This is a genomic window from Companilactobacillus formosensis, assembly GCF_005405305.1.
Classification (GTDB): Bacteria; Bacillota; Bacilli; order Lactobacillales; family Lactobacillaceae; genus Companilactobacillus; species Companilactobacillus formosensis.
In genome coordinates this window covers 1-57,671 of record NZ_BJDU01000001.1, presented here as the reverse complement: position 1 = coordinate 57,671, position 57,671 = coordinate 1, and the positions used below count along the sequence as shown (strand labels likewise).

Sequence of the window (57,671 nt, the reverse complement as noted above, 5' to 3'; positions counted from 1 at the left end):
ATAAAAATATACTTTTGAGTCTTGAAGAATTGGCCAAATCTGAAAATAATAACGAATTGAAAAAATCACTTGACGAATTAAATGGCTATTCAAACATTTATTTTGAAAACACATCTATGAACTTCTATAAAGATTTGGAGTACGTCTCTAATTCTTATATAAAGAGTCTATTGATCAGTAAATTCAAAACAATGAAAACACTTGATATCAAATATAGTTTTGAATGCAAATCGACTATCAAAAATATCGGCATGAACATATTTGATTTCATAAGATTATTAGGTATTTCAATCGATAATGCCATAGAAGAAGTCGAGGATAATCCAAATGGAAATATCAAAATAGCAATAATTAATGATGATAAAACCACTTTATTTTCCATCGAGAATACTCTTGTACACTCTAAGTCACCCACTATTCAAAATATGCGCAAGACAGGATTTTCCACTAAAAAAAATCATGCCGGACTTGTCATGATAAATATTCAAGATATAAGCAAAAAATATCCAAATTTATTTATTAATTATCATAAGGATGAAAAAATATTTAATATTCAAATTGTCCTTACTAAAAATTAGGAGATTATTATGAGTTATCCAATAGTTATATGTGAGGACAATCCCACTCAACTCAAAAATATCAAAATAATACTTGAAAGTTATATTATGTTTCATGACGATCCTTTAGAACTGAAATTAGCTGCTTTAAATCCTAATGAAGTAATTAATTACTTATCTGAAAAGCCATTATCCCATGGGATTTATTTTCTCGACATTGATTTAGGAACAAATACAAATGGAATTGATTTAGCTAAGAAGATAAGAAAAATGGATGTTCAAGCCAATATTATTTTTACTACAACCCATGACGAAATGGCACCAGTTACTCTAAAAAATAAGGTTGGAGCTATAGATTTTATTGAAAAAGATCAAAGCATTGAAGATTATCGGGATAATTTATACGATGCTCTAAAATATGCAGAAAACATAACAAACAAAACCATGGAAAAAGAAAATTCTAATTTTACTTTTGAAATCGGTAATCAGATATATAACTTTGATCAATCTGAAATTGTCCTCATCGAAACTTCAAGTGTTCCTCATCGATTAACGTTAGAAACAATCAATGGTAATTATGAGTTTTACAATAAAATAAGTGATTTAGAAAAAGAATACCCTTTTCTTTTGAAGCTCAACAGGTCATGCTTAATAAATCCTAACAATATCAGAAATGCCAATTTCACGAATAGACTCATTACATTCAAAAATGATTCAGCCAAAAAGTTCCCAATAGGTAAATCAAGAAAACTTAAATCTGAAATCAAGAAAATCCTTCAACACTAAGCGACTTTAAATTAATTTTGCAATTAATTTAAAGAGCCAAAAGTAAAATATTTTTCAATCTCCAAGACTATAAGAACTGCATTCAGGATATTTTCACTTAACATCTATTTAATTATGTTTAAATTAACCTACATACTATAACCATTCAACATAATCTCTTGGAGGTATCAATTATGAAAGACGATGACAAAGCAAAAATTATTAATGCCGTTACTAACTTAAGTACTGCCCTAAAGAAATATCATCCTAATACTGAAACCTGTAACTATGTCGAAATTACTTTAACAGAACTGAAGAAAAAAGATGGAAAAGCATTCACTGGTGCATTTCTTTACTTTCTTACTAAGGCTTCAATGTTAAGAACCTCTGAAAATGTCAGTCTTAACGATACCGAATCAAAACTGTGGCATAAAATGTCTGCTTTGAAAAACCTAGGAAATGACTTTTTCTTTGGAATGGGTCTTTAATTATGAATAAAATTGAATCAAAATTCTCCTGTTCACTGCTCTTTGCATAAACAAACCTTAAGACGACACAAAATGATTTAAATATATATCATCTTCTTGACTATTATTTCAGGACTTCCTTTGACATCATTCATGACATTCTTTTCAAATTATTTTAAATCCTCTTAAAATTAAGTAGTGGAGATTCATTACATTTAGCGAGGGAGAATACTGATGAAAAAAATTGACAGAGAAAACGAAATCAAAGAAGCAAAATCACTTATTAGTTCATTAAATGATTTGATTATTAACAGAGATGATTTTCAACAAAAATCGGAATTAAGAGATATATCTGATGTTCTAGTTCAAGTAAATAAAACAATCGACAATAATAAATATCCTGAAAGATTACTCAGCAAACTAACGACTTTTATTTATAGTATGGGACCTGCGGGAAAAATCTATTTCCCAAAAGATCAAGAACAATTGATTGATAAGATTGCAGTAATCGCCCAAAAATCTGGTAATACTGGGCTCTATTATTCAAGCTTCAACACCAAATCTGATTTCTTTAATCGACTATAGTAGGAAAATACAAACAAAAAAATGAGATGACAAACTCCAGTAATCGGAATCGTCATCTCATTTTTATTTTGCTTATATTTGTCCAACTTCCACAGAAACTTCATTAGACAACTTCTTATCAAGATACTTTTGCATTTCTTTATAGGAAATATTAAAGTTCATTTCCACTTGTTGGGGTCTTTTTGTATTGAAAATCACTGCTACTTTAGGTTTGCGACCTTGAATCTCAATTGGAATCAAAGTTACGTGAACGACGGAAGCATAATCGAGCACACCTGAATAAAAGCCGTTGAGAACGATTTTCTTTTCTCCGACTCCACCGACACCATTCATAATATTCAACAACATGAACAAGGCAACCATGATGATGTAAGATAATTGACCAGTTGGTGAAACTAGTAACCATGCACCGATAAAGGCTGCGAAGATCAATGATGAAACTTTATAAATTGATCTAATTTCAATCTGTGACTGCCAATAAACATTGAAAACAGCACCGACAAAAAAGATCACATCAACTATTAGTAGTATTACACTCATTTAAATTTATCCCTTTTCTAGTAATTATAATCAAGTATATTTTATTTTCAAAATCTATCACTTATATTGTATCGTACTCAGTCATTAAATACATGAAGATGAATTGATAGTTTCAGAAAAATGTAATCATTTGCATTGATTTATTTGTTAAAAAGAACCATCTGGCATAAAAATATTCATGCTATATTATCAAAAAAATGCAATTATGACGGCTTTTTGACGATTATTTTTAGGGATACTTAATTATTTTATTTAGACCCTTTAATGTTGCTCTCTAACATGATATTATATCTTGAGATTGAAAAAGGGGGATATACGCTTGAGTGAAAAAAATAAAAAACACGAAAGCCTAATTCATTATGCTAACGGCCCTTCCTTGGAAGAAATTAATGACACCGTTGAGGTTCCAACTGATGCGGGTTTCTTTAAAACCCTATTAGCATACAGTGGTCCTGGTGCCTTAGTTGCCGTGGGTTACATGGATCCAGGTAACTGGGTAACATCTATTGCTGGTGGTGCTCAATTTAAGTACAAATTACTATCTGTTATCTTGATTTCTAGTTTGATTGCGATGCTTTTGCAATACATGGCGGCTAAACTAGGCATTGTGACCGGAAGAGATTTGGCTCAATTAACTAGGGATAGAACTTCTAAAGTTGGTGGTTTTATTCTTTGGATCATCACTGAATTAGCTATTATGGCGACTGATATCGCTGAAATTATTGGTTCGGCCATCGCGCTGAAATTGCTTTTCAACATTCCAATACTCTGGGGTGTTATCATCACTGCATTTGACGTTTTACTTCTATTAGTCTTGATGAAACTTGGCTTTAGAAAGATCGAAGCTATCGTTGCAGCTTTAATTATGGTTATTCTATTCGTTTTCCTATACGAAGTTATCTTGGCACGTCCAGATATGGGACAAATGGTAATCGGATTCGTTCCCGACCCACAAATCCTACAAAATCAAAGTATGCTTTACATTTCTCTTGGTATCGTTGGTGCGACAGTTATGCCACATAATTTGTACTTGCATTCTTCAATTTCACAAGCGAGAAAATACGACCGTGAAGACCCTAAGAGTATTCACCAAGCCGTTCGCTTCTCAACTTGGGATTCAAATATTCAATTAACTTTGGCCTTCGTTGTTAATACTTTACTATTACTTCTAGGTGCTGCTTTGTTCTACGGTACAAACAGTGACCTTGGACGTTTCGTTGACTTGTTCAATGCCTTGCAAGATCCAAAAGTTGCCGGTGCTGTTGCTAGTCCTGTCTTGAGTATTTTGTTTGCGATTGCCCTATTGGCATCAGGTCAAAACTCAACCATTACTGGTACCTTGTCTGGTCAAATCGTTATGGAAGGTTTCGTCCACATGAAGATGAAACTTTGGGCAAGACGTGTAATTACTCGTTTGATGTCAATCATCCCAGTTATCGCCTTTGCGGTAATCTATCACGGTAACGAAGCAAAAATCGAATCACTTTTGACATTCTCACAAGTATTCTTGAGTGTCGCTTTACCATTCTCAATTTTCCCATTGATCAAATTTACAAGTAACAAAGAATTGATGGGCGAATTCGCTAATAACAAACTAATCGAGTACATCGGTTACTTCATCGCTGTAGTATTGACTATTCTAAATATTTGGTTGATCTACACTACATTCGTACCTGCGGTTTAATTACTTAAAAAAATACAGAGATCCTAGTAGAATTCATTTCATTGAGTTCTGTTAGGACCTTTTTATTTATCAAAATCGCGTCGGCTATGTTCCGGCCAATCACAGGGATTTTGTGGACGATGGCATATTTCATCCTCCCCCCAATTATTAATTTGTTATTTACAGTAAATATCTGGTATGCTTTACACAACAAAAACAATAATGAAAGCAAGGAATATTGATTGAATGCACTAGTTAATATGTACGGCCCATTCTTCGACCTTCACAACTGGGCAACTGTGATCGAATCAGGTGAAGACTGGTTAATTATCCTCTCACTAGTAGTGATGGAATGTATCTTATCCGTTGATAATGCGGTAGTTTTAGCCGCCCAAACTCAATCGCTACCGAATAAAGTTGAACAAGAAAAATCTCTTTTTTACGGATTATTCGGTGCCTACATTTTTAGATTTTTAGTTATCGGTGTCGGTGTCTACTTAATTAACTTCTGGTGGATCAAAGTTTTCGGTGCCGCCTACCTATTCTACTTGTTCTTAAAGCACTTCTTCTTTACTAACAAAAAGAAAGTTAAATCTCCGACAGAACCTAAAAAGGAAAATAAACTTGAAAAACATCTTCACATTTCTAGATTTTGGCAGGTTGTTATCTCAATTGAATTGATGGATATCGTCTTCTCAATCGATTCTGTTTTAGCCTCACTAGCCATTTCTAGTAACCCCGTTATCGTCTTAATCGGTGGTATGATTGGTATCTTAGCCATGAGAGGTATCGCTGAATTGATTATGGGCTTGATGAGTAAGATTCCAGAGTTGAACGGTATGGCTTATTTCTTGATTTTATTTATTTCTATCAAGTTGTTCTTATCAATTCCCGCTATCGACATTGAAGTTCCCAATCTACTCTTCGTCGGTGTCTTAATTGGTGCCATCATTGTTACCTTGATAATTCACATGATCAACAATCAAAAAGCTCCTAAGAGTAAGAAAAAATAGCTTCCAATTGGAGGCTATTTTTTATTTTGCAATTTAGAATGTTTTAATCCGTAAGTGAAGTACACTATAACGCCGACAATCAACCAAATGACTACTGTTATTTTTGATAGCTTTGGCAACATTATCAAGAAGTACAAACTAGCTAATCCCGCCAAAACTGGCAAAACTGGATAAAGTGGCATCTTATAGCCATCTTTGTTAGGAATATCTTTACGATGGCGCAAAGGAATAATTCCAAATGATATGAAGGTAAAGGCCAACAAGGTTCCTGCATTGATCAACGAAGTCAACTCAGTCAATGGTACTAAACCAGCGAAAAAGGCTTGCACGACTGTAGCAACGATAATCGCATTCTTTGGCACCGCGTATTTCATATCGACTTCACCCATCTTCTTAGGCAATAAACCGTCACGTCCCAAAGCATAAACTAATCTAGAGCCACCGAAGAATAAGGTCACTAAAGCCGTAAAAATCCCAACCAAAGCACCAATGGTAATCAATTTATTCCAAGTATTTAGATGGATAACTTTCAAGGCATAGGCTGCCGGATCATCGACGTTTAGTTGTTTATAGTTAACGATCCCGGTCAAAACTAACGAGAATGCCACGTACAAAACAATGGCGATAAAGACTGTACCTAGGATTCCTTTGGCAACATCTTTTTTGGGATTGATAGTTTCTGCCGAATTAGAAGCTAAAGCATCGAATCCGATGAAAGCAAAGAAAACTGTCGCTGCTGAAGTTGACAGACCACCTAATCCAAAAGGAGAAGTCCGAAATTCTTGTGGATAAAATGGGACGTAATTTTTAGTCTTGATGTACAAAGCACCTACCAAAATAAACAAAACAATAATTGTGACTTTGATAACGACTGCAACATTTTCGACTTTTTTCGAGAGACTAGTTCCGTGAGCAATCACAAAGGCAATTATCAAAACGATTAAAACTGCCGAGAGATTGATTCCCCCGCCTTCTAGTGGACCTGCGGATAAGAACTTAGGCAGATGAATTCCGAAAGCTCCGAGGATATTGTTATTGAAATACGATGCAAATCCGACTGATTGAGCGGATACCGACAAGAAATACTCCAAAATCAAAGCCCAACCGAGAATCCAGCCGATTCCTTCACCATAAATGACTGAACCATACGAATACGCTGATCCGGCTACTGGCATAGCGGCCGCAAATTCTGCATAAGCCATCCCTACGACTCCAGCTACAATACCGGAAATCAAAAACGCAACCGCCACTGCTGGTCCCGCATGTAAGGCTGCTTCGTGTCCTGGCAAAATAAAAATACCAGTTCCGATGATAGCCCCAATTCCTAGCGCTAATAAGTCTTTCGCTGTTAAACTTTTGGTCAGTCTAGCATCTACTTTTAAATAATTATCTACTGATTGTTTTTTAAAAATATCCTTCACAAAAATTCTTCCTCTCGAAAGCAACTAATTAAGTAAAAAGTCTACTACAATATTTTTATTAAAAAAAGAGTTTTTCTAATAAAAGTAGAATTGTTCTAATAATTAAGTTAAAAATAGCATCTATTTGCGAGTAGTAAACCCCAAATAAATGCTATTGGCCTGTTGATATTAAAAATAGAACCACTATCTAGTCCGTAATAGCAAAGAAAATTGGCTCAGATGTGAAATTTCTCTTGGCAATTTATTGCCTAGTGAAAGACCGAGCTTGAAGACTTTGCCCGATTTTGGTTTTAGCAAAGGCTCCAAGTCGTGTCCACATCGTTCCAGCCAAATTTTCTTTGCTATGGAGGACGGTAATATTACTACTAACTAAAAACCTATCTTCTAATTAATGTGTTTTATTTTGTAATTTTGAATGTTTCAATCCATAAACGAAATAGACAATAATTCCAATGGTGATCCAAAGACCAACACTGATTTTAGAAATCGTTGGCAACATGAATAGGAAATAAATACTGGCAAGTCCAGCCAAGATTGGCAAGACTGGATACCAAGGCATCTTGAATCCGTCATTGGGAATATCTTTTCTTTTCCGCAAAGGAATTATTCCAAACGAGATAAAGACAAAGGCCAACAAAGTTCCAGCATTGATCAAGGAAGTCAACTCTGTCAATGGTACTAACCCAGCAAAGAAGGCTTGAACGACCATCGCCAATAGAACGGCATTTCTAGGCACGGAGAATTTTTCATCAACTTCACCCATTTTTTCTGGCAACAAACCGTCACGTCCTAAGGCATAAACCAAACGTGAGCCACCAAAGAACATCGTTAATAATGACGTGAAAATTCCTACTAAGGCACCAATAGTAATCAATTTATTCCAGGTGTCCAAATGAACTACTTTCAAAGCATAAGCCGCCGGATCATCAACGTTTAATTCTTTGTAATTGACCACTCCGGTTAAAACAAAAGAGAAGCCAACGTACAAAATTACCGCCACGACCACGGTACCTAAGACCCCACGAACAACATCTTTTTTGGGATTGATAGTTTCTGCGGAATTAGCCGCTAAAGCATCGAAACCAACGAAGGCAAAGAAGACTGTTGCCGTAGCTGTGGAAATTCCGCCCATTCCAAATGGTTCAGTGTGGAACTGTTTAGGATAGAATGGCACGTAATTCTTAGTATTGATATAAAAAGCGCCAACGATGATGAACAAAATAATAATCGTCACTTTGATCAGAACTGCCACGTTCTCGACTTTTTTCGACAAACTAGCACCTTGCAAAATAATGAACGCTATCAACAAAACAATCAAAGTCGCTGAAATATTAATAACTCCACCTTCCAAAGGCCCAGCCGCTAAGAACTTTGGCATGTGAACCCCAAAAGCTCCTAAGATATTGTTGTTGAAATACGAAGCAAATCCGACTGCTTCAGCAGAAACTGTCAAGAAATACTCCAAAATCAAGGCCCAGCCAAGAATCCAACCAATAATTTCGCCATAAATGACTGCTCCAAACGAATAAGCCGAGCCAGCCACGGGCATAGCCGATGAAAATTCCGCATACGCCATCCCGACAAAGCCAGAAACAATCGCTGCAATCAAAAACGCAACTGTAACTGCCGGTCCAGCATGTAACGCCGCTTCATGACCTGGCAAAATAAAGATACCTGTACCAATGACCGCTCCGATACCGAGTGACAATAAATCTCTTGCACCAAGAGTCTTGGTAAGTCTGGAATCAGCTTTTAAATAAGTTGCCACTGATTCTTTTTTAAAGACATTTTTCATGAAAATTTACCCCTTAATTTGCGTAAATGAATTACACTAAGTTTAAATCTTACTACAATATTTTTAATAAAAAAAGGCAATCTTCTCTTGTATTTAAGAAGATTACCTCAATTTTTTTTAATAATTATTTTAATTATTACCCTCGGTACGATATTTCGTCGGTGCGACCCCAGTATATTTCTTAAAGGTTTGACTAAAGTAGCTCAATCTAGTGAAACCTAAGGCATCGGAAATATCATTGATACTTTTGTCAGATTCCTTTAATAAGAGCATCGCTTTTTGAATTTTACGTGCATTTAAGTAAACTGAAAAGCTCAACCCTGTCTCTCGCTTAAACAATTTACTGAAATAGTAATCTGACAAATAAACTTTACTCGAAACTTGATCCAACGTTAATCTTTTATCTAAGTTACTATCAATATACTCTATTGCAGAAATAATGGAAGCATTTGACGTCGACATCGTCTTGATTTGTTGCAAAGCCTTGCCGTCATTGTCGTCTAAATCATCAATAGTCTCATTAGCATCTAGAGCGTATTTAATAATAAAATCATCAATACCACGATTTTCAATGATTATTTTGGATATTCCTTCAACCATTGTACGCAAATAAACCACTTGATCATTCAATCTACGCATTAAATCTAGTCTTTTAGGGCTAACTTCAATAGTGTCTTTGGCTACACAAATTTTTCCAACTCGTTGATTCAATTGGGATATTCTGATTGGTGCGTCAGCATATTCCATATGATATTTGCACTTATGAATACTTAATTTTGACAAATCTGTCTTTTTATCCTTTTGTATTAAGGAAGCGCTTTCTGATAGCACACCAAAAATACCCGCACGCAAGTGATCGTCATTTCCCAAAACAAAGACAGCTATATTATTAGTTTGGGCATATGCCTGCAGCAGGCGGATTATTAATTTTTCGTTGCTAGATAATAAAGACTGTAAATCGAACTCTTCCATTTTCGTTAGCCAACCTCATTTACAATATTTAAATGTTTTTATTTAGATATTCCATGAGAACTACCGCATCATTGTGTTCTTCGTCTTTAGCACTGTATAAAATCAAAACATCTTGTTCTTGCAAAGCGGATTTAATTTCCGTTAAGAATTCAGACGTATAGGGATTCTGATTAATTTCCTCCAAATATCTTTTCTTGAATTCGGTGTATTTTTCAGGATCGTGTCCAAACCATTTTCTCAATTCCGCTGATGGGGCAATCTGCTTTGCCCAAAGATCAAGTTTGGCTCTGACCTTAGACATTCCACGGGGCCATAGACGATCAACTAAGACTCGATAGCCTTCAGGTAATTCTTTGTCATAAATACGTTTCAAAATTAGTTTAGTCATTTAACTAACCCTCTTTTTTCATGTTAATTATATCACATAAAATAATCTATAATTTACTGATCTTTTGTTGTTTTAGCACTCGACAATTAAGAGTGCTAATTTCTTGAACTTCCACCCGAAAAGGTCTTACAATGTATTTGTAATGAAGGGAAAGGAAGTAACATAGTATGACAAACGAAATTATGGATCGTAACAATTTAATGAGAAATTGGTTCAACAATGATTCTTGGATGAACAATTTTCCATCCATATTTGACAACAATTTCCCAGAAGATTCAACATTGAAGACTGATATTAAAGAAACTGATAAAAATTACGAGGTTCATGTAGATATGCCCGATTTTGATAAGAAGGATATCGACATCAATTATGAAAATGATGTACTAACAATTAGTGGTCATCGTGATAGCTTTAACGACCACAATGATAAGAACGGCGACATGATTATGAGTGAACGTTCAAGTGGTCGTTACATGAGACAATATCACTTGCCAGCAGTTGATTCAAAGAGTATCAAAGCTACTTACGACAAGGGTGTTCTAGAAATTAACCTTCCAAAGTTAGAAAAGAAGGTTGAATCAGGACATCACATTGATATTGACTAATACTTAAAAATATCAATTTAACTTCGACTTTTCAGAGAAGTCCGACTTACTGAATTTGGTTCGGTATGGTCGGGCTTCTTTTGTTGATTCTTGCCGTAATTTTGATGTACCTTCACAATTTCTTCACATTTTATAAATACATTTTTCATATTAATAAAGTACTATATAACTTGTAGATGAGAGATGTAATAAATCCCTTTTCTCACCCCCTATAACATATATATATTTAATCCCCTAATTTAAAAAACACCTTTCCCCGAGGTGTTTTTTTATGTATTTTAGGTATCTGCTGGTAGTAGTTATACACAAAATAAGCTATACTGATATATGCAGAGTGGAATTTTTCTACTCTCATGGGATGTAGTATTAAATTACTACAAAAGGACTTAAGAATTTATAAAATTTAAAAAGACTTATCTATAAACAGGGCTATCCAAGTTTTACGTAATAAAAATATTGAAACTATTTTCTGATAAGCCTGTAACAAACGAAAAACTGATAAAAGATGACTATACTTTTATCTTCCCCCCTATAACAAAATAAATCCCCTAAAAAGGGCATCCTTTTCTGATTAAGGATGCCCTTTTTGCTTATCTATTCTCCATTTAACGATCCACGCAAAATCAATTCCGATGGAATCATCTTCTTCACGACGTCTTTTTCAAAGATAGACCAAAAAGCATATTCACCAATTTCGGTCAATTTATGATCTACCGTTGAGAAATTCATTAAACGGCTGTAATCCAAATCTTCTTGCCCAATAACTGGAATCTTTTTCTTCATCTTGATTAATTGTTGGATTACTCCAGCAGCAACTTGGTCACTGTTAGCAAAAATCACCTGTAAGTCAGGATCTTTTTCTAATAAATACTGGGCACCGAGATTGCCACCTTTGAAATCTTTGGCCTTATTGTAAACATGGTCTTGATCGATTTTTTTATCAAAAACCTGATGAAAAGCGTGTTTAATTAATTTAGTCGACTGGCTTGAGGATTCTTTACGGCTGACCGTAACGCCGATATGGTCAAAATTATGTTGTTGTAAAACTTTGAAAACATCGACAAATGACTGACCCCGATTCGTATAAGCACAAGAAATTGGATAATCAAAGGTATCTTCACAGCAAGTAATGGGTCCATACTGTTTGTATTCGAGGATTTTTTCAAATGAAATGGCTCGGGAAGTAAAAATAATTCCGTCAAAGGCATGATGTTTTAACATTTCTAAGTATTTGATTTCATTTTCTTCGTTATAATCAGATGGCAATAAAATCACTTGATAGTCTTCCTTGAAGGCCACTCGAGTGATAGCAGCGACCAATTTTTGAAAATAAGGAATACTAATATATGGCAAAACAACCCCGACGGTGTGCGTTTGACCAGTACTTAAAGCACGGGCAACATCGTTAGGATGATAATCTAATTTTTCCATTGCATCAATAATTTCAGCTCTAGTTTTGGCAGCGACATAACCTCGATCATTGATAACTCGAGAAACTGTCGAGACCGAGTGCTTGGAAAGTTTGGCAACATCTCTAATATTTGACATAAAGATCACTCCTGATTTGGATTGTTAGCTTGCTACATCATGATAAATGCAGCCTTTTTCATAAAAAAGCTAATCTTCACATTTTCTTCACAATTTCAAAATATTTGATTCACACTTATTAAGTATAGTATTAATTGTAGATGAGAGATACGAAATCTCATCTCATCCCCCCTATAACATATATATTTAATCCCCTAAAAATTAAAAGAACACCTTCCCCGGGTGTTCTTTTTTCGTGCCTATTTTCTTGCAAAATGGATTGCAGCAGCTTTCAACATCAAATTTGTAACTTCAATATCGTCAAAACCTGCATCTTGCATCATTTGCGCTAGTTGTTTAATACTAACAAACTTATTAACTGAGTCATCTAAATATTGATATTCCGACTTACTTTTGGCAAAGACCTTTCCCATCAAAGGCATCAAATGATTGAAATACATTTCCCAGCCTAGTTTGACGACTGGTGTTTGAACTTTGAAAGCCTCCAAACAGATCAATTGCCCATTTGATTTCAAAATACGAAAAATTTCATTCAACACTTGATTAGCATCCGGTACATTACGCAAACCAAAACCAATCGTTACCACGTCAAAACTTTTATCGGAAAAATTCAAATCCATAGCATTGCCCGACATTAATTCAATATTAGTTAAATTTGAGGCCGCAACTTTTGCTTGAGCAATTTTTAACATCTCGGAGCTAAAATCTAACCCAACGACTTTGGCATGTGGATATTTTTGAGCTAACATGATCGTCCAATCGGCTGTCCCACAACAAAGATCAAGAATCATATCTGGTCCGTTGTCAATTTTTGCCGTAGCGATTTTACGCCATTTTTGGTGAGTTCCTAAACTCATAATGGAATTTAGTTTGTCATAGTTGCCAGCTATATTATTGAAAGTCTTTTGAACATCTTTTTGGGGAACTTTATTAGTCAGACTCATAATTTACCTCTTAATCAAAATTATTAGCACGTCCATAGTACATGAGATAACGCTTGCCACTGTTAGAAATCATGTACTTAGAAACTCCTGCATTAGCTGGCTGGATGATTTGTGAAATATTTTTGATTCCGGTAATTTCTTTCATGATGGCACGACTAACGAAGCCATGACAAACGACCATAATTTTCTTGTCGCCTTTCTTAGCCATATCATCCAAAAAATCATCTACTCGCTTATAAACGTGTTCAAATGTTTCGCCATCTTTAGCATAATCAGCATATTTAGGTGCCAAATAGTGGTTCTCATCAAATGCATCGGGATATTTGGGTTCCAACTCACTTGCCTTAACACCGTCCCATGAACCATAATCACCTTCGCAAAGACGCTTATCTAATTTGATTTCGTGTACGCCTTGATTCAAAATTTTGGCAGTTTGAGCGGCACGTTTTAAAGGACTTGAATAAATTTCGTCAAAATCATTAATATTGATATTTTTTTCTAAAGTTTCAACTTGCTTGATTCCGTTAGCATTCAAGGGTTTATCAGTAGACATCCCGTTGATACGATTTTCGTAATTAGTATCTGTTTCTCCATGTCTTACAATGTATAATTCGACCATAATATCTCCTTCTTGGTAGCGCTTAAAATACTTCTTTTAGTATTTCATTATTGACTTTGCTTTGCAACTCAATTATAGTGAAAGCAATCAAATATAGTCCTTTAAATATTGGTCCCGTGAGGCTAATAAGGAAACACGTTCAGTCTTTTATTTCGCATACACGGGATAGAGGGCTATTTTTTTGCAAAAATACATTTAGGGGAGATGTTTCTTTTGGCTACAAATGATCAGCAGTACCGCAACCCAGACGCAGTCTTAGACGTCTACGAAAGACCGCCATTAGGCAGTTGGGCCTTTTTATCTTTACAGCACTTATTCTCAATGTTTGGTGCCACCGTTTTGGTACCGTTACTAGTTGGACTAGATCCTAGTATTGCCTTTTTCAGTTCTGGTGTCGGAACAATTATTCATATTTTAATTACTCATCGTAAGATTCCAGCTTACATGAGTTCTAGTTTCTCATTCATTGTGCCGATGGTTTCCTTGATGAAGACAGTTGGTTATGCCGGTGTCGCTCAAGGTACTATCGCCGTTGGTATGGTTTACTTGATTGTTTCATTGATTGTTGGTTTCATTGGTTCCGATTGGATCGACAAAGCTTTACCACCTATCGTCGTTGGACCTATTGTTATCGTTATTGGTATGTCAGTTGCTGGAAGTGCTGCTAACAATGCCATGATGAACGGTTCTCACTATGATCTGACTTACTTTGGTGTCGCTATGTTCACTTTATTTCTAACTGTTATTTTGAACATGGTTTTGAGAGGATTTTGGAGTAATATTGCTATTCTTTTAGGTATCATCGGCGGTTATATTTTGGCCGTTGCTTTAGGTATTGTTGATTTTTCAAAAGTTATTTCTACACCTTGGTTCAAATTACCTGCTTTCGATGTAATGTTTGCTAACTACATGCCTAAGAAAATTTATTGGGGCGCTATCTTGAGTTTTGCACCAATCGCTTTCGTAACGATGGCAGAACACTTGGGACACATCATGGTACTAGACGAATTGACTGGACGTGACTTCTTCAAAGATCCCGGCCTTCACAAAACTCTAGCTGGTGATGGTACAGCTTCAATCGTTGCCGCCTTTCTAGGTGGTCCTCCTGTAACATCATACGGTGAAAACATCGGTGTTATGGCTGTTAATAAGATTTTCAGTGTTTACGTTGTTATCGGTGCTGCCGTCTTCGCTGCTCTGTTTGGATTCGTTGGTAAATTGAGTGCCCTGATTCAAACAATCCCTGGACCAGTAATCGGTGGTATCAGTTTCGTCTTATTCGGAGTTATTTCATCAAGTGGTTTAAGAATCTTAGTTGATAACAAAGTCGACTTCAATGAAAAACGTAACTTGATGATTGCTTCAGTTATCTTAGTTATCGGTATCGGTAACGCTTATCTACAAATCGGTAGCTTCCAATTTACTGGTGTTGGTGTGGCTACAGTTGTTGGCATTATTTTAAACTTAATCTTGCCAAAACATGCCTTGTCAGAACACTGGGACGATGACAAAGATAATTGGAAAAAGGATCAAAAAACAAAAGAGAATGCTTAATTCTGGTTACTAAAAAGCGATTCATATCTATGTTATAAGATATGAATCGCTTTTTTCATTTAATAAATTTACATAAATACTTTATTTGCTTTTGGATACTCTTCCCATAATCAGTATCTTTAATCGTACGACGTTCTGAAGAGTGTTCAACGATTTCTTTATCCATCACGACGTCCGACATTTCAGCAATCGATTTGTTTTTATTAGCGAATGGTTTCAAAGTTTCCAAACGCATGCCATAGGAATCGTATAACAATGTATGACCACCAATCTTTGAACTTCGCTTAGCGTCAAACATCCCATTGACTACAATAATCTTTTTGTCTGCCATTACAGGATTAGCATTTTCATCAGCTGGCGTGTGACCATTAACGATATGACCGCGAGTACTTAGTTCGAATTCCCTTAAAATCCTATTGGCAAACCATTCTTCATTACACAAATCAAAAAATGGATTAGGTGTTTCTCTTTGAACTTCTTTGTCATTAACAAAATAGCGTTCAAAAGTAGTCATTTTATCTTTACCAAATAATGGTGATTTTTTCCCTTCCCAGAGGTACCAAATAAAATCGGAATTAAAACAATCAGCTGTTGTTGGATGTCTCATAGCATCTTTGACAATATACTCACTGTAATCCAAAAGTTCTTTTCCTGCGTAGGCTTTTCCTTCAATGGCAATAGAAGATAAATTACCTTTTTGATCTACTGGAATGCATCCATGAAATAGCAAGTTATCATTATGTTCCAGATACATTCCCCCATTGTCAGCTAAAAACCACATGTCCTCATTTAATTTATTTGATTGAATAAATTGATTTATTAAATCTATTAAAACTACACGTTCACTATTAGTAATTTGATAAGGTGAAGCTGGATTAACTGTTTGAAAACAACCATTTTCGATTGGATAGTCTTTCCCATTAATCGTTATAGTTCTTTTATCCAAACTCAATTTATCCAATAATAAGCGGTCATCCATTTCAAATTCCGGACGACGTTTAATTGCTTGTCCTTCGAGTTTAAACTGAATTATCGCCGCAGCTTGTTGAATGCAATTATCGATATCCTTTTCTTCATCAGTCATTCCGGCCCAAGCTACTTTGGGTTCAAAATTTGGCAAAGGCATGTAACGATTTGTCGCGAATTTAACCATCGAAGTTAGATCAATTCCATAAACATCTTCCAATAATTTCAAATTGTGATAACGGGCACTGATCCTAATCAAATTCATCATACACAGTTTTGACCCGGCCATACTTCCTAGCCACAAAACATCATGATTGCCCCATTCAAAATCAAAATTCTGCCACGTCTCAGTCAGATGATCAATAACTTTATCAGGATGAGGTCCGCGGTCGTACAAATCGCCAACAATATGAATTCGCTCAATTGCCAGTTTCTGAATAGCGTGACAAAGAGAGATTATAAATTCATCCGCTAAACCTAATTTAACTAACTGCTTGACCATTTCTCGATAGTATTGACGCTTATCTTCAGCTCTCAAATCTCCAAAAACTAACTCTTCAGAAATATCTAAAAATTGCGTATCAAGCGATTGATCGATTACATTTTGGGGATACTTTTCAGCTACATAGCGCAATACTTCAATCATCTGATTTGTCGTATCCATGTACCATTGCTCTAAATCATTGCCTTTCAGATCGGGGGTGATTTTTTTCAAAATATCTTCAGGATAATAAATCAAACAGACCAATTTTTGTTGATTGGGAACTGTCAAACGACCATTAAAAAGTTCTCCGACTTTACGACTGATATTGCCAGCACCACTACGAATGATATTCAAATACTTGTCGTAATTGCCATGGACATCACTAATAAACGCCTCCGTTCCCTTAGGTAAGTTCAGAGTCGCTGATAAATTAATAATTTTCGTCTTTATTTCATTAATATCCGTGAACTTTTCTTCCATTTAGAAAAAACCTTCTCCCGCAATATATCAATCATAGTTATGATAGCGTATACAATTGAACTATACCAAATGCACAGTCTATTTCCAAGTATCAAACTAATATTTGAGTTAAAATTATAGTTATAGGAGGTTAGTTAGACATGAATTTAAAATTAGATTCTACTGTAACTTTGAATAATGGTGTTAAAATGCCCCAATTAGGTATGGGTGTTTGGAAAGTCAACAATTCTGGTGCTTCTCAAGCCGTCCAATGGGCATTAAAACACGGCTATAAAGCAATTGATACTGCTAAACAATATGGTAACGAAGCTGGTGTAGGCGAAGGATTACAAAAAGGTTTTGCAGACAATGGTCTCAAGCGTGAAGATATTTTCCTAACAACTAAGATCTTCAACGGTGACCAAGGTTATCAATCAACACTCGACAACTTCGAAGGTCAATTAAAGAGACTACAAACTGATTATGTAGATCTACTCTTGATTCACTGGCCAGTTGATGGAACTTACCTAGAAACATGGCGTGCTTTGGAAACCATTTATAAAGAAGGCAAAGCCCGTGCTATTGGTGTTTCTAACTTCAATATTGAAAGATTAAAGGATATTCTCCAACACTGCTCAATTAAACCAGCAGTTAACCAAATGGAATATCACCCACTTTGCCAAGAAGTTGATATCAAGAATTTCTGTGATGAAAATAATATTCATCTTGAAGCTTGGTCTCCACTTGGTGGTGGTTCAGTTCTAGGCGACCCTAGACTTAAGAAGATTGCTGACAAGTACAACAAGTCAGTTGCTCAAGTTATTTTACGTTGGGACTTACAAAATGGCATCATTACCATTCCTAAGTCAGTTCACGAAGAAAGAATTGTTCAAAACTCTGACGTTTATGACTTCGAACTAAGTGACGCCGACATGAAAGAAATCAATGGCTTTGACACAGACAAGAGAAGTCTCTGGTATGGTGGCTTCTTCTGGAGTGGCAACCCTGATGGTTACAAAGATGAAGTTGAACAATGGGACGACTAAAATAATCTCATTTTAATAAAAAAGGAATCTCTTGGTGTAGAAAATCTACATTGCGAGGTTCCTTTTTATATTAAGATATTTTCTTTTCATTGGTTTCAATTGCACCATCACTAAAGGCCAATGGTATTTCTTCTTTATCTATTACTAAACCAGATAGATCATAAGCTTCTATAAAATCTACAAATTTGGAAACAGTTGTTAAAAGACCAACCTCTGCCCAAACGCTTGCTTCAACGATATTTTGACCGATGACAATGGTTTGTTTGATATCACTAAGATTCATGTGGACTGACTCGAAATCGTTCTCAGACATCGCAATAACGCCATTTTGCAAGTAATAAGTTGTCAGTGGCTCTTCTTTAGTAGAGTCATTGATATCAATTGCCCATTTAAAATCAGATTCCGGTTTAGTAGCAACTTTAATTTGTTTATCATTACTCAACCAAATTCCTTCGATGTCAGAATTTTCTAATAACGGCGTTACATATTTATTGAAAGCTTGTTCTAGTGCCCAGGCTTGTACCAAAGTATTAGGATCATATTTACCAGCAAAATATGGCGTGTAAACTCCTTGGGTCATTTGTTCTGCCAAAACCGTTGAGTTATAAATCATCGCAAAGTCACTTGACTCTTGTAATGGTGTTTTATCTCCTCGTTGAAATCTTGAAACTAAAGAATCATAAGCAAATGGCGAAAATTGGTGGTTAACCTCAATTAAAAATTGCTCAACATTTTGCCGAGCTGCTTTCATTTGTTCCATTAGAATCTGATTATTTTTAGTTGTCGCTATTTCAAGTTTAAATTGTTCATTCATTTGATTAATTATCATATTAGGGAAAAAATATTTTTTAATTTTCATAACGTACCTCATTTATATCAAGCGTCAAATCTTCTTTGACTATATATAAAATTATAAAAATGAGATATGAATTATTTATGACCAAAAATAGAATTTTTAAACAAAAAAAGAACCGTATAACGACGTTACACAGTTCATTTACGTAAAGGAATCTTATCAGAAAAGCCATCACGAAAGTTTTCTAACCCAGCGTACTTATCGACGATCATGCCGGTCAAATGGTACTTAGTAATGAAATCGGAGAACTTAGACCCGGCCGACAATCCAGCTGATGACCAAATATTAGCATCCACAGCACTATTGCCAACAATCGTTACTTGCTCAACATTGCTCTTTTCATTTCGCAAACCACGCAATTCATTAGCAGTTGAAACAGCACCATTCTTCAAAAAATATGTTGCTAACAAGATGTCGAGGTTCTTAGGGTCTTTGATTGCAATGCGCCATCTAAAGTCAATATTGGGACGACTGGCTAACCGAACATCCTCACCACAACGTAGTGACACACCATCGATACCTTCATCACTCAATAATGATAATAAATAACGGTTAAAGATTTGATCGATCATCCAACCATTCAATAAACCAATTGGATCATACTTCCCATTAAAGTAAGAGCTAAAGTAATGATGGGTCATTTGTTCAGCTGTAATTGTCTGTTCATAAACTTCACGAAAAGTCTTCGAAGTCATTAAGGCAGTTTCTTCACCATCTTGGAAACGTGATAATAACGAATCATGGTTCTCTAATGAAAACAGACTATCATATTCTTGAACGTTTTCAGAAATTTTTTCAATGGTCTCATCAACTAATTCTTTATTAATAGCACCTTCATTCAAAGTGGCCAATTTTACTTCAAACGGCAAATCAAACTTATTAATAACAATGCTTATATATTTATATTCATTCATATTTTTCACTCCTTTGGCTAAAAAAAATACGTATACTTATCTTATTTATCGACAAGTATACGTACCAAATGTGATGAAAATATGACCAAACTTTGCTTATGCTTTGAAAGTTTCAAAACTTGCTAATTTGTCTTTTTGTTCGGATTTAGCAATAAATTCAAAATAATTGCTGAGAAACTTCCGACTACTAAACCATTGTTTAAAATAGTTTGAACAGTTGATGGCAAGAAGTGCAATAACGTTGGTTGAACTGTTACACCCAAGCCCAAACTGATTGAAACTGCCATAATCATAATGTTGTTGTTATTCATTTCAACACGTGACAACATCTTAATTCCTTCAATACCTACGGTACCAAACATAATCAACATGGCACCACCCAAGACGGCATTAGGAATCAATTCAGCTACAGCACCAACCTTAGGAATCAAACCTAAAATAATTAATAGGAAGGCTGAGAAATAAACTGGCTTGTTCTTCTTAATTCCTGACAATTGAACGACCGCCACATTTTGTGAGAAAGTCGAATATGGGAATGTATTAAAGATACCACCTAAGATAGCAGCCAAGCCTTCTGAAGCATAACCTCTTTGTAAATCATCTTTATCCAAATCATCGCCTGTCAATTCTGCCAAAGCGTAGTAAACACCAGTTGACTCAATCATACAAGTTAAAGCAGCTAAAAGCATAACTACGATCGATGACCATTCAAACTTAGGCGTTGCAAAGTAAAATGGTTGAGGAATTTGGAACCAATGAGCAGTACCCACGGTCTTGAAACCAATCTCGCCCATTCCAATTCCTAATAAATATCCGGCAACAATACCGATCAAAACAGCAATTTGCTTGATAAATCCGCGACCCCAAATACTTACGATCACAATAATCAAGGCTGTTGCAAATCCTAGGATCAGATTCGTAGAGCTACCAAAATCTTTGGCATCAACGTTTCCACCACCAATATTTTGGAAAGCTACAGGAATCAAAGTAAATCCAATCAAAGTAATCAAAGAACCAGTAACTACTGTTGGGAAGAAGTCTTTCAAGTTAGCGAATAACTTGGAAATCAACATGATGAAAACCCCAGCAGCGATGATGGCACCATACATATAGGCAATTCCAAAATGATGCCCAATGTTTTGTAACGGCGTTACATATTCGACAGCTGAACCCAAAACAACTGGCAAACCAATACCCGTCAATGGTGTTCGTTTAATCTGTAAGAGTGTAGCAACCCCACACATAAAAATATCAACTGAAATTAGATAAGTCATTTCTTTAGCACTGAATCCTAGAGAAGCACCAATTAAAATTGGAATCAAAATATCGCCAGAATACATTGCTAACAAATGCTGAAAGCCTAATAACAGATTTTTAAGGAATGATTCTTCCTTATCGTTCGTGTTTATATCCATTACACCCTCCTAATTTATCAAAATTATACCATATATTCGTGATTACAATATGAATAAGTTTGAAGATACTGCTTACATTTATATGATAGAATGTAACCAGTACAAATAGGAGGAATTCGAAAAGATGAAGAAAAATCATTTGGATGACGCTTGTACCACTATTTTAGTTGGTAAAAACGCCAGTTTAGATGGATCAACAATGATTGCTAGAAACGACGACACTTTCTTTGCGGTAGCTCCACATAGCTTCGTATTGAATCCTGCCGTAAACGGTAAAAAAGGACGCAAGGTTAAGTCATGGTTAAATGGCTTTGAATCAGAAGTTCCTGAAAATGGCTACAAATGGCCTGCCGTTCCAAACGTTGATTACAAGAAGTTTGGCTACTACGACGAAAGTGGTATTAATGGTAAGAACGTTGCTATGTCTGCCACAGAAAGTACTTATGGTAACGAACGTGCCTTAGCTTTTGATCCATTAGTTAAAGATGGTATGGACGAAGACGTTATCGTTCGTATGGTCCTACCTTATGTTGACTCAGCCAAAGGTGCTGTACAACGTACTGGTGAATTGATCAAGAAGTTCGGTTCACCTGCTGGTAACTCTGTTCTATTCAGTGACAAAGATGACGTTTGGTACATGGAAATCGTTACTGGTCACCACTGGGTAGCCCAAAGAATTCCTGACGACAGTTATGCTGTTTGTGCTAACCGTGTTTCAATTCAACAAGTAGATTTCAATAATACTGACGAATTCATGTGGTCAGAAGGAATCCAAGAATTTGTTGAAAAGAACCACCTAAACACTGACAAGACTGGCTGGAACTTCAGACATATCTTCGGTACAGACAACCTTAAAGATCGTCACTACAACACACCACGTGTTTGGTTTGGTCAAAAGTACTTCAACCCAGAAATCCAACAAGATCCAGAAGATGGTGAATTACCTTTCATCATGAAGACAGATCACAAGATTTCTGTTGATGATATCGAATATGTTTTGGGTTCACACTACAACGAAACACCATTCGATCCATTCAGCCCATATGCTAGTGAAGATGACAAACACCGTTACCGTCCAATCGGTTTGAACAGAACTCAAAACTCACACGTTCTTCAAATCAGAAATGACGTTCCTGAAGAATATGCTGCTATCATGTGGTTATGTATCGGTTACCCAACATTCTCACCATACATTCCTTTCTATACTAATATGAACGAAACAGATCCTTCATATAATGATGCTTCACTTGAATTCAACTTCAAGGATGCATATTGGATGTATAAAGCCTTGTCAGTTCTAGTTGAATCAAACTACACAGAATTCATTCAAGACGATATCGACTACTTAACAGAAATTCGTCAAGAACTACGTGAAGCTGTTGCTGAAACTGACAAATTAGCTGCTAACTATTCTGGTGATGAACTAGTTGAATTCTTAACTGACCGTAACCAAAAGGTTGTTAAGCAAATGCAAGAAAAGACTCACAAATTCTTTGGTGAACTTTATACTAAAGGAATCAATCTTTCAAAACTTACATTTAATATGGATGCAAATCTATAATCAATTACTAAAAGGTATCTTCTTTGGAAGGTGCCTTTTTTGTGTTACATTGGATTTAAAACAACTAAATCGAGGTTTTTAAAATGGAACCAACTTTTAATAAGATGACACCTGCTGGCTACAAAGCTATCGAACAAGAAATAAAAGATTTGAAGGCCAGTCGTCCTGAAAAAATCAAAATCTTGGCAGCCGCTGCAGCTTTAGGCGACCGTTCCGAAAACACCGAATATTCTAGTGCCAAACGTGATCTAGGACATCTTGAGAGCCGTTTACGTTATTTACACAAACAATTGCAATACGCTGATGTAGTTTTGCCTGCTGATAACGACCTTTTAGATATTGGTAAATTCGTGACAATTGAATTTTTAGACGATCACGACCAGGTTACTTATCAATTAGTCGGAAAACAAGAAGCTAATTTAACTCAAAACAAAATTTCTTTTGCCTCACCAATCGGCAGTGCTTTAGAAAATCATAAAGTCGGCGATACAGTTTCAGTCAGCGCTCCTGAAGGCTCATATGATGTAAAAATCATCAAAATTTCATTGGAATAATTAAGTCAACGCTATCACTAAAAATTAAATACGGTATATACCATTTTAAAGGGATTCATTGATAGCAACAAAGTTCTCCATACCTTTACGTGCCAAACGTCATGATATAAAAAAAACAATAGTCAAAATCGTTTATTCACAGGTATAATATTGCTATTAGCTTTTTTTAGGAGGAATTTTTTCATGGACGAAGGGAAAAAACTGGCCAAGAAAACTCTTAACCGAGGATTTTGGTTAGCATTTTGTGCGTCTGCTCTTTGGGGTGTATCTGGAACTGTCTTGCAAGTCGTTGCTAAGAATTTGAACATCCCAGCTATGTGGTTTATCGCAACTAGAACTACCGTAGCCGGAATTATTTTGTTAGCCGTTGGCTTAATTGTTTTACCAAGCAAAGAGTTCTTTGCTGTTTTTAAGAATTGGAAAGATCTTTTGACGTTAGTTTCATTTGCCGTTTTCGGTTTGTTAGCTAATATGTTCACCTTCTTCCATGCCATTAAAACTGGTAATTCTTCTACTGCAACTATTTTGCAGTATTTATCACCACTCTTCATTATGATTGGTTTGATTCTTTTCACGAAAAAGAAAACTTCTCGTGTTGATGTCATCTCCTTTGTTTTGGCATTGATTGGTGTAGTCTTGATGATTACTCGTGGTGACATTGGTCACTTATCTATTCCGTTTGTTTCAGTACTTTGGGGAATTGGTAGTGGTATTACAGCTGCTTTATACGTTGTTATTCCACAATCCCTTATCGCCAAATATCACGGAATTTTGATTACTGGTTGGGGTATGTTGATTGCGGGAATTATTTCCAATTTCTTCAGTCCCATCTGGGTCAACCCACCAAAAATGAGTACCGCTAGCGTTCTTGGAATCGGAACCGTTATTCTTTTAGGAACTGTCTCTGCATTCTTATTGATGGTCTTGAGTACTAAGTACACAACCGCTGCAATCATTAGTATTACTGATGCTGTACAACCATTTACAACTCTAGTTTTAAGCGTGATTTTCTTACATTATGCTGTTAACTTGCCCGAAATTATTGGAGCAATCATTGTTGTATTAGCAATCTACGTATTGAATCGTTATGATACTGAATAAATTTTAAGTAAAAAAGGGCCGCCAAGTCGAAATAGATCAACTTGGCGGCCCTTTTTGTGTCCCTTAGTTTTTCACTAGAGGCAACGCTTGACCCAAGTTGATCTGCAAAATAATCACGACGACAATAATCAAAATAGTATACATAGCGAAGGCCTCTTTTCAAATTAGAATAAAATTAAATTGTATTTAGAATAATATTTGTTTATCGAATTGTCAATTGCTTAAATAATATTTTTTATTTTTATAATTTTTGTTGATAAAACACACTATATAATGCATTCAAAAAACGCACTGTAAATTCATTAAAATTGATTAATTTTAATTTGACATTCTCTAATATTCGTCTAATAATACAGTCACAAAAAATTTTGGAGGCGGTATTTATGAAATATGCAATATTAGGTGCAGGTGCTATGGGACTACGTTATGGAGTTCTTCTACAGGAAGCTGGATTCGATGTCGACTTTGTCGAAATTTGGCAACCACAAATTGATAAGATTCGTGAACAAAATGGCGTTTTCGTTTCACGTGATCACAAGAATAAGCACTTGGTGCCCGTCAATATTTACTCCCCCGAAGAATATACTGGTGATCCTGATGTTTGGGTCGTTTTCACTAAACAAATGCAATTGGCTGATGCTTTGAAACGAACAGCACATGCTTTTAAACCATCTCAATATGTGGTTTCACCAATGAACGGAATGGGCCATATCGACAAGTTGAATCAATACTTCGACAAGCAAAACGTTATTGGCGCTACTGCGTTGATTGGTACAGTTTTGAATGGACCTGGAGACGTTGATTTTATCGGTGCTAAAGGTGCTGGTAGCATGAATATGGCTAATGAGACGGAAACACCCGATGAAATGACTAAAAATATTCAGGATGAGTTTACTCAAGCTAACCTTAATCCCAACTTGACGACCAATTTTATGGGAACCTTGATGGCAAAAGTTATTTTCAATTCAGTCGTTAACACTTTGTGTACCATGTTCGAGATTCAAATGGGTGAATTCATTCAATCACCAGTTGCTGAAAAGCTCAGTCGACAGTTGATCGATGAAGCTTTCGATGTCTGCGAACGTGCAGGAATTACTTTGCTCAATACTCGTGAAGAAGAATGGGAATCCGTTCAATTCGTAAGTAGTGTCAGCAATCCTTTGCACTACCCTTCAATGTATCAAGACATGTCCAAAGGACGTAACACTGAGGTCGACTATATCAACGGCTATATTTACGATTTGGGATTGAAATATCACTATGAAGCTAAAACTCATGATTTCTTGCGTAATTTAGTTCATCTAGCCGAATTCTCAAGAGATTTTGACGTTGAAGCACTCGAAAAGAAGGTTCAAGACTTAGAATTATCTAAATAATTTAAAATTTCCCCTTTCATTTGTCAGAATTTGCGTTAAACTTAATAACAATTAAATTATTAGAATTTTACTAATTTAATATATATTTTCTAATTATACGAAAGAGGGATCGCTATGAAAATTTTTCTATACGGAGTTCGACCAGACGAGGCAGTTTACCTAAAGGAATGGGAAAACGCTAATCCAGATGTTGAAATCGACTATACTGACAAAATCGTTACTGAAGAAACAGTTGATTTGGCAAAAGGTTATAACGGCGTTGTAATGTTGCAAACACAACCCTATACTCGCTTGGCCTTGCAAAAGTTGCACGACTTTGGCATTAGTAAAATCTCAGTTCGTAACGTTGGTTTGGACGGCTTTGATTTCAAGGATCTCCGTGATTTCGGATTTTCATTGACGAGTGTTCCCGTTTACTCACCTAACGCTATTGCTGAACACACAACTAGTTTGATTTTACGTTTGTTAAGACGAGTACCAGAATTTGACGAGAAATTCAATAACGCTGACTTCCGCTGGTACCCTACAATCGGGGAGGAAATCAATGGTAAAACTGTTGGTATTGTAGGAACCGGTCACATCGGCTCAGTCGTTGCTAGATTGATGCTCGCCTTTGGTGCCAAAGTAGTAGCTTACGATATTAAGCCTGACCCATACTTGGAGAATCTAGGAATCTACGTTGATTCTTTGGATAAAGTATTAGAGCAAGCTAACATTATAACGCTACACACACCTCTAGCCAAACGTGATGTTCATATGATTGATAAAGCTGCCTTTGCCAAAATGAAAGACGGCGTAATCTTTATCAATGCTGCTCGTGGTGGCTTAGTTGATACTGATGCTTTGATTGAAGCCTTGGACAGTGGCAAAGTTGGCGGTGCTGGTTTGGATGTCTTGGAAAGTGAAAATGATGTCTTCCAAAAGAAATTCGACAAGATTGAAGATGTCAAAGATCCACAATTCCAAGCTCTACTTAACCGCAAGAACGTCATCATGACTCCACATACAGCCTTCTATACAACTACAGCTGTTCATAATATGGTCTTCGATTCTTTGAATGACAATCTTAAAATGCTAAATAATCAAACTCCGAAATTCCCAGTCGATATTTCAGAGGACTAAAAAGACAAATAACCAGTCAAAATGTTTAATTCATTTTGGCTGGTTATTTTTGAATCAAATTATAAATTCTGCTTTAATTAGTGTATAGCTTAAAGGAGGATTTTTTGATGAAAATATTTGCTTATGGAATTCGTGAAGATGAAGAACCATCTTTGAAAAAATGGGAACAAGCAAACCCAGATGTCGAAGTGGGCTTCACTAACAACATGCTGACTGCTGACTCAGCTCGTATGGCTGAAGGTGCTGACGGTGTAGTTACTCTTCAAACAGCTGACTACACTAGAGAAGCCTTGGAAGTACTTCACAATTTAGGCATCAAATATATTTCTATCCGTAACGTTGGAGTTGATAATTTCAATTTCCAAGATCTCAACGATTTTGGCTTTACTTTGACAAACGTACCAGTTTACTCACCTAATGCCATCGCTGAACACGCAGTACTATTAATGGGAAGATTGCTCCGCCGTACTCCTGAATTTGCTCAAAAAATTGAAGACGGCAACTTCACTTGGGCACCTACAATTGGTAAAGAATACCGTGAACAAACAGTTGGTGTCATCGGTACTGGTCACATTGGCCGTGTTGTTATGCAAATTCTAAAAGGCTTTGGCTGCAAAATCGTTGCTTATGATGTTTACCACAATCCTGAAATTGAAAAACAAGGTTTATACGTTGATACATTGGAAGAATTGTACAAACAAGCCGACATTATCACTCTCCACGTGCCATTATTCGACAGTAACAAGTATATGATCAATGAAAAAGCTATCGAACAAATGAAAAATGGCGTCTACATCATTAACTGTGCCCGTGGTGAATTAATTGATACTGATGCTTTAATCAAGGGCTTAGACAGTGGTAAAGTTGCTGGAGCCGGACTAGACGTTATCGACAATGAAAATTCTGTTTTTGGTAAGAAATGGTCTAGCATCGACAACATTCCTAACGAAAAGATCAGAAATCTAGCTAAACGTTTGAATGTTATCGTTACTCCACACAGTGCTTTCTATACAGAAACAGCCATTCATAATATGATCACAACATCATTTGATTCTAACAAATCATTGATTGAAGGTTTGAAACCCGACAATATCGTCGATACTAATAAATAGATTTGTAAGCACATCCTAAGGGATGTGTTTTTTTATACAATAAATTTAATTCTATAAACAATATATCTAATTGACAATTTATTTATATTTAAATTACATAAATAATACTCATAAATGATTTAAATGTGTACAAATGGACTATACTCATATCGTATATATATCGCCTTCTTAAGAATCCATTAAGGGAAGTGTTATTTATGATGAGAAAGTATGTATTATTTTTTATCTTAACTATTCTTATAGGTCTTATTTATGTTTCAAACAATTATTCCACTAGCTTTGCGGATACTAACAGTGCTATCGCTTCTGCACCTGAAGGAATTGATATCCACAAATATTTCTACCCTGTTACTCAGCCATCACCTTATGGAGAACATAATCCTTTCAAGACAAATTCTGCTTCAATAAAAAATAATTACATCCTAGATTTAGCCGATGGTTATTCTACTTATGGTGCATTATGGGGGCGCGATGATATTAAAAATTATATTGATTTGCGCTATCCTCAAACAATTTCAGCCTGGTTATATTTTGGACCTGACCAAGGATCAGATGTTTTTAACGGACAAGGAATGGCCCTAGTTTTACAAAATGATAGTCGAAAACAAGCTGCCTTAGGTGCTGGAGGACAAGCGTTAGGTGTTGATGGATATGACCGGTCTACGAAAACACAAGCCAATGGTTCTGGCCTGATTGACTACTATACTACAAAATTTGACGATCCCACTACAATTGCTAAAAGCGCTATTCAAAATAGTTTAGCTATTGAATTTGATACACAAAAAAACGATGTGACTAATTCACAAGGAGATGCTCCAACGGCCTTTCAAACCTATTCGACTGGTAGTATTTGGAGATATCCATTTATAGTCTATCAACATGCAGATTACTCATTAAATGCATTTGATACCGTAGATACTAGTATTGCTGCACCGAATAATTTCCCAGACAACACCTTATTAGGGGCTTATTCCGGACAATTCGGTCACATTTCTTTTACTTTTCCATCCAATTCCAACTCCTATCATTTAACAAATTTAGTCACTGGAACATCCAATAGTGATACTTATAGCCCTTTTACAAAAACTTACTCACTATTTCATACAGAAAACACCACAGCCGCCTTAATTGACGGTACTGATTCACATAATCAAAACGTTGATTGGCATCATATGACCTTTACTTGGACTCCTCCAAAAGCTGGCAGCACAATCGGTAAAGCTACTTATTATTTTAATGACAAAGATAAAGATGGTACTTTGAATCCAGTAAATACTGGTAATCAATTCAACAAAAGTATTTCACATTCAATAGACGTTAATACTGATATTTTTCACCTGGCTAATGGTCAACATACCGTATTGTGGGGTTTTACCGGTGCAAATAGTGACAAACCAAGTCCAAAAGAAACTAGACTTGTAGCTAGCAAATTAGTTGATTTTGAATCCATCCCATCTCTAGTAGAAGCCCATGCAACCAGTTCACTCTTTGATCAAAGTCTAAACAAAACTATAACTGAAGATTCGACCGATAAAACAGTCTTAGGTGGTGACAAAGTCGCCCTTACCTATCAATTGAATTACGACACAGGAAATGCTGACTGGAACAACATCAAAGCACGTTTTAATTTACCGAAGCACTTCAAATTAACTCCCGATGCCCAAGACAATATTGGAACCATCACCTATGCTAATGGCATAATTGAAGGCATCCCCGCAAGCTCTTTAGCAACTGATAAAACTTATATTTCGTACACCTTGCGTTCTCCCCTCAATACAAATGACAGTACTGCTAAAATCACGCTCAATGGAACTGTCAATAATACGACGGGGAAGGATTTGGATATTACTAAACAACCGGCAAAATTCGTTGGTGATACCAATATCAGTTCTACTGAAACACCTAGTTTTATTATCAAATATAATCCTACTTGGTCGATGTCTTTGAAACCACTGACAGATAAAAATTTATTATTCAAGCAAGAGAATGCCACACTCGATATCAATCCTGAATTAACTTATAGTGACAAACACGACTTTTATGATTCCGACAAAATCAAATATACATTCAAGGTGGGCAGTCATACCTTTACGAAAGAGTTACCATCCAATTCTAATTCTGATACTTCAGAAAATACGATTGATTTACGCGAACTAATTGATAATGATATTTCAAAAGTTGATTTTTGGTCCCTTTTTCCTAGTCAGACTGACGTCCCCGTTACGGTTTTTGCCACTGATAAAGACAATATCTCCACATCTCCGCAGACCTTCACCGTACATGTCTTACAAAATAAAATTCTACAAATTAGAACTTCAAAAAACATCGAATTTTCTGATACTAATATTTTCAATACTAATAAAATCCTGCATCGTAAAACTAACTTTATTCTAGAAATTACTAGTTTTCGTGAACCTTGGTCTTTGAGTGTCTCTACCACTCCTTTAAAAAATGGCGAAGAACTTTTTAACGGTTCACCAGTTTTTGTTGATCAACAAAATACTATTCATCCATTAACCGATGCCCCAACTTTTATAACTGATGACAAAACTAGTCACGACCCAATAAAAATTGACGATATTTCTCAAAAATGGAATAGTAGTTCGGGAATTTTACTAAAACAAAGCGGTAATTCCAAAGCTGGAAAATACACCGGAACCTTGACTTGGACAGCCAGTGACATAGTTAAAAATTCCTAAAACATCGTTATAACGATAAATTTTTTCAAATATATATTTGACAAACTAAAAACCAAGGTGTAGATTAATCACCAATCAATTAATTAAAACTTATTTAATTTTATTAGACGTTGAAGAGAAGAGTAAGTTGACGAGTAGTTTGTAGAGTGACCGCTAGATAGTGAAAAGGCGGAACGAAAGTTTAACTGAAGATGAGCTTGGAGTCTTACCTAGGTGCAAGCCAAAGGTACGCAAGGATGCGATATCATCCCGGACATGTTAGTGTCGTTGAGGTATTTTGTGTAAGCAAAGTATAAATTAGGGTGGTATCACGGGAAATCGTCCCTACAATTCAGATTTAGGTCTGTTTTGTAGGGGCGATTTTTTTACTGTCTCTTTGCAGCTATGCTGCTTAGAGACAGTTATGGGGAAGCTTTAGCTTCCGTATTCCTTGAACTTGCAGCATGCTGCTTAGAGACAGTTATGGGGAAGCTTTAGCTTCCGTATTCCTTGAGTCTTTACACCCCTAACTCTTTTCACTACCACCAACTAAAAATTAAATAAGCAATTTCAGGAGGAAAAACAATATGACAGTAAAAACAGCAAATAAAATCGGATTCCAACACGTAGGAAGTTTTCTTAGACCAGAAGAATTAAAACAAGCACGTAAAGATTTCAATAACAAAAAAATCTCTCAAGCAGAACTTACAGCTGTTGAAGACAAGGCCATCAAAGACTTAGTCGACAAAGAAGTAAAGGTTGGCTTGGATTACGCTACAGATGGTGAATTCCGCCGTTCATACTGGCATCTCGATTTCTTCTGGGGCTTTGAAGGTATCGATCACATTCATTACGGCGAAGGTTATCATTTTGCTCACGAAGAAACTCGTGACGACACAGCTATCCTTTCTGGAAAAATCAAATTTAACAAAGATACTCACCCATTCATTAAACATTTCGATTATTTGAAGTCATTGACTGATAACTTGGATATCGAACCTAAGCAAACTATCCCTGCTCCATCACAACTTTATATCGAACTAATTCGTGGAACTAATGACGATAAGATCAAAGAATTTTATCCTAATATCGAAGATCTTTATTCAGATATCGAACAAGCTTATCATGATGCCATCTTGGCCTTTTACGATGAAGGTGCACGAGTAATCCAATTAGACGACTGTTCATGGGGACTATTCTTAGACGACAGTTTCCTTTCAACTCCTGATGGACAAGCATATGCTAACTCCGGTATTCAAGATATCTTGTTAAACCTTAACAACAAAGCTATCGAAGACTTACCCGAAGATTTAACTATCAACACACACGTCTGTCGTGGTAACTATCATTCAGATTTTGCCTTCTCCGGCGGTTATGGTCCCGTTGCTGACACACTCTTTGCTAAAGAGAATGTCGATACTTACTTCCTCGAATACGACTCAAAGCGTGCTGGTGGTTTTGAACCTCTAGCTAAGGTTTCCGGTAATAAAAAAGTTGTTTTAGGTCTTTTGACTACTAAATCTGGTGAACTAGAAGATCGTCAAGACATCATCAACCGTATTAAAGAAGCTAGTCAATATTTGCCACTAGACCGTCTCTGGTTATCAACTCAATGTGGCTTCGCATCAACAGAAGAAGGCAACGTTTTGACCGAAGATCAAGAATGGGCTAAATTAAAGCTCGTTAAGTCAATTCAAGATGAAATCTGGGGTTAATAATTATTGATAACGCTTTCATAAGCAACTATAATATAGATAGAAAGAATAGTTACTGGAGGTGTTTGACTATGATGGAATTAATTGCCAAATTATTCAACAAGATTGTAGACTACACCCTTAACTTCGATTGGTGGTAAGCTTACAAATCTGTAAGAGTAATATAAGTGAATCAAATGTCTTAAAAAGCAAAAAACTCTTAAGATACTTTTCAGGAGGTAATTCAAATGAGAAGTTTTTTGAGAGTTTTTTTGTTAGGCTTTTTTCTATTAGCAATTGGGTATTTCGGAGCTTGTATAGGTCTCAAGGACAATACGAGCGCAGCAGGCCAAGCATTCAACAAAATTAATATTTTGGTTAAAGAAGAACCACGTTATGTCAAAATCGATAATGCCAAAGCAGTTGATGAGGATGGTTATGGTAATTACAACTACACCTTAACTAGTTATGATCAAAAAGGACAAGAACATCCCATCAAATTCACTGGTATGGGTAAATTAAAACAAGATCATTACTTGAAATTAACCACTAAGGGTACTTATGTCATCACGTATCAAGAAGCCTTTGAACAAAATATTCCACATAATGTTTATGAAAAACTAAACAAATAGCGTTTGACCAGCCTAGTCTAAATAACTAAAATAAATAAGTTACTACTTTTAGATTAGGAGCACTAAATTGTCAAAACAAATTAAGAAATCACTATTCATCATGGTCTTCGGGACCTTCTTCGGTGTTTTGTGCTCTACTTTGATGAACACAGCTCTACCTACTTTTATGCGTGTCTTCAACGTCAACTCCTCTACTGTACAATGGTTGACGAACGGCTACACGTTGGTCAATGCAATCATGATTCCAACGAGTGCCTATTTTATTAAGAAATTTTCTTTTCGGCATCTATTTATTGCTTTTAGCTCAATTTTTTTAGTCGGAACAATACTGGGAGCAATTGCCAACACCTTTATGCTAGTTATCATCGGTAGAATGATTCAAGCTATCGGAACTGGAATGATGATGCCCTTAGTTAATGTTCTAGCAATGCAATATACTACCAGAGACAAACAAGGAGCTGTTATGGGAATTATTGGTTTAGCCTTTAACTTCTCTCCTATTATTGGTCCAACTTTGTCAGGCGTGATTTTACAGTACTTCCCTTGGCAATACTTATTCATTTTGATCTTGCCGTTTATCATTGCCGTCGTCTTATTGTCGATTTTCCAATTGCCACAAGTTGAAACGAGTGAAAATCCCAAATTCGACGTACCAAGTTTGATCACCATCAGTTTAGGATTACTCTTCCTATTAACTGGTTTCTCAAACATTGGTCAATCTCGATTCCTATCTTTCAATGTTTTAGGATTCACAGTCATCGGCTTAATTCTAATTGCTATTTTCTCAATCATGGAAAACAAAGCCGACAGTCCAATTATCAATTTTGAAATTTTTAAGCATTCACAATTTTCAGTCGCTACAACAATTAATATGTTGATTGTTTTAACTATGTACGGCAACACGATTTTACTACCACTGATGATCCAGAACATTTTACACAAGAGTCCTTTGATTTCCGGCTTAGCACTGTTACCAGGTGCCGTTTTAACTGGCTTCATGTCACCCGTCAGTGGTCGTCTATTCGACAAATATCCAATTAAGCGTATCGTTGTTACCGGTGTTCTAATTGACTGTTTTGGTACCTTTATGCAAGCGGTGATTGACGTTAATGCATCAGTCTTAATGTTGACGTTAGGGCAAATGATCCGCCAATTAGGTTTAGTCTTAATCTTGATTCCTATTCAAACTCAAGCTTTAAGTTCTTTACCTAAGAAATATCTGTCCGATGGTGTAGCAACTTTCAATACCCTTAGACAAATTGCCGCTTCCTTTGGAACAGCGATTATCATTGCGGTTATCACAATGGCCGATAAAATCATCACTGGAAGTACAATTAACCAATCCGTCGGTATTCAAGCAGGTTTTCTAGCTTGTTTAGGATTCTTGATTGTAGCACTAATTTTGACATTTAAATTACACCGTCCTGAAGCTGTAGACTAAAAATATCCTATAAGGAGATAAAACTCTTTATAGGATATTTTGTTTGGTTTGACTGTTAATTTTCTATGTAAATACAATTATAATTGTTATATATATCACAGAGGAGGAATTAATATTTGTTAACTAGTTCATTTCTAGATGTATCTTCGTTATTACCGAGTTTGTTTTATATCCTAGGAGCCTTTTTAGTTTTCCAAGTATTATTCTCCGGTATCAAGGTCATTCTCAACAAGATGGCGATTCATTACGATCCTTATTCTTTAAGAGCCGCTTTGGGTGTCATTTATATCATGTCGCTCCTGTTCTATATGGAAATAACCGCTACGAGCGCACAGCATTCCTGGATCTATATTAATTTCGAATTGATTTCAGTCATCTTCTATACAGTGATTCTCAGTGCCAACAAACACTATTATTACTACTTCTTCCCTTTAATATTGTTAGCATTCATGATTTTAAATTCAGCGCTGACGAGTTGGGAATCTTGGTGTCTATCATTTGATCTGATCATCTTTTATCAAGCTTTGAACTATATTAAAAATCACACCAAAAATAAATTTCCGTTCTTTAAATACTTAATTGCTAGTGTCATCTTTGGATCTCTCTATTGGTTCTTCGCCAAAATTAAATTTAACATCAATAATCCTATGTTTATTCACCAACTAACTTCATTATTCGTTATGGAATTATTTACAATTGGATACATAGCTGTCTTGTTCTCTGACTTAGAATCACGAGCCTCCTTGTTCAGAGATGCTACTCATGATCGACTCACGCATGCCTTTAATTACGATGCCTTTGACATTGATCTTCGAGCTATCTTCAAAGAGGACAGCCAGCCTGATACCAAATTTACCATGATGATGTTTGACATCGATCACTTCAAGAACATCAATGATACTTACGGTCATTTAGCTGGTGATGCGGTTTTAAAAGAAGTCGTTCAAATCGTTCAAAATGTACTCAAACAAAGTGATCTTAAAATTAAGTTATACCGAACTGGGGGCGAAGAATTTAACGTCATCTTCCCTAATTACAAAGTTGAAGAAACGACTGATATTGTTAACAAAATCTTCTCAGCTATCAATTCAACAACAATACACTTCAAAGAAAAAGACATTAACATCACTGCTTCATTTGGAGTTTCAGAAATTAGTCCCCACGATGTTTCAATGACTGATTTCTATTCACGTGTCGATAAAGCTTTATATCATTCAAAAAGAACTGGTCGAAACAAGATCACGACCGTATAAAAAAAGAGCTAACGGATTTTCCGTCAGCTCTTATTTATTACTAATTATTTTGATTCTTTTGTTTCGCGGCTCTTCAAGAAGTCAAGAACAGCTTGTGTGTTAGCGCGTTTTTCTGCACCATTTTTTTGGTTTACAGGACGGCGGTGGCCAGTCATACCTTTATGTGTATTTTGTGACATCTAAAAAACCCTCCTTCCCGTTATTACATTTAACTTATTTTATTAACCCTATTATTATAAGAGAATCAGTTATATTTTTCAACCTCAAATTTACATTCATGGCATAAAAAAAACTAATCAATTACCATCTTGATCAGTTCTTTTTTGTATCAATTGTTTTTTACTGAAAAACTCTGCGACTAGTCTATTCAGTTACAGTATTTTCACCTTTTTCAGGAGAAGTTTCTGCTTGTTTGGAACTTACTGTTTCTTTAACCTTATTGTGCACACGGAATGCCAATAAGAATCCAAAAACAGCTAATACTAATGTAAACACAAATCCATAGTGAGCGCCATTAGTAAATGCTATTTTTGCAGAATGTCCACCATTTGCAAAGTAAGTATTTTGACCAGTGCTCAAAAGAATTGTGGCGATACCTGTAGCAACCGCACCAATAACTTGTTGGAAAGTATTGATAATAGCTGAACCATCAGCTGATTGATAGGCATCTAGTGAATTTAAACCATAAGTTTGTGATGGTGACATGGCAAGTGGAACACCAATCATCAAAACAATGTGGGCTGCAATGATGTAACCAATAGAACTGTTTTGATTACTGAATAAGAACATTGCGGAACCAATAATTGAAATCAAGAAGCCAAGACGTGACATCATCTTAGCACCGATTTTATCGTAAGCACGACCGGCACCAAATGAAACAACGGCGTTGATGACTCCACCTGGCAACATAATTATACCTGTCAAAGCAACGGCGACACCTAAACCATTTTGAAGGTACATTGGCAATAGGTACATTGCTGAAAGTGTGATACCAAAGTTGATCATTACTAGAACAGAACCAGTAACGAATTCAGGTTTCTTTAGAACTGTAAAGTCCAAAGTTGGAACATTTGCATGAAGTTGTTGTCTGATATAAACAACCAAGAAAATCAAACCAATTACTAAAGCAATCAAAGCGACTGCCATGTTTGAACTTAAGGAGCTAATACCAAAGACAATCAAGCCAAAACTAATTGTTGAAAGAATAATTGCTAGCCAATCAACTTTTGGTTTTGTAACTTCAAAGACGTTTGTTAGATTCTTTTCCATGATGGCCCATCCAATCAACAAGAAGATGATGAATGACCAGAAAATAAATCTCCATGACAAAGCGCCCAAAATAATACCAGAAATTGTAGGTCCAATGGCAGGAGCAAACATAATAACTAATGCTGCCATACCAAGAGCTCCACCCAATTTATTAGGTGGGAATATTCTCATAGCAATTGAGAACATTAATGGCAAAATGATACCAGTAGCGATACCTTGAATCATTCTACCGACTAAAAGCATTGGGAAACTAACGGCAATAGCTGAAATAACTGAACCAATGATGAAATCCCAAAGTCCAAATCTAACTAATCCCCTAGTTGAGAAGTGTTTAGTCAATAAACTTGAAAGTGGCAAGACAATCGCAATTACTAGCATATAACCAGTAACTAACCATTGTGCAGTACCTGTTTCAATATTAAAAGCTTTCATAATAGATGGAAGAGCGATGTTTAGTGATGTTTCACTGAACATACCAACGAATCCACCGATCAGAACACCCATCAATGCAAGTAACGGATGAAGAGGTTTTGTATTAATTCTTTGAGTTTTACTCATATTTACCTCCGTTTTGTTACAACAATAGGTTAATATACCAGAAAAAAATTAATTTGGTAAGTTTTTTCTGAAATTTTTCTCTGCTTTTCAAATGAGTTAACTCAATATTTCTTTAAAAGAAACTAGAAATTAATAATTTTACGTTCCACTTTATCTGCGTATAAATCAATCTTCAAAACGCCACGTGGCAAGTCACCATAAGTATTATAGCCAGTAACATTTCCATAATTTAATTGCACTCCTTGGTGTTGCACTGAAAAGTTATTATCATGATCATGTCCGGCGTAGAGAGCCTTAATCTTATTAACCATTAGGATTTCATAAAATAAGCCAGAATTGATATTAGCTGGACAAGGTTTTTCATTGTAAGTGTCCGTTACTGATGACTTTTCTACAGCTAAATATTCTGGTAAAGGAATGTGCATAAAGCCTAAATCAAAACTACTTTGATTACAGTCTCGAGCAATTTCAGCATACCAATTAATTTGATGTCTACCAATAGCAGCATATTGACTAATTTGAGGATCTTTATAATAATCTCCACTATCCCAAACATACAAGACATTGACCAACTTATCTGTTTGTTTATTGAAAATTTGCAAGGTATAGTTTTCACGATCATCAACGATATAACTGTTATGACGATCCGCTAGATTATGTAAATTCTCTTCAAACTCACGCAAATACTTTCTACTAAATGTACCTTCAGTATCATGATTTCCATAAGTAATTGCGACCGGAACATCAAACTGATTTAGCAAATCATACAATTCCCGCAGACTTTTTCTTGGCTCAAGGTTTTCTTTCCCCCAGATCAAATCTCCAGTAATCATAATTAAATCAAATTTATTATCAGTTAATACTTGCTTAATTCCTTGCAAAGTCTTCAAATCAGCTTCATTTAAGGGATATTCTCCCAGATGAATATCAGTTAATTGACAAATTTTAAATGGTTGTCCATTTTCAACATATAACGCCATTTTTTAATCTCCCATATTTAAAAAATTTTGATAACCTTGGTCTACATCCTTTGAAGAATGTGCATCAGCACCATAAACTAATTTAATTTTTTTTGCTTGAGCTAACCTGATCACTTCCCAATAGGGCGAAGGTTCTCGTTGACTCTCTCGATTCATTCCTGACATATTACAGTCAAGCATTTCTTGATTTTCTTGAATCGTATCTAAAATCTCTTCTATTAAGTGTTTCGTAGTTTCATTTTCCCAAACTATTCCCGGAGCAAAATCTTGAATCCATTTGCGATATAACGTTATGTGACCGTAACGAATTGGTTTGTATTTGTTATCCCATTGAACAGCTTTTAAGATTGTACTCAAGTATGCATTAGCCACTCCAACCGGTGTTTGATATTCCTTTAATACACCGTTACAAAAGTCTCTATAACTGTCATCCACTGCACGCAATCCTTCTCTAGTTGGTAGGAAATGAACAGAAAGAATCGCGTCATCGATATGTTCGTTGTACTTTTGTAACATTGTTGCGGTCCAATCTTCAAATTGTTCAAAGAAGTCTACTTCAAAACCAATTAATATTTTGATAAATTGTGAATACTTATTTTTTAAATGCTCCATTTTATCAAAATATTGTGGCAAGTCATCCATGCTCATCGCTGCTGTTTCGATTGCATGTCTTGATCCAGAAACTTGCTCATAAAACATCGGTGACATTGGAAAATGTTCCGTTATCGTATAAGTCTTAAACCCAGCCTTAATAGCTCGCTTAATAAAAAATTCTGTATCTTCTTTTGATCCATGCGGACAAAATTCAGTATGCGTGTGCCCGTTCCAAGTCTTGACATCAAAGTCTTTCATTTATTCTCCACCTGGTAAATATTTTTTTGATTGATAGAAATTTCTGAAACATCTCCTGGTTGTAAAGGTTGTAGTTGGTTTAAAGCTTCAATTTTCAAATCAATGCCATTAACAACAAAAACATATTGAATTCTGTTTCCAAGATTTACAGCTGATTTAATTTTCCCACGACATTGGATACCTTCATGTTCTTGTCCAATTCTAATTGATTCCGGACGAATGAGATATTTGCTGTCTTCTATTAATCCATCAATACCAACCATTTTTAATTCAGCACCAGTTAATAAATTATGTTCTCCAATAAATGTTGCCATGAATTCATTACTAGGTTTTTGATAAATTTCATAAGGTGAACCTTCTTGTTGTATCTTACCTTCGGAAATAACAACTACATTATCCGCAATTGCCATGGCTTCAGCTTGATCATGGGTAACAAAAATCATCGTAATACCTAATTTTTGTTGGTACTCCTTGATTTGATCACGCAATTCTACTCGAATTTTGGCATCCAAAGCACTCAAAGGTTCATCCAATAATAGTAGTTTTGGTTTCATAATCATCGAACGAGCAATTGCTACACGTTGTTTTTGACCACCTGATAAATCATCAGGATATTGATCTGTCTTTTTGCTCAAATTAACTAAAGATAACATCTCTTGAACACGCTGTTTTACTTCAGTTTTGGCAACTTTTTGAGCGTGCAAACCATAAGCCACGTTATCAAAAACTGTCATATTTGGAAACAATGCATAAGACTGGAAAATAACTCCAATATTACGCTTATTAATAGGCAATTGAGAAATGTCCTTTCCGTCTAACAAAATTGTTCCCGTAGCATTTTTGTTTAAACCCGAAATAGATCTTAATACAGTCGTTTTTCCACTACCACTAGGTCCCAAAAAAACTGTTATTGCATTTTCTGGAATCGATAGATTTAAATCGTCAATCACGATATTATTCTCAAATTTTACTTGAAGATTCTCTATTTTTAAAAATTCACTCATGAAATTAACCTTTCCTTGCCTTACGAGTTGTTCTAATCAAAATCAATGACAAAATACTCAACATAATAAAGTAGATGATCGTCAATACGCTACCCGCATTACCGTTGACTTGCATTAAACGATACATGTGGATTTTCAAAGTAACGTAGTTGCCACCTAAGAAAAGATTAGTCAAAACGAAGTCTCCAAAACCAGTTGCAAACAACAGCAAAGTGGCGATCGTTAAACCAGTTTTAATATTAGGTAAAACAACTTTTAAAAACGACTTTACTGGACCATATCCTAATAACTGTGATTGTTCAAACATTGACCTGAAATCTTTAGAGATGAAAACATTAGATAAACTTTGATAAACCAGTGGCAGACTCATCACTGACAAAACTAAGAATAAAATAACGATTTTAGGAATTGGCAATTCACCATATAGTTTGATCAACCCCGTTACTAAGATGATTCCCGGAATGATAAATGGCAACATTGTCACAAAACGCATCTTTGATTTTAATTTTTTGTTATAAACACTTAAATAAAAAGTAATTGGAACAAAAATCGATAATCCTATAATGGTCGTGACTATTGATAAGAACAATGAACGTAAGATAACCATTAAGAAATCCATATTGCCAATCAACTGTACGTACCACTTGAAGGTCCAACCTTCTGGCAACAATGTATCGACCCATGAAGAAGATAGTGAGTATAACAAAGTTGCCAAAATCGGTAGTAGTAAATAAATGAAAATAACTATCAAAATAGCTTTTGGTAATCTTTTACTGAGCATTTTATCCCTCCACAGATGTCTTTTTCTTAACTATGAAATTACCGAAAATCACTAAAGCGACCATTGCTAAACCGAAAACAACTGATAAAGCACAAGCTAGTGGGATATTTGATTCTAATTCTCCACCAATCAATGAACCGATAATTGTTGAAATCAAAGTAATCTTATTTCCTGTTAATGCAAAAGCCGTCTCGTAAGTACCCATTGCATTAGCAAATAAAATAATCAAAGTTTCAATCAAACCTGGCACTAAAATTGGATAAATAACTTTCTTAGTGAAAAACCAATTATTCGCACCTAAAGTATCGGAAGCCTCTTTCCAGCTTTTATCAATTTCTTCAAACGTTGGGTATAAGAACAACATCCCCAAAGGAATTTCAAAAAAGGAATAAGCGACAATCAATCCGGCCCAAGAATACAAGTTAAATGAACCTGTCAGATTAAAATTGATAGCTTTAGAAATGGCATGAACTACTCCAGAATTACCCAATAAAATAATGAGTGAAAATGCCAACGGAACTCCGGCAAAACTAGATGCCAAATTCAGTACCGTCACGAGTGATTCCTTAGCTGATCTTGAAATTTTCGTTAAAGCCCAAGCACCGACCACAGCAATCAATTCACTAACTAAAGCTGCTGTCATTGAAAGTATCAAACTGTTGGTAATAGCTTTACGATAGTATACATTGGAAAAAAGTTCCTTGTAATTCATCATTCCAAAAGCTCCATTTTCCGTCGTAAAACTTGAATAGATCATAACCATAATTGGAAAAATCAGTACTAAACAAATCAGTAATACAAACAATAATAAGAATCTATTTTTGAGACTAAACTTCATTAGTAATTACCCCTTACTTTGAACTTCTGATTGCCACAATTGACCAATCTTCAAAGTTGTTTTATTCCAAACTTCATTATCTTTAACATGATAAATATTCTTGTAAGCACTGTCTGGCAATAATTTTGATTTAACATCATCTGGCAATTTAACATTTTCACGGATAGGACGAGCGTATCCTTTCGCCAAGTTGATTTGTCCTTCATCAGAAAGAATGTAGTCACGTGCTAATCGAGCTGAATATGGATGTGGTGCATTCTTATTGATAATTTGTGAGTAACCACTCATAACACTACCTTCAGATGGAATAGTTACTTCATAACGATTTTCATCAATCAAATGACGGTAATTTAAGGCATTGAAGTCCCACATAACAGCAACGTCAACTTCACCCTTTTTCAAGTTTTGAACGTTAGCTTCAACAGTTGATAGGCGATGCTTCTTGTTCAAATCAGCAAAATATTTCAAACCTGGTTTAATGTTTGATTCATCACCACCCATAGTAGTTGCAGCAGCTAAAATTGCATACTGACTTTGAGCACCACCAGTTGGGTCACCGATAGAAACTTTGTAATTCCCCTTCTTTAAATCAGCCCATGATTTAGGAGCATCGCTAGCTTTGACATTCTTCTTATCTGTGATAAAAACAATTGTTCCTGTATAACCAGTTGACCAATAACCTTCTTTATCCTTGGCCCAGTTAGGGATATCCTTCCAATATTGACCTTTATACTTGGCTAGAACGCCTTTTGATTTGGCTGTTGGTGCAACATTCATTCCCACATCACCAATATCAGCTGTTCCCTTTGTGCCTTCAGTTTTGAATTTTTGAATTTCTTCAGCACTATTCATGTCAGTATCCGATTGCTTGATCCCGTATTTACTCTTAAGATCTTTCCATGTACCGATCCAGTTAGCCCAAGTATCTGGCATACCAACTGAAGCTAACTTGCCTTCTTTTTTGGCTTGTTTTTCAATAGTTCCCCAATCATTTGAGATATTAGCCTGTTTAGTATTTGAGCACCCCACCAAAGCAGTAATAAAAAGTAAAACCAAACTTGATAAAATAATCTTCTTTTTCATCATCATTCCTCCGTGACAAAAAATTTAGCAGAGGGTTATGTATTTTTTGTATACAATTCTTAGTCCGTTTTATTTTGATATTATGAATTTATCATGTATATTATTATTTTTATATGAGCTTTTTTCAAAAATATGACTAATTCTTCACATAATCTATTCCTTTCTTTGTCCAAAAAGAAAATATATAAATAAATGATATTTATTTATTTTTAAAACAAAATAAATAAGGCATCTGTTTTCAGAAAAACAGATGCCTTTTACTTATCGATTAATTGAACGTGACATTCTCACAATTGCATGACGTTCACCACGAATTGCCTTACTTAGAGCATAGATGTTTTCAATTGGTGACTGAATTCCCCAAGCTGCATCACCTATATGCTGAATATCTACACCACAAACTTTGTTTCTAATAGCAATATTTTGAATAAAGCTACTACCTGAACCTTCTTGACTTGTACCGATTGTACTCATTACTAAAGCTCCTGATTGATGAACTAATTTGACAATTTTTTTCAATTCAGTTTCATCAAAACCTGGAACAGTCCCCACTGCTGGAACTAAGATTACATCCGCTCCTGCTTCGAGAAATTGTTCAACAGCTTCTTCACTAACTACAGCTTCATCAACACCAGCACCATGCATCTTCCCAGCAATTACTAAACCTGAGAAGACCTTTTTGGCGGTAACGATGTTCTTAGCAATTTGCTCATTCGTAACACCAGTACCAGGATTTCCTGTCAAAACAACGAAATTAAAGCCTAATTTTTCAGCTTCTTGCAGTGTTCTTTCACTAGCCATTCGTCCTTCTGGAATTTCTAAACGATCCTCCAACATATCGGCATTAGGGTCAACTGGTTCAAGGTTTACGCCAATTGGTCGACCAACTAATTTTTGCAATTTTTTAATCGTTTCGCCATCGTTATGAACTTTTGCTGTGGCAAGTGTTCCTTCCCCTTCATAAAGTCCCAAAATCAAAGGATTAAAGACATCAAAAACATTCAACAAAATCATATCTGCTCCAAAAGCCGCCGCCATTTCTGAAGTTGTGATGCCATCCAAAGGCTCATGAACAACAACATTTTCACTCAAAACAACCCGCCCTTCGCTGGCTTTGATGCTTTGTTTCAATTCTTTTCCATTCATCTTCAACATTTCACTAGAATTAGCACTAATTAATCTTTTAACCATTTATTTTCTCCTTCTTGCAATCGGTTTCAATTTAAACTTTAGCATAAAAAAAGAAGCTTCGCTTTATAACGACGCTTCTAAATTAATTAATACCAAGCTGGTTTGTCTCCATCAGTATTAGGTTTATTAACACCAATTGATTCACGGCTATATTTATCAGGATCTTGAGCAATATCAACTACGATTTGAGCAATTGATCTCCTTGAAACTTCAGTACCCTTAAATGAATCACCCTTTTGAGTAACTTCGTAATCAACTTCGGGTTTGTCAGTTAACCAAGCTGGACGAATAATCGTGTAATCCAAATCTGAATTTTCGATAACTTTGGCAGCTGCAGCATAGTTAGTGATGTAATCGCCTAAGACTTTCTTATTCCATTCACCAAATTTTCCGGGTACTTCATCATAAATACCTAATGTTGAAATCCAAACTAAACGAGTCTTCTTTTCCGCATGCATGGCTTCAACAACAGCACGTGCTTGTGTTTCGATATTATCGCCAGCTAAATTAGCATATACCATGTCAACATCTTTCATAGCATCGGCTAGGTTATTTGCATCAGTAGCATCGCCTTCGACAGCTTCAGCTAAAGTATGAGAATCCGCGAAATCTCTCAAACGTTCAGCGTGTCTGAGATACAACTTTAAGTCTGTATCTGTTGTATCAACAAAAATATGTTCTGCTAAGCGGGCAATCTTTCCGTTAGCACCTAAAATTAAAACTTTAGCCATTAATTTTTCCCCCTGTGTTAGTTTCTATAATCCAATATAAGAGAGTTTTTCAATTAATACAAAGAATGTTTCTCGTAATCCAAGCAATTTTTATAAAATTTAAAATAAAATGACAATAAGTAAATTTTTGTGAATTAATCTACAAGCTAGGTCTCAGAAACTATTACATGATGTTATAATTATTCCGTAACACAATGCTCTAAGGAGGGTGTTTTATGACGGGTGATGTGGCTCATTTACTTAAGGTTGCATCGAATGAAATTTCTCGAGAGATCAATACTTTTGCTCACAAATATGGTCTGACTGGAACTCAAGTACAAATAATTCACTATTTGTCTAACAACCATCAAGAACATATTTATCAAAAGAATATCGAACAAGAATTTAACATTCGACGCTCCACGGCGACTAATATTTTGAAGACTATGGAAAAAAACGACTTAATATTGCGTCGCTCGGTTCAAAATGATTCACGCTTAAAACGAATCGTATTGTCCGACAAATCCAAAGCCATGCAAGATTCAATTGAAAATTTCATGGATCAAAATGATCAGATGATTCTTTCGACCTTAGGTACTTTGGAAAGACATAGTTTCGTACACGCCTTGAAAAAAATTCCCCAAAAATTAAAAAAGTGAGGTAAGGATTTAATGACAAAAGTAATTATGGATTGTGATCCTGGTATTGATGATGCGATTGCTCTAACAGTTTTGCTTGCACATCCCGAAAAAGCTGATTTGATTGGCGTAACTACCGTTGGTGGTAACGTTCAACTAGACTACGTTACTCAAAATGCTCAAAAACTATTGACCTTCTTAGGTTCTCACGCTGAACTAGCAGCCGGTCAAGCTACTCCACTAGTTAAGGAAATTCAAACAGCTAGCCACGTTCACGGTAAGACTGGTATGGATGGATATGACTTCCCAGAAAACAGTCTTGACTATCCTATCAAGAGTCATAACGCCGTTACATACATGTATGACAAGATTATCAACAGTGATGAAAAAATAAACCTTGTCGCTACAGCCCCATTGACTAACGTAGCATTACTTTTGAAGACTTTCCCAGATGTTAAAGAGAACATTGAACACATTTACATCATGGGTGGCTCAACACTTCAAGGTAACATCACTTTAGCTGCTGAATTCAATGCTTACGTTGATCCTGAAGCTATGGACATCGTCTTCAATTCTGGTTTACCAATTACTTTATCTGGCTTGAACCTAACTGAAAACAAAGCTTATGTGACAATGGATGAAATTTCAAAGATCAAAGACCTTGGACATGTCGGCGTTATGGCCAGTTCAATTCTTGATATTTATGCCGGTCACGAAAGCTCAATCGGTATGACTAAAATTCCAATCCACGATGCTTGTGCTGTTATTAGTTTGATTGCCCCAGAACTATTTACAAAGAGCACTAACTATTCAATGGATGTTTCATTAACTAACGACCAATATCGTGGTATGACTTATCCAGATCGTCGTGTTGACTCAGAAAAGAAGAACAGTATTAAAGTTCTTGAAGATGTTGACCGTGAAGCTTTCGTTAAGTTCATCTTCGATTCAATCGCTAGTTACGACAAAAAATAAATAGATAAATTAACCTCACTAGATAATTTCTGGTGAGGTTTTTTTGATGAAACAGATTATAATAATAAAGGGATTTTAATATATATAGGGAGCGTATTATCATGAAGCAAAAATTATATTTGCCTTTATTTGTTATTTTGTCATTCTTATTAATACTATCTGGCTGTTCCAATCAATCTGCTCCATCGACAACCAAACAAACTCGAATTACTAAAACAACAAAAAAGAAATTTGAGTCCGATGTTCCAACCGAATTAGTCGGTAATTACGGTCGATATGTAAATGCTTATGGAGACCCTAACTCTTTCTTTACTATTGTAGTAAAGAAAAACAAAATAACTATTAATCAAGGTGAAGGAACAATTCTAAGAGACATCACCTCTAAAGAAATTTCTAAAAATACTTTTATGGTTAAAGCAACGGAAAAATTTGGCAGCAAAATGTATTTAAAATTAAAATATAAAACAAAAAATGGACAAAAATATTTAAGCCTTTACAATGCTGATAATAAGGATAATTTACAAAGTTATAAGCAAATCAAAGCCAACAAAAGTAATTTAAAATGGTACAAATCATATAGTAAAAAACAATTTGATACATTAACTAGCCCTACAAAAGAATCTAAAGATGAACAAAATAATACTTCACAACAATCCATAGAACACTTCAAAAATAAAGTTTATAGAAGCTCAAATACCTCTACAGAATTTATTTATATTTCTGACAATTCATTTTCTTTACTAAACGTACGAATGAATGGATTTGAATATGATGTTTCTGACATTATGAATCCAAATTATTCAGTCCATAATAATATAATCACTATTTCTGGAAATCCAGCTGATGAAAACCACTCATTTTATGGTGAAAATGGGTCTACAGTAAATCTGACAATAGTTTCTCAAAATAGTTTAAAAGATAATAAGACTAATATAACTTACAATCTTTTTGATGGAACTAAAGATCAATTAATCCAACAAATAAATGATGAACATGGCTACCCAGTCGATTTTTCTAAAAATTCAAACTCTTCAGATACTGATAATTCTTCAGATGATGATTTTTCAGACCAAGATTCACCAGACCAAGATCCATCAAATAATGAAAATGATGATCAACAATATTTTGACAATGAAGATTCCTATTAAGCGCATAAAAAACGCTAAAAGCTCTATCTAGTCCGGAATAGCAAAGAAAATTGGCTCAGATGTGAAATTATTCTTAGCAATTTATTGCTTAGAATAAGACCGAGCTTGAAGACTTTGCCCGTACTTGGGCTTAGCAAAGGCTTCAAGTCGTGTCCACATCGTTCCAGCCAAATTTTCTTTGCTATGGAGGACGGAATATTATTACTAATCAAATTTCTGAAAATCAAAACCAATTTTACAAAAAGTGATTCATGGTTGTATAGTTTATAGAGTTATATATATCTTGAAAGCGATGGATTTTTATGAAAACTAAACTATACACCCCGAACGTCACTCTAGTCTTAATTGCTAGTTTCTTCTATATGATGTCCTCGATGCTGATTACGCCAATTATTGCAGAATTCACCCAGAATATTGGTGCTACTAGTGCTATCGCAGGATTAATCGCCGGTATTATGAACATCACTTCACTGTTATTACGACCAATTGCCGGTAATCTAACCGATCGAATTTCCAAATACAAATTAACTATGATTGGTGCTTCTTTTTTACTACTAGCTAACCTTGGCTATGGTTTAACTACTAATTTAGTTATTATTACTGCTTTAAGAATCATTAACGGTCTAGGTTACACGCTTTGTTCCGTTTGTATGTCGACTTGGATTGCCGATTTACTGCCACCTAACCGTGTCGGTGCCGGTATGGGAATTTACGGTTTAGCCAACGCTTTAGGAATGGCCTGTGGCCCTGCTATTAGTATCTCCCTATACAAACACGTCAGTCACCAATCATCATTTTGGTTAGCTGCTTTCTGCAGTTTACTGCTGATAATAATCATTCAATTTGTCAGCAACCATGGTTTACCAACGAAATCTACTAAACCTACAACCAAAAAACATTTACAAATCGTTCAACCTAAAGTAGTACCAATTTCAATAATCTTGTTGCTATTTTCATTACCATATTTTGCCACTCAAACTTACCTAGTTAGTTACATTGCCCAAAGACATTTCTCTGTTTCAGCAGGGATATTCTTTCCAATTTATGCAATTATCTTGCTAGTTTTGCGATTGTCAATGCGCGATCTTTTTGATAGAGTTCCATTCAAAACCTTTATTAAAATCAGCTTGATTGGAAACTTAGTTGGATTATTAGGATTAACTCACTTAACTAATTGGTTCTTCCTCATTATTAGTACCTTAGGTCTAGCGGTTGGATATGGATTGATGTTCTCAATTTGCCAGGCTAAAGCTTTAATGGTAGTTTCACCTCACGAACATGGGATTGCGAACAGTACCTTCTATATCGGTGTCGACTTAGGAATGTCCTTGGGTCCAATTACTGGTGGTTTGATCAGTGATTTCTTGCCAATTTCGTGGTTCTACCCAATGATGATGATTACTTTGCCTTTAATCATTTTAGTTTATTGGTCAAACAAAAAATTGTTGGCATAAAAATGGGATTGTGACATAAATCTTCGAAAGTAAATATCCATTTAATCGATTGGTAGCATTTTTATAAATAATAGGCGAGAAAACACATCCTTAAAAGAACGTGTTTTCTCGCCCAAGTTTCATAAAACGCAAGCTTTACCTAATCATTATTAAATTGAACAACTAATTGTATCTTGTTTTGAACTTCCTCTCTTAAGTCCGTTGGTAGTTGCTCCACAAATTGCCAATTTCTGTTGATGTAATCAAAAAATTTTAACTGCTCAGTATAAATCGTGCCATCCATCTTAGTTCGTTTATCTAAATGTACATGTAAAGGATAATCTTTTCCATTGAACTTACCATGTGATATAGGGACAACCCATACAAAAGGAGAAGTAGCCATCAGCTGATTATTGCTAACAACTACAGCAGGTCTCCTTTTTTGTATTTCAGCTCCAGCAGATGGATCGAAATCAATGTAAATAATTTCTCCATTTTTAGGCATATTTACCATAATTCTTCCCCTACTGGTTTTGTATTTTCCCAGTCATCCAAATCATGCGCACGCTGATAGCTTCCATGCCAATCTTTAAATAAGCTGTCTAAACTAGTTGCCATTTTTTTTGAGGGTTTAAGAATTAATTCACCATTATCTTTTTTTCAACTTTATACTGAGTTCCGGGCGCTACAGCTAGGTTGCTCGGAATTGTAACAACAATAGAGTTTCCTTGCTTTCGAGCTTTTACATATTTTTCCATAGGCCTATCCTCCATTTCAAAGTCTTACTAGATTATAGCGTTGGTGAATACACATGTGAATACATATGTGAATACATATGCATTTTGAGACAAAAATAAAAAAGCCTTTTTTAAAAGCTATGTAAAGTTATCGCAAAATATCAAAAAATAGTATTAATGTCTTTTTATTTTCTTATGGGCAACGAAAAAAGCTTCGACGAATTTTTTTAAATTCATCGAAGCTTTTCTAGTCAAAAGGACTTTTTTGTCACAATCTCATTTTTTATTATTTTCTTCTAAAAGCTTCAGGATATAATTTTATAATTATAAGAGTTCTTACCGTGAAATAAACAAAGAAGTATGCAACCATATGCCATATAGATATATTAACTTTGAATAAAATACTTAATATTAAGGTAAACAATATTTTCCCAATAAAGAAAGCTGACCACAACAAGATATACTCTTTTTCATGCCAAATATAATAATCATCATTGATCATCTTAATCTGCTTTTTATTTCCTAGCGTAATACCTTTAGCTACGGCTATAATAAGCACAACAATTAAGTCTATGTTACTCCAAAATGGACCTAATCCACTATAAGTTTTAGTTAATGCCCAAAATAATATAATTACCATCAAGATGAAATGGATTGGTTTAATTTTCTTTTTACGTAGACCGCCAAACATGACGAATCCTAAATAGCAAATATAAATAACAGCTCCCACAATTAATTGATAGAATGGGAGTGATAAGTTAGTAAAATTCATATATTTTCTCCTATTTTTGCAACAATGTTTCATAAGCAATGTTTGAAAGTATATGATATATATATTTACTAAACAATCAACAATTAGTATGCTGTGTTGTTTTAAACAACATATTTCTAAATATGATGCATAAAAAGGAAAAATATTTATGGATATTAGAAGAAGATATACTCGAAAAGTTATCAATCAAACTTTTTTCTCACTTTTAAAAAAACGAGACATAGATAAAGTTACAGTATCTGAAATTTGCAAAGAATGTAATATAAATCGTTCTACTTTTTATCGTAATTATCATGATATTTATGATATTGTCGATCAATTTTTTCAAGAAATAACTACGGAAATATTGAAATCCTTTTCTGCCGATGATTTATCTATGAATCAGAAATTCAATTTAGTTTTTTCAAGTCTTTCTGAACACAAGGATACTTTTATGCTTTTAAAGAAGAAAGGACTCTTGAAAAGACTAAATTCACCCATATTTAGTGCAACTAATCATGCATTTGGAGATAATTTTTCCTCTTCAGAATGGTATTTCTTATTTTATGGTTTTTCGGGTCTGCTTAAATATTGGTTTGATCAAGATATGAATGTTTCAGTTTCAGAAATGTCTAAAATATCAATGGACTTATTTTCTAAATTTATTTCAACAAAATAAAAAATGTTCCTAACATTACTAGATACAATCTAATAACGTTAAGAACATTTTTTTATAGAATCGACTTAATTATCTCAAGCCCTTCATCTAATTTTTCTTCATTCATCACTAGTGGTGGCAACAATCTCAAAGTATTGTGCTTAGCCGAAAGTGTCAATAGTCCCTTTTGGTGTAATTGAATAATCACATCATTAACTGGCACACTTTCATCTAAATGAATACCAATCATGAAGCCCAAACCAGTCACATCACTTACTTTATCCAAGGGTTTGATTTCAGTATTTAATTTATCCCAAAGATGTTCTGATTTCTTCTGAACTGCATCCAAAAATTCTGGTGTTAATTGTTCCAAAACTCCTTTAGCAGCTGCCATTGCAATCTTATTGCCACCAAAAGTAGTTCCATGACTTCCGGGTCCAAAGGCAGAAGCTAATTTCTTATTACCAATCATCGCTCCAATTGGCATTCCGTTACCTAGAGCTTTAGCAGAAGTAATAATATCGGGCTTTAAACCAAATTGTTCAAAGGCAAATTTAGAACCTGTCCGGCCAATTCCGGTTTGAACTTCATCAATAATCAACAAAACGCCGTTATCATGACAAGCTTGTTGAATATCGGTCAACCACTTTTTATCAGCTACGAAAACGCCGCCTTCACCTTGAATAACTTCTAAAATAACGGCCGCTAAGTTATTGTCAATCAAATCTAGCGCTTTGTTATCGTTATAGTCAGCAAATAATACATCTGGTACTAATGGAGCGAAGCCTTGTTGAATATCTGGATTTCCGGTCAATGACATTGAGCCATAAGTCCGTCCGTGAAAACCATTATTAAAAGCTAAGACAGTTGATTTACCTGTGTATTTACGTGCTAACTTGAAAGCCGCTTCGTTAGCTTCAGTACCAGAATTGCAAAAGAAAGCCAATTGATCATCATTACATAAAAGACCCGCTACATCATCTTGTATTTGGCTCTCGTACAAATTAGAAATATGCCAAACTTTTTGTAACTGCGTTTGAACATTTTCTTGAATAATTTCATTACTATAACCAAAGCTGCAAACACCGATGCCACTAGTAAAATCTAAATATTTATTATCGTGATTATCAGTTAAATATACGTCGTCTCCTTTTACCAAATCAAATGGAAAACGTGCGTATGTTGGGAATACATGTTCCATGAATCTTTCCTCCAAATTATTATTTTTCCACGTATTGGAACTGCGTTCCAGGTCGTCCTAAATCATTAGTAATAAAAGTCTGATGGACACCGTTTTTCAAAGCTGCAAACGAAGCCTTGATTTTAGGCATCATCCCTGACTTAATAATATGTTGCTGAAATAATTCATCGGCAAATGTTTCGGTCAATTCAGGTACCACTTCTCCAGATTTCAAAACACCAGGAACATCTGTTAACAACACCAATGACTCTGCATTCAATTGACTGGCAATCGTGGCAGCAGCTGTATCAGCATTTACATTTAACCAATTTCCGTTTTGCGTTTGTGCAAGTGGGGCCAAAATACCGATTTTATCCTGCATTTCTTGCAAAAGCCAGGCAACATTAATCTTTGTGATTTTTCCTACTTCACCATATTCAGACTGATTTAAATATTTTCCTTCTAGCAAATGATTATCACTAGCATTCAAACCTATTACAGGTAATCCAAAATCTGCTATGCTTTGACACAATTTGGGCTGAACTAATCCTAATAAAACAGCTTTAGTAACATCCAAAGTTTCTGGATCAGTTACTCTCACACCATTAATTTTTTCAACATCTAGATGTAATTTGTCACTCCATTTGGAAATTTGTGGTCCACCACCATGAATAATCAAAACTTGCTTACCTTCATGCCACCAAGTTTGAATTTGCTTAAAAAATGTCAACGGTAACTTATTGCTAGCATTACCACCTATTTTTACTACAATTATCTTCTTCATCTTTTTACCTCGTATTTTAGCTTCTGTATGTGGCATTAATACGGACGTAATTGTAAGTTAAATCGCAACCCCAAGCTTGTCCGGTGGCAGTTCCAGAATTTAGATCAACTAAAACGGTAATCTTTTTATCAGTTAAAGCTTCTTTCATTACCGTTTCGTCAAAATCAGCACTGTGGCTGTTATCTACCAATGGTAAATCGTTCAACCAAACACTCGTATGCTCAACATCGACGACAGCATCTGTTTGACCAATGGCGGCAATGATACGACCCCAATTAGCATCTTCACCAAAAATTGCTGCTTTGACCAAATTAGAACCAACGATAGCTTTAGCAACTTTTTGAGCATCAGCGTGAGTTGCCGCATGTTCAACATTGACTTCAACTAACTTAGTTGAACCTTCACCATCTTCAGCAATATCTTGAGCCAATTTAGTTAAAACGGCGTTATAAGCAGCGTTGAATTTTTCAAAATTTTCACCATCGTCAATAGAAATTGGTGTATTATCAGCCATTCCGTTTGCAAGAGTGACGACCATATCATTAGTTGAAGTATCGCCATCGACGGTAATTTGATTAAAAGTTTTATCAACTTGTTGACTGAGGATTGGTTGGAGTTGTCCGTCAGCAATTTTAGCATCAGTCACAACGAAACCTAACATTGTGGCCATTTTCGGATGAATCATTCCTGAACCTTTGCAAAATCCACTGATAGTAACATTTTTGCCATCAATTTCAATTTGAGTGGTAATAGTTTTAGGATGTGTGTCCGTGGTTAAAATTGCTTCAGTAACTAAATCGTTATCGAGTAATTCCAGTTGAGAAACTCCTTTTTGAATCAAATCCATTGGTAAATTTTCACCAATCACACCAGTTGAGGCGACTCCAACTAGATTAGCGTCAATTCCCATTTTGTCGGCTGCCAATTTTTGCATCTTTTTGGCATCTATCATCCCTTGTTCACCAGTAACGGAATTGGCAACGGCTGTATTCATGACCATTCCTTGCAAGAGATGATCTTGATTGATAGTTTGTTTCGTCAACTTGGTTGGAGCAGCTTGAAATTGATTAGTTGTATAAGTACCAGCGGCTTGAGCAGGTATTTCTGAGTACAACCAGCCCATATCTTTTTTGTTAGGATTTTTGCGCAATCCTACATGAACACCGTCAGCTTTATAGCCTTTAGGCCAAGTAAAAGGTACTTCTTGATAAGTTTTTGTTTCTTCTAAAAATGATTGCATAAAAAAATCCTCCTAATTTAAGGTAGAACTGGAATTAAATCCAATCCTGCATCTGGTTGAAATTCAAACATTTGGTTAAAGTTTTGAATTGCTTGTCCAGCTGCACCTTTTAGGAGGTTATCAATTACACTGACTATTACGATTTGATGGGTAACAGGGTTTAGTTGATAACCTATGTCACAGAAGTTAGTTCCAATCACTTGTTTAAGATTGGGAAAAATTCCTTCAGTAGCATTTACAAAGGTGTCATCTGAATAAGTCTGGGAAAAAGCTTCTTGAACCTTTTCTTCAGTTACATCTGACTTAGCCTTTGCATAGCAACTGGCCATAATTCCACGTGTCAGTGGTAAAAGTGTTGTTGTGAACTGAATATAAGGTAATTCTTGATCCCATTTTTGTAATTCTTGAACAATTTCAGGAATGTGTTGGTGTTGATTTACCTTATACAGTTGCAGATTTTCATTTGTTTGGCTGAAATGAGTTGATTGACTCAATTTCTTACCGGCGCCGGAAGTACCAGATTTGGCATCCACGACGATTGAAGATGGATCGATTAAATGATATTTAACTAGTGGGGCCAAGGCCAAAATCGTTGCAGTGGCATAGCAGCCAGGGTTGGCAACGTATTTAGAACCCTTTGAACTAGTAAAATCAGCTAATCCATAATGTGCTTTGGCGAGATATTCACTCTTAGGAGCGGGCTTTTTGTACCACTTCTCATACACATCAGCTTTGAGTCGAAAGTCACCTGCTAAATCAATTACCGGAAAATCGTTTTCGATAAACGGTTGAGCTAACTTCGTTGTAACTCCAGCTGAGGTAGCGAAAAACACCATGTCATTATTCTTCATGATATCAGCAGAATCATAAGGTAAAATGTTATCTCGTCGTCGTAGTTGTGGTAAAACCTCTTCTAGCGCTTGTGCTACTTTTTGGGAGTGCCCATACAAATTAACTTTATCAACATTGGGATGCCGTAACAGTAATTCATACAAAACACTGCCACTATAGCCGGTGACACCGACAAGACCAACATTCATACTTATCATCCTTTCTGAATCTAGTTTTTTCTACTCGGTAGAAATTAATAGCTAGAATACTCTTGAAGATTAAAAAATACAAGTGTTTTTCTAATAAAGTTATCATTATTCTAATTGAAACTTTTACATGTGAAGCGCTTCCATTGGCTAAACTTAAGCAAAAAAAATATCTTCCAATATTTTAAAAAATCGGAAGATATTTTTAGATTATTTATTAATACTTGTAGCAAATTCTGGTTCGTAATATGAATTAGCTTTCAAATTAAGACCGCTATTCAAAGTTACGTCAGTAATCCAAACCCATTGGTTAGTAGCTACTTGACCCCAATATGAACCATACTTGTTGACAACCAACTTAGAAATCTTCCAAGCTGATCCAGCAGGTAATGTTAAATCATAAGAATTAGTAGCCGTATTGTAAGTTCTAATTTGTTTATTAGCTGTACCAATCAAACCATTGCTTGGTGTAGGAACTGATGAATTAGTATTAGTATTTGTTGTAGTTGAAGTTTGATCAACTAGGTTCATATATGCGACTGAAACATATTCATCTGTAGCGACTTGATAAAATGTTTGCTTGTCGTAATTCAACATCTTTGAACCTAATTTCCATTGAGTACCCTTTGGTAAAGTAGCACCGGTTGGAGTTCCACTACCATTAACTACTGGAGCATTAGTAGCTGTTACACCAACAGAACCAGCAACATTTGGTACATCAGTAATGTAACTACCGTTGTAACCAGTAGCTGGTCCAGAAATTGTAAGGTCAGTATCTTGAATCCATTCGTTAGTGGCTACTTGATAATAGTTTTTGCCATTAACAAATAGTAAATCAGCAATTCTCCACTTGCTGCCTACAGGTAATGTCATTCCAGTAGTATTACCGTTACTGTCAACAATATTAGCAGTATTAGTAATAGTTACTGTCTTACCATATTGAGCATCTGTTGTGATATAAGGGTCGCTGCTTGTCGTTGTGGTAGTTTGTCCAGCAACCGTTACATCTTGAGCATTGATATATTGATTAGTGCTGACTTGATAATAGATCATCTTGTTAGCATGTAATACATTACCAATCTTCCATTGACTACCAGCTGCTAAAGTAGCACCAGTAGTATTTCCATAGGCATCAACAACATTTAAAGTAGTTTTAGCTGTCGCAATTTTACCAGCATCAGGATTTGCTTCTATCCAACGATCTTGTGATTGAGTAGTATCAACTGAATTAGCCGAACCAGTAACATTTCTAACTACAGAAGCTGGAATATATTCGTTAGTTGCGACTTGATAATGAGCGACACCATTAATAGTAACTTGTTGACCTAATTGCCAACTACTACCGCTTGGTAAAGTTTGTCCGGTAGCTTTTCCATTTGCGTCATAAACTGGTGTGGTAACTGAAACAGTTCCGACAGCTGCAGCATCAACATTTTGTGGTAGAACACTGAGTGCTGCTGGAGCTAACATAATAGCTACAGCTGAAGCCGCGATAACTTTTCTAGTTCTATTCTTCATTTTCCCTATCTCCATTTATAGACTCTCTTCTTGTTGCAATTCTATTTTATGAATTATCAATTTTTAAAACAATCCATTCCAGGAATCATTACCAAAACTTTACAATTGTGAACTACATCGGCACTAAAGTACCGAGCTTCTAGGAACATTCCATACTTGCCAACTAGTATTCCAACCAGTCGGTAGAGGCTAGAACTATCTTACTA

The 57,671-nt window shown here is 35.4% G+C and carries 54 protein-coding genes (1 of these 54 running past the window's edge); 25 read left to right on the top strand and 29 right to left on the bottom strand.

Annotation, left to right across the window (positions count from 1 at the left end; all coding sequences use genetic code 11):
* The 4 genes from FFM65_RS12040 to FFM65_RS00255 form a co-directional block, all read left to right on the top strand.
* Positions 1-578: the 3' portion of a GHKL domain-containing protein gene (locus tag FFM65_RS12040; RefSeq protein WP_162897857.1), read on the top strand. Its footprint begins 226 nt before the window's first position; the window shows 578 of its 804 coding nt (coding positions 227-804); its start codon lies off the left edge, out of view; it ends in the stop codon at positions 576-578.
* 9 nt (positions 579-587) lie between these two features.
* Positions 588-1,343, top strand: coding sequence for a response regulator transcription factor (locus tag FFM65_RS00265; RefSeq protein ID WP_119317115.1), 756 nt, complete (start codon positions 588-590; stop codon positions 1,341-1,343).
* 173 nt (positions 1,344-1,516) lie between these two features.
* The gene (locus tag FFM65_RS00260) at positions 1,517-1,810 is read left to right on the top strand and encodes a hypothetical protein (RefSeq protein ID WP_119317114.1); all 294 of its coding nucleotides are present in this window, start codon (positions 1,517-1,519) and stop codon (positions 1,808-1,810) included.
* A 213-nt stretch (positions 1,811-2,023) separates the two neighbouring features.
* Entirely contained in the window at positions 2,024-2,374 is a 351-nt protein-coding gene (locus FFM65_RS00255; protein ID WP_057812832.1) for a bacteriocin immunity protein, read from the top strand.
* A 72-nt stretch (positions 2,375-2,446) separates the two neighbouring features.
* On the opposite strand, the gene FFM65_RS00250 is transcribed toward FFM65_RS00255, so the two are convergent.
* Positions 2,447-2,914, bottom strand: a complete 468-nt coding sequence (locus FFM65_RS00250; RefSeq protein WP_119317113.1) for a hypothetical protein — start codon at positions 2,912-2,914, stop codon at positions 2,447-2,449.
* 319 nt (positions 2,915-3,233) lie between these two features.
* Here FFM65_RS00250 and FFM65_RS00245 point away from each other — a divergent pair, with 319 nt between their 5' ends.
* Together FFM65_RS00245 and FFM65_RS00240 are read left to right on the top strand one after the other, a co-directional pair.
* Positions 3,234-4,598 carry an Nramp family divalent metal transporter gene (locus FFM65_RS00245; RefSeq protein ID WP_119317112.1) on the top strand — a complete coding sequence of 455 codons (1,365 nt, stop codon included), beginning with the start codon at positions 3,234-3,236 and terminating at the stop codon, positions 4,596-4,598.
* Positions 4,599-4,819: 221 nt separating this feature from the next.
* A complete protein-coding gene (locus tag FFM65_RS00240) occupies positions 4,820-5,590 on the top strand; it encodes a TerC family protein (protein WP_119317111.1) in 771 nt (256 codons plus the stop codon).
* A gap of 14 nt (positions 5,591-5,604) precedes the next feature.
* On the opposite strand, the gene FFM65_RS00235 is transcribed toward FFM65_RS00240, so the two are convergent.
* The 4 genes from FFM65_RS00235 to FFM65_RS00220 all read right to left on the bottom strand — a co-directional run bounded on the left by FFM65_RS00235 (position 5,605) and on the right by FFM65_RS00220 (position 10,166).
* Positions 5,605-7,011 (bottom strand): APC family permease, encoded by a 1,407-nt coding sequence (locus FFM65_RS00235; protein ID WP_119317110.1) that lies wholly within the window; start codon positions 7,009-7,011, stop codon positions 5,605-5,607.
* Between the two features lie 388 nt (positions 7,012-7,399).
* Positions 7,400-8,806: an APC family permease gene (locus FFM65_RS00230; RefSeq protein ID WP_119317109.1), complete on the bottom strand. Its 1,407-nt coding sequence runs from the start codon at positions 8,804-8,806 to the stop codon at positions 7,400-7,402.
* Between the two features lie 129 nt (positions 8,807-8,935).
* Positions 8,936-9,778, bottom strand: coding sequence for a helix-turn-helix transcriptional regulator (locus FFM65_RS00225; protein WP_245954197.1), 843 nt, complete (start codon positions 9,776-9,778; stop codon positions 8,936-8,938).
* A gap of 28 nt (positions 9,779-9,806) precedes the next feature.
* Positions 9,807-10,166, bottom strand: a complete 360-nt coding sequence (locus FFM65_RS00220) for a DUF488 domain-containing protein (protein WP_119317108.1) — start codon at positions 10,164-10,166, stop codon at positions 9,807-9,809.
* Positions 10,167-10,333: 167 nt separating this feature from the next.
* Between FFM65_RS00220 and FFM65_RS00215 the strand changes: the two genes are divergently transcribed.
* The gene (locus FFM65_RS00215; RefSeq protein WP_119317107.1) at positions 10,334-10,771 is read left to right on the top strand and encodes an Hsp20/alpha crystallin family protein; all 438 of its coding nucleotides are present in this window, start codon (positions 10,334-10,336) and stop codon (positions 10,769-10,771) included.
* A gap of 594 nt (positions 10,772-11,365) precedes the next feature.
* Here the strand turns inward: FFM65_RS00215 and FFM65_RS00210 are convergent.
* From FFM65_RS00210 to FFM65_RS00200, 3 genes are all read right to left on the bottom strand, one after another.
* Positions 11,366-12,319 (bottom strand): LacI family DNA-binding transcriptional regulator, encoded by a 954-nt coding sequence (locus FFM65_RS00210; RefSeq protein WP_119317106.1) that lies wholly within the window; start codon positions 12,317-12,319, stop codon positions 11,366-11,368.
* A 239-nt stretch (positions 12,320-12,558) separates the two neighbouring features.
* The gene (gene ubiE, locus FFM65_RS00205) at positions 12,559-13,263 is read right to left on the bottom strand and encodes a bifunctional demethylmenaquinone methyltransferase/2-methoxy-6-polyprenyl-1,4-benzoquinol methylase UbiE (protein WP_119317105.1); all 705 of its coding nucleotides are present in this window, start codon (positions 13,261-13,263) and stop codon (positions 12,559-12,561) included.
* A 10-nt stretch (positions 13,264-13,273) separates the two neighbouring features.
* Positions 13,274-13,882: a histidine phosphatase family protein gene (locus FFM65_RS00200; RefSeq protein ID WP_119317104.1), complete on the bottom strand. Its 609-nt coding sequence runs from the start codon at positions 13,880-13,882 to the stop codon at positions 13,274-13,276.
* Between the two features lie 213 nt (positions 13,883-14,095).
* On the opposite strand from FFM65_RS00200, the gene FFM65_RS00195 reads away from it, so the two are divergent.
* Positions 14,096-15,436, top strand: a complete 1,341-nt coding sequence (locus FFM65_RS00195) for a uracil-xanthine permease family protein (RefSeq protein ID WP_119317103.1) — start codon at positions 14,096-14,098, stop codon at positions 15,434-15,436.
* A gap of 55 nt (positions 15,437-15,491) precedes the next feature.
* On the opposite strand, the gene FFM65_RS00190 is transcribed toward FFM65_RS00195, so the two are convergent.
* Positions 15,492-17,366, bottom strand: coding sequence for a fructose-bisphosphatase class III (locus tag FFM65_RS00190; RefSeq protein ID WP_119317102.1), 1,875 nt, complete (start codon positions 17,364-17,366; stop codon positions 15,492-15,494).
* A gap of 140 nt (positions 17,367-17,506) precedes the next feature.
* On the opposite strand from FFM65_RS00190, the gene FFM65_RS00185 reads away from it, so the two are divergent.
* On the top strand, positions 17,507-18,391 hold the full coding sequence (locus FFM65_RS00185) for an aldo/keto reductase (protein ID WP_059074430.1): 885 nt from the start codon (positions 17,507-17,509) through the stop codon (positions 18,389-18,391).
* Positions 18,392-18,461: 70 nt separating this feature from the next.
* Here FFM65_RS00185 and FFM65_RS00180 read toward each other — a convergent pair whose 3' ends face one another.
* The 3 genes from FFM65_RS00180 to FFM65_RS00170 form a co-directional block, all read right to left on the bottom strand.
* Complete coding sequence (locus tag FFM65_RS00180) at positions 18,462-19,250, bottom strand: FAD:protein FMN transferase (protein ID WP_162897856.1); 789 nt, start codon at positions 19,248-19,250, stop codon at positions 18,462-18,464.
* A gap of 134 nt (positions 19,251-19,384) precedes the next feature.
* A complete protein-coding gene (locus FFM65_RS00175; RefSeq protein WP_119317100.1) occupies positions 19,385-20,161 on the bottom strand; it encodes a hypothetical protein in 777 nt (258 codons plus the stop codon).
* A 122-nt stretch (positions 20,162-20,283) separates the two neighbouring features.
* On the bottom strand, positions 20,284-21,576 hold the full coding sequence (locus FFM65_RS00170) for a nucleobase:cation symporter-2 family protein (protein ID WP_119317099.1): 1,293 nt from the start codon (positions 21,574-21,576) through the stop codon (positions 20,284-20,286).
* A 124-nt stretch (positions 21,577-21,700) separates the two neighbouring features.
* Here FFM65_RS00170 and FFM65_RS00165 point away from each other — a divergent pair, with 124 nt between their 5' ends.
* From FFM65_RS00165 to FFM65_RS00115, 11 genes are all read left to right on the top strand, one after another.
* Positions 21,701-23,137, top strand: a complete 1,437-nt coding sequence (locus FFM65_RS00165; protein WP_119317098.1) for a C69 family dipeptidase — start codon at positions 21,701-21,703, stop codon at positions 23,135-23,137.
* 83 nt (positions 23,138-23,220) lie between these two features.
* Positions 23,221-23,691, top strand: a complete 471-nt coding sequence (gene greA, locus FFM65_RS00160; RefSeq protein WP_119317097.1) for a transcription elongation factor GreA — start codon at positions 23,221-23,223, stop codon at positions 23,689-23,691.
* Positions 23,692-23,874: 183 nt separating this feature from the next.
* The gene (locus FFM65_RS00155; RefSeq protein WP_119317096.1) at positions 23,875-24,792 is read left to right on the top strand and encodes a DMT family transporter; all 918 of its coding nucleotides are present in this window, start codon (positions 23,875-23,877) and stop codon (positions 24,790-24,792) included.
* Between the two features lie 383 nt (positions 24,793-25,175).
* Positions 25,176-26,168 (top strand): ketopantoate reductase family protein, encoded by a 993-nt coding sequence (locus FFM65_RS00150; protein WP_119317095.1) that lies wholly within the window; start codon positions 25,176-25,178, stop codon positions 26,166-26,168.
* A 114-nt stretch (positions 26,169-26,282) separates the two neighbouring features.
* Positions 26,283-27,290 carry a D-2-hydroxyacid dehydrogenase gene (locus FFM65_RS00145; RefSeq protein WP_119317094.1) on the top strand — a complete coding sequence of 336 codons (1,008 nt, stop codon included), beginning with the start codon at positions 26,283-26,285 and terminating at the stop codon, positions 27,288-27,290.
* Between the two features lie 104 nt (positions 27,291-27,394).
* Entirely contained in the window at positions 27,395-28,402 is a 1,008-nt protein-coding gene (locus FFM65_RS00140; RefSeq protein ID WP_162897855.1) for a D-2-hydroxyacid dehydrogenase, read from the top strand.
* A 197-nt stretch (positions 28,403-28,599) separates the two neighbouring features.
* A complete protein-coding gene (locus FFM65_RS00135) occupies positions 28,600-31,101 on the top strand; it encodes a hypothetical protein (protein ID WP_119317092.1) in 2,502 nt (833 codons plus the stop codon).
* Between the two features lie 566 nt (positions 31,102-31,667).
* Positions 31,668-32,795 carry a 5-methyltetrahydropteroyltriglutamate--homocysteine S-methyltransferase gene (locus FFM65_RS00130; protein WP_119317091.1) on the top strand — a complete coding sequence of 376 codons (1,128 nt, stop codon included), beginning with the start codon at positions 31,668-31,670 and terminating at the stop codon, positions 32,793-32,795.
* Positions 32,796-33,022: 227 nt separating this feature from the next.
* Entirely contained in the window at positions 33,023-33,406 is a 384-nt protein-coding gene (locus FFM65_RS00125) for a YxeA family protein (protein WP_119317090.1), read from the top strand.
* A 100-nt stretch (positions 33,407-33,506) separates the two neighbouring features.
* Entirely contained in the window at positions 33,507-34,847 is a 1,341-nt protein-coding gene (locus tag FFM65_RS00120; protein ID WP_174795660.1) for a DHA2 family efflux MFS transporter permease subunit, read from the top strand.
* A gap of 116 nt (positions 34,848-34,963) precedes the next feature.
* Positions 34,964-36,100, top strand: a complete 1,137-nt coding sequence (locus FFM65_RS00115) for a GGDEF domain-containing protein (RefSeq protein WP_119317088.1) — start codon at positions 34,964-34,966, stop codon at positions 36,098-36,100.
* Positions 36,101-36,144: 44 nt separating this feature from the next.
* Here the strand turns inward: FFM65_RS00115 and FFM65_RS12245 are convergent, their stop codons facing one another.
* The 10 genes from FFM65_RS12245 to FFM65_RS00070 all read right to left on the bottom strand — a co-directional run bounded on the left by FFM65_RS12245 (position 36,145) and on the right by FFM65_RS00070 (position 45,387).
* Entirely contained in the window at positions 36,145-36,279 is a 135-nt protein-coding gene (locus FFM65_RS12245; protein ID WP_255311455.1) for a hypothetical protein, read from the bottom strand.
* 184 nt (positions 36,280-36,463) lie between these two features.
* Entirely contained in the window at positions 36,464-37,927 is a 1,464-nt protein-coding gene (locus FFM65_RS00110) for an MFS transporter (RefSeq protein WP_119317087.1), read from the bottom strand.
* A 122-nt stretch (positions 37,928-38,049) separates the two neighbouring features.
* The gene (locus FFM65_RS00105) at positions 38,050-38,907 is read right to left on the bottom strand and encodes a metallophosphoesterase (RefSeq protein ID WP_119317086.1); all 858 of its coding nucleotides are present in this window, start codon (positions 38,905-38,907) and stop codon (positions 38,050-38,052) included.
* Between the two features lie 3 nt (positions 38,908-38,910).
* Entirely contained in the window at positions 38,911-39,759 is an 849-nt protein-coding gene (hisJ, locus tag FFM65_RS00100) for a histidinol-phosphatase HisJ (RefSeq protein ID WP_119317085.1), read from the bottom strand.
* Positions 39,756-40,763, bottom strand: a complete 1,008-nt coding sequence (locus FFM65_RS00095) for an ABC transporter ATP-binding protein (RefSeq protein ID WP_119317084.1) — start codon at positions 40,761-40,763, stop codon at positions 39,756-39,758. The genes hisJ and FFM65_RS00095 overlap by 4 nt, the downstream gene beginning before the upstream one ends.
* 4 nt (positions 40,764-40,767) lie before the next feature.
* The gene (locus FFM65_RS00090; protein ID WP_119317083.1) at positions 40,768-41,544 is read right to left on the bottom strand and encodes an ABC transporter permease; all 777 of its coding nucleotides are present in this window, start codon (positions 41,542-41,544) and stop codon (positions 40,768-40,770) included.
* A gap of 1 nt (position 41,545) precedes the next feature.
* Positions 41,546-42,382 carry an ABC transporter permease gene (locus FFM65_RS00085; RefSeq protein ID WP_119317082.1) on the bottom strand — a complete coding sequence of 279 codons (837 nt, stop codon included), beginning with the start codon at positions 42,380-42,382 and terminating at the stop codon, positions 41,546-41,548.
* Between the two features lie 6 nt (positions 42,383-42,388).
* Positions 42,389-43,465, bottom strand: coding sequence for an ABC transporter substrate-binding protein (locus tag FFM65_RS00080; RefSeq protein WP_174795656.1), 1,077 nt, complete (start codon positions 43,463-43,465; stop codon positions 42,389-42,391).
* A gap of 261 nt (positions 43,466-43,726) precedes the next feature.
* Entirely contained in the window at positions 43,727-44,656 is a 930-nt protein-coding gene (locus FFM65_RS00075) for a DUF7916 family protein (RefSeq protein ID WP_119317080.1), read from the bottom strand.
* 86 nt (positions 44,657-44,742) lie between these two features.
* Positions 44,743-45,387, bottom strand: coding sequence for an SDR family oxidoreductase (locus FFM65_RS00070; protein WP_119317079.1), 645 nt, complete (start codon positions 45,385-45,387; stop codon positions 44,743-44,745).
* Between the two features lie 215 nt (positions 45,388-45,602).
* Between FFM65_RS00070 and FFM65_RS00065 the strand changes: the two genes are divergently transcribed.
* The 4 genes from FFM65_RS00065 to FFM65_RS00050 all read left to right on the top strand — a co-directional run bounded on the left by FFM65_RS00065 (position 45,603) and on the right by FFM65_RS00050 (position 49,581).
* The gene (locus FFM65_RS00065) at positions 45,603-46,025 is read left to right on the top strand and encodes a MarR family winged helix-turn-helix transcriptional regulator (protein WP_119317078.1); all 423 of its coding nucleotides are present in this window, start codon (positions 45,603-45,605) and stop codon (positions 46,023-46,025) included.
* 12 nt (positions 46,026-46,037) lie between these two features.
* A complete protein-coding gene (locus FFM65_RS00060; RefSeq protein WP_059074449.1) occupies positions 46,038-46,979 on the top strand; it encodes a nucleoside hydrolase in 942 nt (313 codons plus the stop codon).
* Between the two features lie 101 nt (positions 46,980-47,080).
* Positions 47,081-48,127, top strand: coding sequence for a hypothetical protein (locus FFM65_RS00055; RefSeq protein ID WP_119317077.1), 1,047 nt, complete (start codon positions 47,081-47,083; stop codon positions 48,125-48,127).
* 302 nt (positions 48,128-48,429) lie between these two features.
* Positions 48,430-49,581 (top strand): MFS transporter, encoded by a 1,152-nt coding sequence (locus FFM65_RS00050; protein WP_119317075.1) that lies wholly within the window; start codon positions 48,430-48,432, stop codon positions 49,579-49,581.
* A 139-nt stretch (positions 49,582-49,720) separates the two neighbouring features.
* Here the strand turns inward: FFM65_RS00050 and FFM65_RS00045 are convergent, their stop codons facing one another.
* Positions 49,721-50,074 carry a type II toxin-antitoxin system PemK/MazF family toxin gene (locus FFM65_RS00045; RefSeq protein ID WP_119317074.1) on the bottom strand — a complete coding sequence of 118 codons (354 nt, stop codon included), beginning with the start codon at positions 50,072-50,074 and terminating at the stop codon, positions 49,721-49,723.
* 509 nt (positions 50,075-50,583) lie between these two features.
* The gene (locus tag FFM65_RS00035) at positions 50,584-51,069 is read right to left on the bottom strand and encodes a hypothetical protein (RefSeq protein WP_119317073.1); all 486 of its coding nucleotides are present in this window, start codon (positions 51,067-51,069) and stop codon (positions 50,584-50,586) included.
* A 148-nt stretch (positions 51,070-51,217) separates the two neighbouring features.
* Between FFM65_RS00035 and FFM65_RS00030 the strand changes: the two genes are divergently transcribed.
* Entirely contained in the window at positions 51,218-51,727 is a 510-nt protein-coding gene (locus FFM65_RS00030) for a TetR/AcrR family transcriptional regulator (protein ID WP_119317072.1), read from the top strand.
* Between the two features lie 52 nt (positions 51,728-51,779).
* Here the strand turns inward: FFM65_RS00030 and argD are convergent, their stop codons facing one another.
* The 5 genes from argD to FFM65_RS00005 form a co-directional block, all read right to left on the bottom strand.
* A complete protein-coding gene (gene argD, locus FFM65_RS00025; protein WP_119317071.1) occupies positions 51,780-52,907 on the bottom strand; it encodes an acetylornithine transaminase in 1,128 nt (375 codons plus the stop codon).
* A 19-nt stretch (positions 52,908-52,926) separates the two neighbouring features.
* Complete coding sequence (gene argB, locus FFM65_RS00020) at positions 52,927-53,670, bottom strand: acetylglutamate kinase (RefSeq protein ID WP_119317070.1); 744 nt, start codon at positions 53,668-53,670, stop codon at positions 52,927-52,929.
* A 16-nt stretch (positions 53,671-53,686) separates the two neighbouring features.
* Positions 53,687-54,910, bottom strand: a complete 1,224-nt coding sequence (gene argJ, locus FFM65_RS00015; RefSeq protein ID WP_119317069.1) for a bifunctional glutamate N-acetyltransferase/amino-acid acetyltransferase ArgJ — start codon at positions 54,908-54,910, stop codon at positions 53,687-53,689.
* A gap of 17 nt (positions 54,911-54,927) precedes the next feature.
* Positions 54,928-55,950: an N-acetyl-gamma-glutamyl-phosphate reductase gene (gene argC / locus FFM65_RS00010; protein WP_119317068.1), complete on the bottom strand. Its 1,023-nt coding sequence runs from the start codon at positions 55,948-55,950 to the stop codon at positions 54,928-54,930.
* A gap of 207 nt (positions 55,951-56,157) precedes the next feature.
* Positions 56,158-57,465 carry an SLAP domain-containing protein gene (locus FFM65_RS00005; RefSeq protein ID WP_162897854.1) on the bottom strand — a complete coding sequence of 436 codons (1,308 nt, stop codon included), beginning with the start codon at positions 57,463-57,465 and terminating at the stop codon, positions 56,158-56,160.
* Positions 57,466-57,671: the final 206 nt, after the last annotated feature.

Excerpts from the sequence above, each read along its gene's own strand:
- FFM65_RS00050 (WP_119317075.1), top strand. The coding sequence starts at position 48,430 with ATGAAAACTAAACTATACACCCCGAACGTCACTCTAGTCTTAATTGCT.
- argB (WP_119317070.1), bottom strand. The coding sequence starts at position 53,670 with ATGAAGAAGATAATTGTAGTAAAAATAGGTGGTAATGCTAGCAATAAG.
- FFM65_RS00105 (WP_119317086.1), bottom strand. The coding sequence starts at position 38,907 with ATGGCGTTATATGTTGAAAATGGACAACCATTTAAAATTTGTCAATTA.
- FFM65_RS00265 (WP_119317115.1), top strand. The coding sequence starts at position 588 with ATGAGTTATCCAATAGTTATATGTGAGGACAATCCCACTCAACTCAAA.
- FFM65_RS00090 (WP_119317083.1), bottom strand. The coding sequence starts at position 41,544 with ATGCTCAGTAAAAGATTACCAAAAGCTATTTTGATAGTTATTTTCATT.
- FFM65_RS00130 (WP_119317091.1), top strand. The coding sequence starts at position 31,668 with ATGACAGTAAAAACAGCAAATAAAATCGGATTCCAACACGTAGGAAGT.
- FFM65_RS00230 (WP_119317109.1), bottom strand. The coding sequence starts at position 8,806 with ATGAAAAATGTCTTTAAAAAAGAATCAGTGGCAACTTATTTAAAAGCT.
- FFM65_RS00055 (WP_119317077.1), top strand. The coding sequence starts at position 47,081 with ATGAAGCAAAAATTATATTTGCCTTTATTTGTTATTTTGTCATTCTTA.
- FFM65_RS00135 (WP_119317092.1), top strand. The coding sequence starts at position 28,600 with ATGATGAGAAAGTATGTATTATTTTTTATCTTAACTATTCTTATAGGT.
- FFM65_RS00045 (WP_119317074.1), bottom strand. The coding sequence starts at position 50,074 with ATGGTAAATATGCCTAAAAATGGAGAAATTATTTACATTGATTTCGAT.
- FFM65_RS00005 (WP_162897854.1), bottom strand. The coding sequence starts at position 57,465 with ATGAAGAATAGAACTAGAAAAGTTATCGCGGCTTCAGCTGTAGCTATT.
- FFM65_RS00220 (WP_119317108.1), bottom strand. The coding sequence starts at position 10,166 with ATGACTAAACTAATTTTGAAACGTATTTATGACAAAGAATTACCTGAA.
- FFM65_RS00080 (WP_174795656.1), bottom strand. The coding sequence starts at position 43,465 with ATGAAAAAGAAGATTATTTTATCAAGTTTGGTTTTACTTTTTATTACT.
- FFM65_RS00030 (WP_119317072.1), top strand. The coding sequence starts at position 51,218 with ATGGATATTAGAAGAAGATATACTCGAAAAGTTATCAATCAAACTTTT.
- FFM65_RS00165 (WP_119317098.1), top strand. The coding sequence starts at position 21,701 with ATGAAGAAAAATCATTTGGATGACGCTTGTACCACTATTTTAGTTGGT.
- FFM65_RS00175 (WP_119317100.1), bottom strand. The coding sequence starts at position 20,161 with ATGAATGAATATAAATATATAAGCATTGTTATTAATAAGTTTGATTTG.
- FFM65_RS00125 (WP_119317090.1), top strand. The coding sequence starts at position 33,023 with ATGAGAAGTTTTTTGAGAGTTTTTTTGTTAGGCTTTTTTCTATTAGCA.
- FFM65_RS12245 (WP_255311455.1), bottom strand. The coding sequence starts at position 36,279 with ATGTCACAAAATACACATAAAGGTATGACTGGCCACCGCCGTCCTGTA.
- FFM65_RS00200 (WP_119317104.1), bottom strand. The coding sequence starts at position 13,882 with ATGGTCGAATTATACATTGTAAGACATGGAGAAACAGATACTAATTAC.
- FFM65_RS00190 (WP_119317102.1), bottom strand. The coding sequence starts at position 17,366 with ATGGAAGAAAAGTTCACGGATATTAATGAAATAAAGACGAAAATTATT.
- FFM65_RS00150 (WP_119317095.1), top strand. The coding sequence starts at position 25,176 with ATGAAATATGCAATATTAGGTGCAGGTGCTATGGGACTACGTTATGGA.
- FFM65_RS00260 (WP_119317114.1), top strand. The coding sequence starts at position 1,517 with ATGAAAGACGATGACAAAGCAAAAATTATTAATGCCGTTACTAACTTA.
- FFM65_RS00065 (WP_119317078.1), top strand. The coding sequence starts at position 45,603 with ATGACGGGTGATGTGGCTCATTTACTTAAGGTTGCATCGAATGAAATT.
- FFM65_RS00120 (WP_174795660.1), top strand. The coding sequence starts at position 33,507 with ATGGTCTTCGGGACCTTCTTCGGTGTTTTGTGCTCTACTTTGATGAAC.
- FFM65_RS00145 (WP_119317094.1), top strand. The coding sequence starts at position 26,283 with ATGAAAATTTTTCTATACGGAGTTCGACCAGACGAGGCAGTTTACCTA.
- FFM65_RS00095 (WP_119317084.1), bottom strand. The coding sequence starts at position 40,763 with ATGAGTGAATTTTTAAAAATAGAGAATCTTCAAGTAAAATTTGAGAAT.
- FFM65_RS00035 (WP_119317073.1), bottom strand. The coding sequence starts at position 51,069 with ATGAATTTTACTAACTTATCACTCCCATTCTATCAATTAATTGTGGGA.
- argD (WP_119317071.1), bottom strand. The coding sequence starts at position 52,907 with ATGGAACATGTATTCCCAACATACGCACGTTTTCCATTTGATTTGGTA.
- FFM65_RS00250 (WP_119317113.1), bottom strand. The coding sequence starts at position 2,914 with ATGAGTGTAATACTACTAATAGTTGATGTGATCTTTTTTGTCGGTGCT.
- FFM65_RS00180 (WP_162897856.1), bottom strand. The coding sequence starts at position 19,250 with ATGAAAATTAAAAAATATTTTTTCCCTAATATGATAATTAATCAAATG.
- FFM65_RS00215 (WP_119317107.1), top strand. The coding sequence starts at position 10,334 with ATGACAAACGAAATTATGGATCGTAACAATTTAATGAGAAATTGGTTC.
- FFM65_RS00085 (WP_119317082.1), bottom strand. The coding sequence starts at position 42,382 with ATGAAGTTTAGTCTCAAAAATAGATTCTTATTATTGTTTGTATTACTG.
- FFM65_RS00110 (WP_119317087.1), bottom strand. The coding sequence starts at position 37,927 with ATGAGTAAAACTCAAAGAATTAATACAAAACCTCTTCATCCGTTACTT.
- FFM65_RS00155 (WP_119317096.1), top strand. The coding sequence starts at position 23,875 with ATGGACGAAGGGAAAAAACTGGCCAAGAAAACTCTTAACCGAGGATTT.
- greA (WP_119317097.1), top strand. The coding sequence starts at position 23,221 with ATGGAACCAACTTTTAATAAGATGACACCTGCTGGCTACAAAGCTATC.
- hisJ (WP_119317085.1), bottom strand. The coding sequence starts at position 39,759 with ATGAAAGACTTTGATGTCAAGACTTGGAACGGGCACACGCATACTGAA.
- FFM65_RS00070 (WP_119317079.1), bottom strand. The coding sequence starts at position 45,387 with ATGGCTAAAGTTTTAATTTTAGGTGCTAACGGAAAGATTGCCCGCTTA.
- FFM65_RS00185 (WP_059074430.1), top strand. The coding sequence starts at position 17,507 with ATGAATTTAAAATTAGATTCTACTGTAACTTTGAATAATGGTGTTAAA.
- FFM65_RS00255 (WP_057812832.1), top strand. The coding sequence starts at position 2,024 with ATGAAAAAAATTGACAGAGAAAACGAAATCAAAGAAGCAAAATCACTT.
- argC (WP_119317068.1), bottom strand. The coding sequence starts at position 55,950 with ATGAATGTTGGTCTTGTCGGTGTCACCGGCTATAGTGGCAGTGTTTTG.
- FFM65_RS00210 (WP_119317106.1), bottom strand. The coding sequence starts at position 12,319 with ATGTCAAATATTAGAGATGTTGCCAAACTTTCCAAGCACTCGGTCTCG.
- FFM65_RS00225 (WP_245954197.1), bottom strand. The coding sequence starts at position 9,778 with ATGGAAGAGTTCGATTTACAGTCTTTATTATCTAGCAACGAAAAATTA.
- FFM65_RS00060 (WP_059074449.1), top strand. The coding sequence starts at position 46,038 with ATGACAAAAGTAATTATGGATTGTGATCCTGGTATTGATGATGCGATT.
- FFM65_RS00170 (WP_119317099.1), bottom strand. The coding sequence starts at position 21,576 with ATGGATATAAACACGAACGATAAGGAAGAATCATTCCTTAAAAATCTG.
- argJ (WP_119317069.1), bottom strand. The coding sequence starts at position 54,910 with ATGCAATCATTTTTAGAAGAAACAAAAACTTATCAAGAAGTACCTTTT.
- FFM65_RS00075 (WP_119317080.1), bottom strand. The coding sequence starts at position 44,656 with ATGGTTAAAAGATTAATTAGTGCTAATTCTAGTGAAATGTTGAAGATG.
- ubiE (WP_119317105.1), bottom strand. The coding sequence starts at position 13,263 with ATGAGTCTGACTAATAAAGTTCCCCAAAAAGATGTTCAAAAGACTTTC.